Genomic DNA, 53,945 nt, shown 5'->3' on the forward strand with positions numbered 1-53,945 from the left:
AATGTATATCAGTCAGAAATTCACTGCTGAATCAGCCGAACCCTGGTTTCAGCTGATTTCCGCCGTCATCATTCTCGGTACGGCGGCATGGATGTTCTGGCGAACCTGGCGCGGCGAAAAGCTGTGGAAGATGGAGCAGGAAGAGGAACACAGCCACGGTCATCACGATCATGACGAAACCCGCATCATCGATACGGGCCATGGCAGCGTTGAACTCTCGATTTTCGAAGAAGGACAACCCCCTCACTGGCGTTTACGCTCGCTCAGCGGCAAGAAATGGGAAGCTCGCGACATTTCTCTGGTGACCAACCGTGGTCCAGGGACATTTTCACAGGTATTTGATTTCGTCGAAAAAGACGGGTTTATGGAATCGGCCCTGGCGATCCCGGAGCCACACAGCTTTGATGTTCGCCTGTCTTTAGGCCATCGCGGCCATGTGCATGATTATGATGTGGAATTCCGTGAACATGAACACGACCACGATCATTCCTCGCTGGAAGGTCTGGATGTTAATTCTCGCGAATATCAGGATGCTCACGAAAAAGCGCATGCGAACGACATCAAAAAACGTTTTGCGAATCGCAGCGTAACCACCGGACAAATAATCCTGTTCGGCCTGACCGGCGGCCTTATTCCTTGCCCGGCAGCCATTACCGTTTTGCTGCTCTGCATCCAGGTGAAGGAATTTACGCTCGGTGCCGCGCTGGTACTGTGTTTCAGCATCGGTTTAGCGATCACGCTGGTTTCAGTGGGCGCAGCGGCGGCTTTCAGCGTTCGTCAGGCAACCAAACGCTGGAGTGGCCTGGATACGCTGGCGCGGCGGGCTCCATACTTCTCAAGCGTACTGATTGCACTTGTCGGCATTTACATGGGCTATCACGGCTGGATCGGCGTAACGAGCTGATTTTCTCCTGTATGAATCTCACGCCTGAACCCACCAACCGGTGGGTTTTATATTTCTGAAGCCCATCATATTTTTATCCCCCTGCCGGGGATAGGAATTGAGCTTTTATAGCCGCTCATTTATCATCGACAATATCCCCCATGGGGGATGTAAAATTATAAATGGAATCTGCTATGCAAAAACAATATTTCAGTCAGTTCGTCACCGGAGTGTTACTCACTTCGTTCATCGCCATTCCTGCTCTGGCAGCGCAAGGTGGCTTCTCCGCAGAGAAAGAGCCTGTCGTCACTGAGCACATGTATGCCGGTCATAAAGTTCAGCAGGAGAATAGTCAAAGCCGGATTCAGATCGTATCGTCAATGCACGAAGGGGCGTGGATCACACTGGAAGGCAATGTTGTCAGCCAGCAGCAGGACGAGTGGTATACGTTCCGCGACCCAACCGGTACCATCAAAGTCCGCATCCCGCAGAAAGTCTGGAACGGGCAGCACTTCGATGCTCAGGACCTGGTACGGGTCAGTGGACCGGTAAGCCATGAAAATGATGGTTCAATTTTATATGTTGCAGTTATCAGCAAACCCTAAAACACAATTCTGACGGGCTATGTTTTTTTATATATATAGTTCGTCAACCAAACGTCCGCTTCTCGCTCTTAGCGGACATTAGCATAGGCTATTTACCATAACGCCGCATTACGCGCACCGCCCAGACTGACTCAGCGCGTTTCTGGCATATCCCCGGTAAAACAAGTAACAAACCACCCGAAAATGAACACCAGAAACGCGACTTAAGAATCTACCCTATGAATGGATATGCACTCAACCGAATCGATCTTGGTTTCAATCTTTTTTATCGGGATCAGGCTTCTTTTTAGGTAACTTCGGGGGCTTAACTTGCTGATGACTTTGCGTTCGGCGCGTAAGCCAGGGATGGTCAGCTTTAGGTTTAACATAGTATTTTGAGCGTAAATCAATACGGGCATTATCCACTCGTTCATGGACACTCTTTTCATCATCCAGTGGTATAGGCTCCGGGCCATCAACATACTTTTCCCAGCCCAGCGCTTTCCCGTCATACAGAACGTTAATTTCACCGTCAAAGTTCTCGCATACAGTAACAACCGAATGCCTAAGTCGATATCCCCGGCCCTCACTGCGTACCTGAAACGCACTGCTTTTGTACTGGAAAGTGAGATTTTTAGACAGAACGCGCTTCGCCTGTAGGCTGAAGATATAACCCAGTTCCTCTTCAGAATGGTGCACATCAAGATGAGCATTATCAGTAGTACGAGGCGACGTAGCGAACCGGTTGTTATAGGCTTCAATAAAGGTCGGCAACCATGCATTTGCTGTTTCAATATCACTGATATTCTGAAGCCGCATTTCTTTGACCAGCCTGTCCTGTAGTGTCTGATTGGCGCGCTCTACCCGCCCTTTTGCCTGCGGGCTGTTGGCATGGATTGGCTCGATGCCCAGTGTCTTTATCGCACGAGTGAACTGGGTCAGCTCACCTTCCCGCTCTGGGTTATTTACCCTGAATATACTGTGTCTATCAGAGTAGAGAGCGAGCGGTACGCCATGATCATTAAGGTAACCCCGGAGGGTTTCCATGTAAGCCCGGGTTGTTTCAGCAGGCACAAAACGCAACGCCATCAACGCACTGGTGGCATCATCAATGAAAACGATCAGTGTACATCTGGGGCCTCGATTTTCAAACCAGTCATGAGGTGAGCCATCAATCTGGATCAGTTCACCGTAAGATGGTCGTCGCATGCGGCGTTGATATATACGGGCAATTTTACGACGGCGTTCACGCCATAACCCCTCTTCTATCATCCACTTTCTGAGAGTTTCAACGGATAAAGATAAACCGTGTATCTCGCGCAATTTTTCGCACGCAAACGTAGGTCCAAAATCAGCGTAACGGCCTTTGAGGAGTGAAATTACTGTTGCTCTGAATTCAGTAGAAAAGGAATTATTAGGACGCTTTCCACGTCGGTGGGAAACCAGACCAGAAGGCCCTTCATTTCTATACCGTTGCACCAGACGTTTAACCTGCCGAATAGAAATGCCAATGCGTGCCGCAGCTTGTTCCTGAGTAATATGTCGATTAATTGACTCCTGAATAATCTGAAGTCGGTGGAGTTCCTTATGACTCATCGTAACAGTCTCTTTGATCATGAAAAATCCCCCAGAGAATTGTCTGGGGACATTTTAGAATGGTTCAAAGGGGACATTACAGCTTGGTGTTAACAGGACCCATACAACTCCTTGCCTTGCGGCATCTAAGAGGCTATCCTGATGTTGTCTAGGCATACAGGTGGCCTCGTGGTGAATCGCCACGCGTTTAACAGACACCTCAGAGTCATTTAAGATGACTTAAAGAGAGGTGCCCATGAGCGGTAAGCGTTATCCTGAAGAGTTTAAAACTGAAGCAGTCAAACAGGTTGTTGATCGCGGTTATTCTGTTGCCAGCGTTGCAACACGTCTCGATATCACCACCCACAGCCTTTATGCCTGGATAAAGAAGTACGGTCCGGATTCTTCCACTAATAAAGAACAGTCAGATGCTCAGGCCGAGATCCGCCGTCTCCAGAAAGAGCTGAAACGGGTTACCGACGAACGGGACATATTAAAAAAAGCCGCGGCGTACTTCGCAAAGCTGTCCGACTGAGGTACGCCTTTATCCGTGACAACTCCTGTTGCTGGCCTGTTCGCCTGCTCTGTCGGGTGCTGGATGTTCATCCCAGTGGTTTTTACGCCTGGCTTCAGCAGCCGCATTCACAACGCCATCAGGCAGACCTGAGACTGACAGGACAGATTAAACAGTTCTGGCTGGAATCGGGATGCGTCTATGGTTATCGCAAAATCCATCTGGATCTGCGTGACAGCGGGCAACAGTGCGGAGTAAACAGAGTCTGGAGACTGATGAAACGTGTCGGAATAAAGGCTCAGGTCGGATACCGAAGCCCGCGGGCACGTAAAGGCGAGGCCAGTATCGTGTCACCCAACAGGCTCCAGCGACAGTTCAATCCGGATGCTCCTGATGAGCGTTGGGTAACGGACATAACCTACATCAGGACCCACGAAGGCTGGCTGTATCTTGCCGTTGTTGTTGATCTGTTCTCACGCAAAATTATCGGCTGGTCCATGCAATCCCGGATGACAAAGGACATTGTCCTGAACGCACTGCTGATGGCTGTATGGCGGCGTAATCCCGAAAAACAGGTGCTGGTTCATTCGGATCAGGGCAGTCAGTACACAAGCCATGAGTGGCAGTCGTTCCTGAAATCACACGGCCTGGAGGGTAGCATGAGCCGTCGCGGTAACTGCCATGATAATGCGGTTGCAGAAAGTTTTTTCCAGTTGTTGAAACGTGAACGGATAAAGAAAAAGATCTACGGAACGCGGGAAGAAGCCCGCAGTGATATTTTTGATTACATCGAAATGTTTTATAACAGTAAGCGTCGGCATGGTTCTAGCGAACAGATGTCACCGACAGAATATGAAAACCAGTATTATCAACGGCTCGGAAGTGTCTAGATTATCCGTGGCGATTCACACCTTCATCCACTTCCCAACAGATGCCGCACCAGCAACGTTAAATTTCGCAGCTGCCTGCGTCTGGGAAATCTGCCCCGTCAGCACAGCCTTCACGGCTTCTACTCTGATTTCGGGATCGATTGAAACGCCCTTATCTCTGGGCTTCAGACCTTCTTCTCCATAAACATCATAGGCTGCAACCCATAATCTTACCTGGGTTCTGGGAACGTTAAAGCGAGCTGATGTTAAGCGATAGCCTTCATCAGTAGCTAAATAGTGCATAACCACTTCGAGGCGCTGTTCAAAGGTGTACTTACGTCTTGACATGGGACTCTCCAATTTGAGAGTCCAACTAAATGGGCGCAGTGCATGGGGTTAATGAAAATTAACTACGGGGCTTTCTGCTTTTTGCCACACAACACGGTAACAAACCACCTTCACGTCATGAGGCAAAAAGCCTCAAGCGCCACGTCGATTATACCGGGACGGTGCTATTTCTTACCAGGTATATCCACGCTTTATGCTGCTTAGCGCTTTAAATATCTAATGTATACCCATGCCGCAATCAAGACGCCCGTGCCCAGCGCAAGATTAGGTAAAATCACATCGTTTGCACTTGCATATATGGTATTAGGATCATGTTGCCCCCAGAATGCCAGCTTGTACCCGATGCCCCAGACAAAGAATATAATCCCGGCAATCAGAACGCCGAATTCTATAACGCCGAGCAGGATTCCATCTAACCAGTCAGGCGGATCACGCCATGTGATGACCGCAGCTATTAGTGTGCAGATGATTTGGCCTGCATAATAACCAGGGGAACCATACCATTCCGGAGCAACATGCTTCACGATCAACCAGAACAGCACGTTCATTAAGATAACGAGCAACCAGTACCTCATAGTTCTGCTTTCCTTGTATTTGGCCATCTGAGTTGTCAGACAGCATTGTACTTATTCATCGGGCGGACTTGCCATTGAAATACTCCGGACGCGCAGCCAGTTCACGCTCGATTAACTCGTCGGCAAACAAAGGGGCAACACGATGAATACGAGCCTGCATGTTGCGCCTTCTCACCGCAGCTTTCCGTTCATCGCTCCAGCGTTGGATCTGTTTCTGGCCGAGAAAATCCACGCATACAGCGTAACCTGAGCCAGCCACCCAGCGTGACATCACCTCTTCAGGTGCCGCCTGCCCTGCCTCCACGACAACGGAAATCAGTTCCCGTGGACCCGGGCAGGGCCTGTGCGGCAGTTTCCAGCGCAGAGAATAGCGCCACTTCATACACCACTCCGATCAGCCAGCTTATTTGGCACCTGCCAGCGTTCAGCAACACGAATATGTTCAGGTGTTTCCCGGACAATTAACGGAATTTCGTACATCACTGCATACAGCGGCTCACCGCTGATGCGAAGCCAGTCCAGTTCCTTCAGCGATGTGAATCGCGACTGCCAGCGCCAGAACGGTGCTGCAAGCTCTGCCGCGTCAAACTCGTCGCTCCACCGGGTGTACCAGGTGCAGACGGTTTCCGGTGACTGAAAATTCAGTTCTGTGACAGCCTGTCCCAGCAGGTTCTGACGCAGTAACCAGGACTGCTCGACCTGACGGGCTTCACGGCGCATTTTTCGGGTGAAGGCAAAGTCCTGACGTTTTAGCCTGCGTACTGTTCGGGTATGAAGGACTTCCGGAAAAAGTTCAGCCTGCACATCCATTGTCAGCGGCAGCGGACAGTATTCCCCGTGGCTGGAGATAAGCATATCCAGCGCCTCTTCCACCTGTTTCAGGCTGGAAAGGCGGTCTTTTGGATCACGGTGAAGGCCAGGAATACGGCGGGCAACGTCACTGTTAATCCGGCTACAGCCTGTCAGCAGGCGCAGGAATGTCCGGACGTGTGGCATCGATGGCAGACGTGCGCCGCGCTGGCGAGCCTCTTCCACCGTCATGATGGCCTGCAGCGCTGCCTGACGGGCTGGTTTCAGGGATACAAGAGCACTGGATGACGGGATCATTGTGCGCCCTCCTGTGACAGCGTGCTGATGATGCTGGCATACGAGTAGCCACCGGCGTCAAGACACTCGATGAGATCCAGAGTATGGGTGATGAGTTCAGGGTTGAATGCATCCATCACGCGAACGACAGAGAACGGCTGACCGTCACGGGTCACAAAGACCACTATCCAGCGAAGATTCAGCTCCCCCGGACTGCATACCGCCACATCAAAGTGACCATGAGAGGGGGTAAAACGGATCTGGACAGGAAAGAAGCCGCCAAATTCGCACCGGTATTCGGCATTCACGGACCAGCCGGACGGTGAGGTCAGATCGCGCATGACAGCGTGACTCAGCTCCCGGCGAAAGTCTTCACCGGCGGCGCGGTAGTCTTCCAGCTCATCAGAAGACATGGTTTTCAGGACATCCAGAGTCAGTAACGTTTTCATTTTCAGTCTCCTTATCGCCGCCCCGCAGGGCGGCGTCTCCGTTATCAGGCGGCGCAGGCCGGGTTGTTATGGTCGGTGACGTCGCCGGCATCAGCGTCGGTATCGTTCTGACTTGTTGCCAGACTGAGTTCAGACTTTGCGGCAGGCTGTTTCTGATTGTCAGCACTGGTCATCCATTCCGGAACCCAACGGATTTTTGAGAGGAAGTGCTCTGCATGTTCAGCGGCATCCTTTTTCTTCATCTTCGCGGCGTCCTGTGCTGCGCCAGCCAGTCCGGCCTGAGAGAGTGCCTGTACAATGTGTGGCAGCTTCATGTGCGAGAAAAGGTTATCAGCCGTCGGTTTCCACCAGTCACGAAGGTCAAACTGAATGGCGTTTTCCACCCCATCCAGCGAACTCTGGTGTTTACGACCAAATTCATCCTTGCCCTGTACACCATCTATGGAGCAGGCGGTGCAGAAAGCCATCAGTGCCATCAGGGTTGCGCCATCGAGCGTAAAGAAGGTGGTCATATCCTTTCGCCAGTTTTCCGGCAGCAGGGCTTCAAGACGTTCTTTTTCTGACTGGATGGCCTGAAACGCAACGCTGTTTTCACCGTCAGGTGCTTCACGGGTCAGCGCGTAATGCGACACACTCACGCTAATGCAGAACGGCTCTTTGACGGACGTTGTGGTATGGAAAACCGAGTTACACATTTTCCAGACCATCAGCGCGACGGCTTTCTGCGGCTGCTGCAACAGGGCCGCCTGAACCGCCAGTGTGCGTTCAGAAGAAAGGCGGGTCAGCAACGGGACACTGACGGCGTCCAGCGGATCGACTTTTTCAGGGGCCTGATCGGTGGATGCATCCTTCTCCTCCATTTTTTCATCGGCGCACAGCACCACACCGCGCTGTACTTTCACCTCCTGGCCAGTCCAGGAAACCACCACTCCGGCAGATTGCTTCATTTCATCCGTCCATGCCCGGTGTTTTGCCCGGTGCGCGATGGTCTGCTGTTCTTCCCAGACGGCTTCCAGAGCCCCGGCCACGACGTCATCATTCACGCCGGGGTTCTCGCCTTCATACTTAGCTTCCAGAGCTTCCAGCTCCGCAAGACGTTCTGATTCTGTCTCAGAATATTCAATCGGTGGAACAGACTGCAGACGCCAGATTTTAGTGTCCTTCCCGTAGTGAGAAATCGGGTCAAGACGACCATCACACCATGACCAGCCTTCCGCTTCGCGGAGGTGCTCCGCGATGTTCTGCAGTTTTTCCAGCAGGGCGGTATCGAGCGATGCACTTTTGACATAGCCGCCGTTTTCGCTGCTGAAGAGATCAACCCGGATTTCATCCGGACTGAATGCGGCCTCTCCCACAAAGCGGAATTTGTCGCCGTTTGTGGAAACCTCTTCTGAGGTAATGAGGTTACGGATCGAGGAAACTGATACTTCATTATTCCAGGACCGTTTGCGGGCGGATTCCAGCACTTCCACCTGGCGTTTCTGATCGCTTTCGAGCGCCAGTGCCTGGCAGTGTTCGGTGGTGATTTCATCCTTCGCCAGCGCCGCCAGAATTTCGGGAGCCAGTTCGGTCAGTTTCAACATGCGCTGAACATGACGCGTACCGAACCCCAGTAAATCGCCAATCTGCGCGGGGGTTTTCCCCTGCTCTGCCAGTGTGCGGAACCCGGCGATCTGTTCAGACGGATGCATTGCCATCTGCTGTTCGTTTTCTGCCATTGATGCCGCAACAGCCAGTTCATCAGGTACCTTTTTCACCATCACCTGATATCCGGCATCGATACGGTTTTCACTCTGCAGGAGCTGCAGCGCTTTCAGGCGACGACCACCGGCAGCCACACCACAGCGACCATCCGGGAGGTTATGCACGACCAGATTCTGCAACAGGCCAATGGCTTCAATGGAATCTGCCATTGAACAGACTTTCTCCGCCGGATAGGGAATGGTCCTGACGTTCAGGGGAGACTTCACCAGTGCCGTCACAGGGACATACTCGACCTGTGCGGCATCGAGAGCCACTTTAAGCGCCTCAGCTTCGGCAGACTTAAGCGTTTTTTTGCTGGTTTTCGGTGCAGTTTTTACCTTAGACTCTGTTGCAGACATAATTGATACCTCTTAGCTATTGATGAATGTCTGCCGGACAGCCCACCTGTCCGGCGTTCTTCTTACTGCTTACTTCGTTTTGCGTACTCCGTAGTCCCGGATGTAGCGGTTCATCATGTCCTCGCCGCCCGGTTCAAAATTCCAGACGCGCCAGATCATGCTGCCGTCATCCTGATGACGGACGACAAGGCGAAAATGGGTCCCCTGATCATCTTCAATCGCCACATTCTGATACTGCGCTGCGACAATCTGAGCCTGCTCGCGGGTAAACGTGCCATCCGGCAGGGATTCAAGCGGGGACAAAACGTTATGGTCCATGTGTTTCTCCTTTTCTGCCCCGCCTGAACGGGGCGTCTTCATCGTGGTTTAAAAGGGCGCGTCATCATCCATTGGTGGGAAATCATCCGGGAGTGGCTGAGGCGGTTGCTGAGACGGGGCGGCATCCTGACGGCCTTTCTTACCGCCCTTCGCTTTCGGGGATTTAGCTGCGGCCTGAGCAGATTGTGCCGGGGTGGCAGGATTCTGCGGCTGCGCGGCGCTCTCAGGCACTCCGGATTCACGGCGGCCGCCGAGCATCTGCAGGGTGCCGTTCTGCCCGACCAGCACCTCGGTGACGTAGCGCGTGACTCCGGCATCGTCCTGCCAGTTGCGGGTGCGCAGCTGGCCCTCGATGTAGACCTGTGCGCCTTTACGCAGGTATTCACCCGCCACTTCCGCGAGCTTGCCGAACATGACAACACGATGCCACTCGGTGTTTTCGCGCATCTCTCCCGTCTGCTTGTCACGCCATGTTTCAGACGTGGCCAGCGTCAGATTGACCACTGCGCCCCCGTTGGGCATGTAACGCACTTCCGGGTCCTGTCCCAGATGTCCAACCAGAATGACTTTGTTAACGCCACGTGCTGCCATGATGAATCTCCTTAATCCGTTGTTTTGCCTTTTAAAACCATCACCCGTTGAGTTGCCGGGGCCGCGGTTTTGACTTTGTGCGGGGACCTGCTGAACCTGCCCCCTGGATATAACCTTCACCCGTTTGAGAGCCGTTCGCCGCAAGGGCGTAAACGAGCACGGCCCGGTGCAGATGTCCGGGGGTGAGCGGGAAATTTTTTTCGGCCTAATGAAGCGGCAGCGGAATGGCCGGGAAAAATTTATTGCGAAAGGCCCTGCCGTCCCCTGGACAGCAAGACGGGTTGTGCTTGTCTCAGCCCCGGCGAATGGACTCAAACGGGTGATACGGGTACCAGGGGAAAGGAGCAGGCACCCGCCGCAACGACGAAGAGCGCGGGCGCGAAACGGCGTTGCCCCGCAGAGTGCCGGCAGTCCTTCGCCGGCACGGTGAAAGCGGCGCGGCCGGGACGGTCGCAGCAAGCGCTGCCGTTGACCTTGACGTCAGACATCAGACACTAGCCGCCAGGCCCGAAACCGCGTAGCGGGTTCGGCGGAGCTTACCGCGTCTTTTCGCGGTTAGCGGAGTGTGGCTCGACGACTGAACCGCGCCAGCGGGTCAGGAGCCGAAGGTGGCCCCGGAGCAGATTGTGTGAAAGGAAAGTGAGGCAAAGCCAGAGGAAGAGCAGCAGCAAGATGAAGGGTACCGGTCAGGTCAGGACTGAGATTCGCCCTGCTCTTTTCTGTACTGTACAACGCAGTACCAGGCCGAAGCCAGGAAAGCAAAAACGGTGATCAACCCGCGTAATTCGTCACCCGGCTCTTTCCCCTTCAGCATCAGCGTTATGATGATGCCGGCAACGATAATCCACGCAATGCCACTCCAGAGGCGCAGCTTATCCGCCACGACATTAATCAGAACAAAAGCAACGGCCAGGATAGCCCCCCACAGAGCCGGAACAGGCTGAAACGGAATAAAAAACAGGTTAATACCGGTTAAAAGCGTCACGGCTGCAAACATCAGAGACATACGCATAAAATTTCCTCCCTGGACACACTGACGATAAGAATCACTTCTGCTGCTCATCTCCGGGTTTATTATATTCGGGCGCATTTGCGCGCGGCAGCTGCTGACTGTTCAGTCGATGTACGCGGAGCCGTTCATGGAAATATTCGCGCAGGTGTTCAGGCTGTTCCCGTTCAACAAGTTCCGGCACGACGGGCTTGTTCATGCGCTCCTGCCAGGCAACAGCAGCAGCCACCTTATCGACGGCAACTTTATCCTGCTCCTCCTTTGAAAAAGAGGCGATATTCCACTTTGACATATGCTTCACCGGTCTGCTTTACAGGAAGATATCCCTGATAATACGCGAATTCCGGGGCAACAGCGACTGACAACGGAGAGGAGAGTGCGCGGCGCCGGAGGCGCGGCGACGTCTCTCTCCGGCAGGCGCAGCCTGCCCGGGTTTTCGCGCGGCCGGAAGCGGCAGAGGTTCCCCCCTGCCCTGTGATTTATCGTGCCTTTCCCCCCTGAAGAATGAAATGGCCGCCAATATAGACGGCGCACTGACAGGTCATGTATTCGCAGATGTCATCCATCACCTGCGCAGTGGTCAGTTCCCGCTGACCGGCATCGCGGCGGCGGGCATTAATCAGGGCTTTGTACTGTAGCAGGATATCGCGGGTTTGTGGTGCAAGTTTCATGTGCTTTCTCCTTAACCGGCGGGCTTCCCCGCCGGATAGTCATCAGTTGCTGAATACAAAGCCTTCATGGAAGACATAGCCGCTGCTGAACAGATCCCGCGCGTAAGCCTCATAATCGAAATAGACGCGCAGGGATTCAGGCACCTCGTTTAACAGGCCGTGATCCTCCACAAAGCCATAAGCAAAATCCTCCTCGCTTTCAGCCTCGCCACAATACGCCTCATCAAAGGCGTCATAGTCGCACTCGCCGGTATAGCCCGCCCAGGCCACAAACGCGGCAGCGCGTCCTTCGTCCTGCGCCTGCCGGAATGCCTCGATAAACGCCCACTTAACAGAGGATTCAGAGGCAAACTGAGACGGGATCCCTTCCCAGTCCTGAAACATAAACTCGGGGTCATCCTCGGCGGCATGCAACGCCCGGCAGGCGTCATAAAATTCGTCTTCGTCGTCGAAGTCGGTTAAATCAAACCATTTGCCAAAAATACTGCCGCCGTTGTACTGGTGATATGTGCCCACGTAGACGGCCGGAACGGTTACTGATGAAGTCATTTTTGTCTCCCTGCGGGGCGGTGTAACCGCCCCGGTCGTTAATCAGTCCAGCGCGGCGTAAATAGCACTGCATTCGGGGTGAAAGGTGATGTGATTCCAGAGCTGGGCATCACGCAGCATATAAAGGCGAGTCAGCGCCGGGTTACTGCTGTCATGATGGGCCGCCAGACGGCGATTAATCGCCAGGCTGGTCAGAATAATGCCCGCCGCGTCGGCGCTGACAGTGCGATCAAACCAGTTTTCGCTACTGACCAGATGTACCCGGCCACAATCCGGCATCATGTAGCCGCCCCCCTCCGGCAGGCGAATAAAATGCCAGAAGCCGCCCTCATATTCGGGCATCCATTTTTTGGCCAGAGCGTACACCTGTAATTCCGCGAGCATGAAATCCGTGCCGAACAGGTACGGCATAAAAGACAGGCGGTCGGACTCCTCAACATTCAGGACCGGGCATGTATTCACATACTGCATGGATAAACCTCCGTAATCACATAGACTGCGGCACCGGGTTGTGCCGTGCCGACACGACAGCCCGGCGAAAAGCGGAAGATGCAGGGGCGACACCGGAGGCCGCAGCGCAGATATAGCGCGAAGCTGGTCTGGACGGTTTTCGAGCGAAACCTGAGCGAGAAAACGACGGGAAGAACGGCGAGCATCATAAAAAACCTGCGACCGGGCGAGGATGGCGGCGTCAGCGCACCCTTGCATCTGCAGCGGCCGGGCTAAAGTGAAGGCACGGCACTACCCGTCGCGATGCAGGAGGTTGAATACAGGGTTTCTCTCCCCCGTTTTTTGACCACCGGGAGAAAAGCGGAAGCAGATGTCGCAACGCGACAGACGCAGTAATAAGGCCACGGACCGGAGGGATGGGGCCGGGTGAAGCGGAGCCGGCGGCAACGGCAAGCCGGCGACTGCCTTATCCGGGGATGGCGGCGCCAGCGAACTCCAGCCTCTGCGGCTGCCGGGCTAAAGTGAAGGCACGGCACAGCCAGCACACGGCACGGCGATAACAGAGGGTTGTGTTCACCCAAAAGGCCCGGAAACCGGGCCGGGTGGACGCGGAGCCGGCACGGCGACATCCTTATCGCACCACACCTCCTGTGCCGGCAGGCTGACAAGGGAGGGTCCCCCTCCCCTGACGCTCCGGGCTGTCACTCCTGAGTTCTGCTGGCGCGGGCCTCTCTCACCATTTCCCTTAAAACCCGGCGATCAAACCAGCGCCGGACCGGAGTGTCCGTAAAACGCAGCTGATCAGCGATAACCCCTGCGCTCCTGATAGTTTCCTCCCGCTCGTTAACCAGGGTGAGCAGGACCGGGCAGAATCGCGCATCGCGAATAAGAATGGCATCGAGGACCTGATCCAGCCTGTCGGTTTCGTCTTCGTCCAGGCAGTTATCATGATCATACTCCACGGCCAGCAAGCGCCAGTCACCGATCCGCCTGTCCATCAGACGGGGAGTGACGGACGGCGTCAGCGCGGCGGCGATGCGCTTCGTATCCCGGTGGACGATTTCCGATATCTGCGTGAGGGAGGCTTTCAGGAAGGCCAGCAGATCGTCACATTCCGCCGCTGTCAGCCACTCCTGAGCGTAAGGCAGGCGGATAACCTGACAGTCAGCCAGCCGCTCCGGATGCGGATATGCCTGCACCGGAAAGAGATGCAGACGAGCCGGGGTTCCCGCCAGCCGCCGGGCGCTGGCGAGCAACAACGCTGCCCGGCCATACGTCAGCGGCTGACAAAGCTGTTCCGTAAGCGTGAGGATTTCCACGCCACTGAGAGAGCCGCAGGCGGCAAGCCAGCCGGGTACGGTTTCGGGGGCGACGGGCGCCATATCAACAGTGTCGGGCCAGCCAGCCTGGCGCAGCATCCGGTCGCCGTGACGCAGAATAAGCGTGTTAAGGGTTTCTTTTTTCATCATTATCGTCTCTGTCCGGGTTATATCACCCCGCCGCGTGGCGGGGCGATCTGCTGTCAGCTTTTCAGTAATGCCCGCACTTTTGCTGTATCCGCCAGGCGGCGCATTACGCTTTCCGGCACCGGGAGATTGCGATCCCGTGCGGTCCATTCCCTGTCCCACAATGCCTGTTCGGCGGTAATCAGCAGGGTTTCAAGCAGGTCAACCGGCACAGTCACCCTCTGCCCGTTCTCTTTCACCTGGTCTATCAGTGCCATCACCAGGCCGGCTGACACGCCCGACTCAAGCCGTTGTTCTTCCGGTATAGTGTCCATGCGTTCCAGTACTGCCCTTACGTCATGTTCTGAAAAGGAATATTCCATCCCGTCAGCCAGTGCTTCAATATCCGCCGGGGTCCAGATAATCAGGTTCAGCGGGGTTTCTGCGGGATATTGCTCATTCAGCATCCTGCAAAGATCTTCACGGGTTCCGTACATGTTCTCTCCTCAATCCAGAAAGCTTTCATCGAGCATCAGTGCAATATTGAACGCCTCATCCATCAGGACGCTGAGACGTCGCAGACTGATACCGGCAAGCCGTTCCGCCAGTCCGTCGTACCGGTAGTGGTACGTGTCTTCCAGCACTTTCAGGGTGGTTTTCAGGTCGCAAAGATTGTTCGCCAGCCCGGCCATATCGCGGCGCAGGGCTTCGTGTCCGTCGTAATTCATTACGCGGCCTCCGGGAGCCATTCATCGTTCGCCGCCGGGGTATTTACGGCCCGGTGCATGGCGGCCAGTCGTTCGGTTCCGGCCCGGTGGTACTGCGCCAGCATTTCGATGCCGATATAGCGGCGTCCGGCACGGTATGCAGCGACGCAGGTCGAACCGCTTCCGGCAAACGGGTCGAGAACAATCGCGCCCGGGGCGCTGAATGACTCAATCAGCGGCTGTAGCGCCTCCACCGGTTTCTGCGTCGGATGCAGGGTATTACCGGTATACGGGAAGGGCAGCACATCCGGCAGCGGTTTAAGGGGCGGCACGGGGCGGCCTTTGGCAAGGACATAAGCCCCTTCATGGCAGTAGTCCACAAATCCGCGTCGGGCCCTGGCGTTACGACGGTTGGAGGCATAGTTTTTGGTGAACACAAGCTGGCCCACGGCATAGAATCCTGCCGCCTTCCACGCGGCCATAAAGCGGTCCACACGGTTCCAGCTGTAGAAGCTCACCATCAGTGCGTCTTTTTTAAGGACGCGGTACATCTCCAGCGTGGCCGGTTGCAGCCATTCGTCCGTCACATCCCCGGCAATCTGTCTGCACTGACGGTCCTTAAAACCGACGAGGTAAGGCGGATCGGTCACAATAAGGTCCACGGCACGGTCGGGGAATCCGCGCATCACATCAATACAGTTCCCGAGAATGAATCTGGACATGGCAGCACTCCTGTAGTCTGAGGGGGCAGGAGGCATCACCGCGATACCGTTCCCTACCGCACGCTGCCTGTTCATCGCGTCCGGTCACGGGTCAGGCCGACCGTGGAATACCGCAGCCGTCCGTCTTTTGGACGGCAAGGATATGCCGCGAAAGCGGCTTGAAGGGCGTTCCTTAAAAGGGCGAGGGACTGGCGCACACTCTCAACGACGCCGGGCCGGAGCGGAAAAACCGCCCGTCCCGTACCAGACCGGACGCGAGACACTGGCAGCGGGCGGCAGGCTGGCGTTAACTCCAGGCGAACGGGGAATTACCGGCATACCTGTCCACAAATCCGGGGCTTAAAATTGTGGATAACCTGAAGGCAAACGACGGAGAAGCGCGGGAGAACAGACGCCACCACGTCTGTTCTTTTTTTGAACAACCGGAAAGTTTGTATCAGCGGTTCAGGGATTTATCCCCGGCCAGGGACAGGCCAATATAGACGCCAGCCCCCCAGATGACCTGCGACAAAATGAAAACCCACTGCGGAACGTCGAAAACCAGAAGCGGAAGCAGACATACCGTCACAATGCCAATCAGCCGGCTGCCAAATTTTCTTCGCACCGGTTCACTGCTGTCGACGGGAATGCGGGCGAGACGGAGAACATTTCTGAATCCTGGTGACATGAGAACCTCCCTGGGATGCCAGTCATTTGAAATCGGTATAGTAGTGGATGTGATTCGTACTGTTAGTCACCGAATGCACGCCGCATATTTTTCTTTATTTCCCGGGTATCCGCCCCGGACACCGGCGCGGCAGATGCTGCCGGCGTATCCGGTACTGCAGCTGCAGCCCTGTTCACGTCAGCGGTGCCGGCCATCTGCTGAACCAGAGCCTGCAGCTCACTGACCGAGGTGGGCGGTACCGGCATACTGGCCAGCAGGCGCGGCAGTTCAGGCGCCGTCGTGTGGAGGGCAAGACCGGTGATAATCAGGTTTCTCAGCAGATCCCCACGCAGACGGGATGACGCTTCCGTCAGCACACTTTCCACCCGTTCCCCACTCCGGCCATTCTGAAGCGTCAGGGTGTAACGCCGGCGCTGGTATTCTGTCTCCGGTGACACGGGCAGAGCTGCCTCACCATTTTCGGGCTCATCCGGAAGGCCGGTGAGTGAGGACCAGGTTCCGGAGACCAGGGCCATCACGGCGCAAAGGCGGACAGCGCTCAGTTGCCCGGCAAAGAACACCGGGATCAGCGCCGGTAAACGGGCATCCACCTGGTATACCACCGCCCCGGCGGTGGCGGCGGTACGGATGAACTCACCGCGCAGGGGCTGTGAGATGGTGCTGATGGTTTCCATTGCCGCGATGTCGGTGCGATCGTCGCTGTGCAGATAGAAAGAATACTGGCCGTCCGGCACGTTTAGTCCTCTTTATTGTAAAGGGCAATCTCCCTGGCCAGCGCCATCTGCGGATCGCCTATAACCTCGATACGGTCAGGAGCCAGAGGCCAGGCCTGACGGATAGCTTCTTCTATGAGGGAAGCCCCTCCCCCGACCAGGAATACCCGGTTAACGTTCCTGAAGGCCGTCAGCTCACTGGTGACACGCGCCCCCAGGGAAGTGATCGCCTCTGTTATTTTGTTCCGAACCTCGTCGATTTTACCGGCATCGTTGATCACACGCTGCAGATACTGACGATCATTGCGGTTGCGGATGATAGTGTCAGCGATGAGGGCGCTGGTTTCGCTGTCTGCCGCCCGCAGCGCGCCTGCAGCTGCGCGGGTGACCTGTGACACGCCGACAGACGGATTACCGTGCACCGCACTGATATCATCAAACTGGCCGACAATCACACCGGCATCGAGCGTGGTGCCACCGAGATCGATAATCAGGGTGGTCTCAGCGGGGCCGGGCTTCAGCTCCGCGAGACGGGAGAACGCCGCCGGTAGTGATTCCGGCATCACCTTCACGTCCGTTACGGTAAATGCCCTGCCCTTATTCAGAACCAGCTCACGCATCAGGTTTTCCCGTTTGCGTCGTATGTTCTCCTCGTTCCGCTGGCAGTCCCCGTCGTAATACTCACTCAGGGGCAGCGTCACGGTCAGGCTCACCGGCTGCGGCTCCAGTCCGCTGTTCAGCAGCGCATGATGCACGGCCAGCAGGTTGAGATCACCGTACTGATATTCCACGTTTGTTGTCGGGATGGCATCCCGGCTGACGCTGTCCCAGGTGTATTTCAGCGTACCCACCTGATAGTTGAACGTTGCCGCACTGAATTCCGCCACTTTCCAGCCATGCCGGAAGGAGTTCGCAGAAACCCGGGTCTGAAGCTCATCGCCTTCAAACCATGCCAGCTTAACATTAGTTGAACCATCATCGCAGTAAATATTCATCAATATGCTCCGTTAGTTACACTCAATTTGATACCAACTATAAGAGCAAAATGAAAAAATCAAAACAATATTTCTCAATATGAGCAATATAAAAACATCAAAATGATTAATATAAGCATTTTGAACACCTTTATTTACTCAAAATGTTCTTAAGGCATGCGATCTGGATTATCGTCACGCTGTTAAATATGTCGCGGTAGGGATACCCGTTACCGGGTACCCCCCGCACAGATCCCGGCGTGCGCTATTCACGCACCGGGCTCCTGCCTTGGGTGTCTGGCGGTGAACCGCTCCACAGGCCATGGATGCAGAACCCGAACCTTCGGCAGCCATACGGCTGCCAGTCTGTTTGCTTTCGTCCATGTCGTATCATCCTGCTGGCTCCTGCGCCTCAGCGCCCGTCGCCAGAGGTCTGTTACGTATATCCTGAACTTCCGCATCATGGGATAGTTGCCCGGGACTGAGTGGTAGTTCAGGTATCCCTGAACCACTCTCCTGAGCCATTTTCCCTGTTCGGGGATTGAGTAATGCCAGCGCTTTCGTAGTCCGTCCTTGATCGCTTTCAGTGTCGCCGTCATCCTGTCCCGGCGTGTCTTTCGTATCAGCATGAACCTGCCACTACGGTCTTTCCCACTGATATGCGTGAACCCGAGGAAGTTGAACGTTTCTGGTTTACCTTTTCCCCTGCTGGCGCGGTTTTCGGCTGCGAAGCGGCCGAACTCCATCAGTCGGGTTTTCTTCGGATGTACCGTGAGTCCGAACTCCTTCAGTCTGCGCTGCATGGCTATACGAAAGCATTGAGCGTCGATTCGCTTGTCGAACCCGATGACTATGTCATCTGCGTATCTGACCATGACCACATTGCCTGTGGCATGGCGGCGTCGCCACTGATGCGCCCACAGATCGAAGACATAGTGGAGGTAGATGTTTGCCAGCAGCGGCGAGATAACCGCACCCTGTGGGGTGCCTTCCTCCGATGCCCGCCATTCTCCTTCCTCTGAGGTCCCGGCTGTGAGCCACTTTCGTATGAGCCTGATTACCCTCTGGTCGCCGATTCTGTGTTCTATGAACCTGATTAGCCATTCATGGCTTACCTTGTCGAAGAACTGACTAATATCGGCATCCAGTACCCAGTTTACATTGGTCCGAACCAGCCCTGTGGCCAGTGCGTCCAGCGCATTGTGCTGGCTTCGCCCGGGTCTGAACCCGTATGAAAACCCCATAAAGTCATTTTCGTAGACTGCATTCAGGATCTTAACCAGCGCATACTGGACGATTTTGTCCTCCAGTGAGGCGATGCCGAGCGGGCGCTGTTTTCCATCCGCTTTCGGGATGTAGTGCCGCCTGCCGGGCTGAGCCCTGTAACTACCCTGATGAAGCCTCCGGTGCAGATCTGCTATGTTGACCTTCAGGTTTTCGGCGTAGTCCTTCCACCTGACACCATCAACTCCGGCAGCCGCTTTCCTGCTCAGGGAGAGGAATGCGTTCTCCAGTGCCTCTGCTGTCAGGAGGTGGAACAATGCGGTAAACCGTTCTTTCTTCCGCTGCTTCGCAGCTTCCCGCACGCGTGACAGCCTCTGTGACATACTTTCCCGGCTCTGCGTCCGGCGCATGTGTGGCTGTTCCGCGTTTCCCTTGGCCCCGCTCCTTCGCTCCACTGACTCCGCTCCTTGCGGATTGTTCGCCAGATTCGCAGCTACTATGAGCGAGTCCGACTTCTCCTCTCCGTACATCACCGGCTTCGGCTCCTCGCCTTCCCGGTGCGGGCCATCTCCGGCACTGGCAGATGGTCAGAGGGGAGATCTCCCGGTTCCCGCGTAAAGATCGTATTGACATGCCAGGGTCTCAGACCCCGCCGGGTCCATATAGCACTCGCAGTAACGCACCCTATGATGTTGCCTTCCGTAAACAGTACAACGTCGGCACCCGGGAATTTAATATACATTTCGTGGCTCAATGGCTGGCCTGTCAACACCCCTGTCAACGCTTCGCCCCATACCTCACGGTATACAACGCATGACTCGGGGACCCTGTGGATTGCTGGTCCTTCAATGGTCGGGGACTTTCACCCCTTGATCTTTACCGGTCTCCCGGCGCACACTGTATGTATAACCAGTAAAAATTAGAGTGTCAGGAGGAAAGATGAAACTACAACTTTTCAGCACCGGGAAAGAACTCCCGCCACAGGCCCATCCATTGTTTGCCGATCTGGCCAGCTGCGGTTTTCCCAGCCCTGCTGCTGACTATGTCGAGTCCGATCTGGATCTCCATGATTACTGCATACGGCATCCGAGCGCGACGTACTACCTGCGTGCCAGCGGAGACAGCATGGCCGACGGCAGTCTGTACAATGGCGATCTGCTGGTTGTGGACAGTGCTGAAAAGCCGCGGCACGGCGATATCGTTGTCGCCAGCGTACAGGGGGAGTTTACGGTGAAACGGCTTCTGCTGACGCCGCGACTGACGCTGCAGCCCATGAATGCCTCCTGGTCGCCGATTTATCCTGATCCCGACGAGCTGGATATCTTTGGCGTTGTCACGCATATCATCCACCGCCCGAGGGAGATGTACTGATGTTTGCCCTGGCCGATGTGAACAGCTTCTATGCCAGCTGTGAACGTGTTTTCCGCCCGGATTTGAAAGGAAAGCCGATAGTCGTCCTGAGCAACAACGACGGGAACGTAATCGCTCGCAGTGCCGAGGCGAAGCCCTGGATCAAAATGGGAACTCCGTGGTTTCAGATAAAAAACGAAAGGTACCCGGAAAAAATATATGTGTTTTCAAGTAATTATGAACTTTACGCCTCGATGTCGGCGCGCGTGATGAACTGCCTGGAGGAACTGGCCCCCAGGGTGGAACAGTATTCCATTGATGAGATGTTCCTCGACCTGACCGGCGTGGAGCACTGTATGGGGCTTGAGGACTTCGGCCGGCAGCTGCGTCAGCACGTGTATGACTGTACCCGCCTGACCATTGGCGTGGGCGCCGGACCAACGAAAACCCTCGCAAAATCAGCCCAGTGGGCCTCAAAAGAGTGGAAACAGTTTCGTGGCGTACTCGCGCTGACCAGGGGAAATCCGCAAAGGACGCGGAAACTGCTTTCACTGCAGCCGGTTGAAGAAATCTGGGGGGTGGGTAACCGTATTGCACGCAAGCTAAATGTGCTGGGCATAAAAACCGCGCTCGATCTGGCTCTGACGAACCCGGCCTTCATCCGCAAAAATTTTTCTGTGGTCCTTGAGCGAACGGTACGGGAACTGAACGGGGAAAGCTGCCTTTCGCTTGAGGAAGCCCCTCCGACGAAACAGCAAATTGTCTGCAGCCGCAGTTTTGGCGTGAAGATCACGGAGTACGAGTCACTCCGTCAGGCTATCTGTCAGCACGCAGAGCGGGCCTCTGAAAAACTGCGTAAAGAGCACCAGTATTGCCGGCATATTTCCGTTTTCATCAAAACGTCTCCGTTCGCCATTAAAGAGCCTTACTACGGCAACGTGGCTACGGAGAAACTGCTTACACCCACTCAGGACACCAGGGACATCATTGCAGCCGCCACAATGGCTCTGGAGCGTATCTGGAGGGATGGGCACCGGTATGCCAAAGCCGGAGTTATGCTGAATGACTTCACCGGCTCCGGCGTTTCGCAGCTGCAGCTGTTCGACGAACGCCCGCCACGCCCTCACAGTGCTGAGCTGATGAGGGTTCTGGACGGGATCAACAACTCAGGGCTGGGTAAAGTATGGTTTGCGGGGCGGGGTATTGCCCCGGAATGGCAGATGAAACGGGAGATGCTTTCTCCTGCTTATACGACACGATGGTCAGATATTCCAGCAGCGAAACTGGCGTGAAACTTTGGCGATTTCACCTTGAAATTATCAGCCTAAACTCCCTAATTACAATAAGTTAGATGTGAAATCGCCATGGCGAAATTATTGACTCAAATTTCTGTCAAGGACCTCGTTGATAGCCTTGTCCAGTTCATCCTGAATCACTTTTGACATACGGCTAAACTCATAAGTCAGCGTGCGCCCTTTCACACGCTTACGCGCGAACTTGTCCTTTTCCTCAAAAGACCAGAGTGGAGAGACCACTGACTTTTCCTTGGGAGATGGATCTATCAATGCCTGAGATGCCTGAGAAATCAGCTTCAGTATACTGGCTTTCTGTTCGTCTTCTGGTCGCTCGCCATCACTCAAAATTGCATCGAGCTGAGCTGATACAGACTGAATGAGTTCTTCAGGCGTTAATCCCTTTTCACTGAGTTTTTCATTAACTTCCAAAAGAAGTTTATAGTCACTAAACGATAGCTCCGACTGAACCGGGAACAGAGAAATCAAGTCTTGCGGTACGGCCGCCGCCTGCAGCGCCCTGGTAACTTTAGCCTGAGATAACCCCTCCAGTTCAGCAATTTCCTTTTGATTAAATCCGGACTCTTTAAGAGCGATCAATCTCAGGCCAATCTCCCGAAGATTATGTTCTTTAGCTGTCTGGATATCTTTAGCCAGTTGGCGAGCTTCATCAGCTGATAAATGTTCTTCGGTAACCATTACATCAAGGCCTGTACGGACAAAAATTGCTGAGGCTCGCCGTCTTGAACCATCCAGTATCTCAATCCTTTCACTTTGCTTAATACCAATACAGGGAAAGAACTGCTGAAACTTAATCGTCTGGATAATGGATTTCAGGGACTCCCTGGTCAGTGCAAGTTGATCTCTTCCGTTGTTTTCCTGGTTTACGAAGGTCTTACTTTCAACTTCAGATGCAGGCACCCGAACAAACCTGAACGTTACCTTCCTGCCGGTTTTTAAGGTAAATACCTGGCTTCTACCGGTGTCCGTCATTTCCACCATTGACGCCTGGGTATTTAACTGTCTGCCGATGGTTTTTCTTTTCTCATTCGACATCACATACCTCCGTTAGTACGAATGAACTCGATGCGATCAAAGACTGCCTTCGCAAAGTCTTCCGCTGCTGATTTTGCGCTTTTTAGTGCCTCTGTACTTCCATCATAGGTTGCTGGATTTGCTGAAATAACTGTGTCAAAAGTCTCCCCACAGCGTTCGAAACCATCCAGTCTCGGCAGAACCATGTCTAGCATATCGGCACCGAAAACCTCTTTGGCCTGACTATGGCAAATTTTGTGATCAGATTTGTTCAGGATCTTGGACATGAAGCCGACATTACCGATGAGATTGCAGGTGTGCCCATCCATTTCGATGGAATCTATGAGGGCAGGGAGGCTGGCCACAAACTTCAGGGAAGAATGAAAATCAACCGTAGCCGGTGGAAGAGGGGTCAACATCAGGTCTGCCGCCCCAATGCAGTTTTTCAGGAACGCATCAAGGTGAGGACCACTATCAAGGAAAATAAAGTCGTAGTCATGCTGGAGCTTATCGATAATGTTCTCTTTAAGCACAGCATGAATATTTTTCCCTGGGAGATGTTCTTCACACAATCCCTTCCAGCCTTCAGCAAGGAATGCATCGTCAATGGAAGCGGGGATTACATCAACACCAGGGATAATAGACGGTACTATAAAATCGGAAAGTAATTCTTCACGAGACACGTTCTGGAGCATGGCCTGAGCCGCCGTATTTTCAACCAGGCCCACTGAATTCTCATGGCTCAGGAACATCGTCAGAGATGCCTGCGGATCGAAATCGATGGCCAGAATACGCAGGTCCTCGAACAGAAGCTGAGGATGAGCTCGAAAAGCATGTGATAATGAAGCGGTAGTAACTGTCTTGGAACCACCACCTTTAAGATTACAAACAAAAATCGTAAAGGCTTTATCGAAGCGATCCCTGTACTTCGGTACTTTACGATGGTTATACAGATCGATGACATTCTGAATCGTCATCGCGTATTTCATCGTATTACCAGAAGGTTTCTTTTTAAAAATGTAGCCACCGGCTTCCATTTCGGACACAGCATACTCAACACTGCCTTTACTGAGCTTAGGCAGCTTATACAGAGCGGCTTTGCTGTATTCCTGATAGAACTCGGTAAGCTTCAATTCCTCTTTTTGCTGGCGAATACTTTCGCTCAAAGATGTCAGAAGCTTACCTGCACGTGTAGCGACTTTCCGTAACTGCTCAATATTGTCCATTTATCACCTCATGACGTTTTTTGTCATTTTGAACAAAAAGAGTCATGTTGCAAGCAAAAAATCATATTGTTTTGATTTCGCTCTCAACAGGAGGGGGATGAAGCTCGACGGGCGTGCTACTAAATCACACTGCAGCAACACGCAGACGCACTTTTGACCATCAACAACAACTCATACAAAAGGGCTTTGAGAAAGGTATCCAACATGCAAGACAGGAGGGTCATTCAGAAGGATTCTGATTTTAGTTACGACCGGTGCAATGCTGAGCCTTATGTATCAGCGCTCGCCGCAGCCATGTAACCGAGCGTAGCGAGCGAACTGGCGAGGAAGCGAAGAGGAACCGTTCCGGCAGATAGCTCTTACGCTCAGCACAAGAAGAGTTTTCCATCCTCTGTGGGAAACAGGTCAACTTTAATGGACGCTCCGGACTATGGGAAACAGGTCAACTTCACGGGCGGCCGGGAGTGTGGGAAACAGGTCAACTTCGCGGGCGGCCGGGACTGTGGGAAACAGGTCAACTTTACGGACTGCCCGGACTGTGGGAAACAGGTCAACTTTACGGACGGCCCGGACTATGGCAAACAGGTCAACTCCGCGGACGGCCCGGACTGTGGGAAACAGGTTAACTTTGCAGACGGCCCGGACTATGGGAAACAGGTCAACTCCGCGGACGGCCCGGACTGTGGGAAACAGGTCAACTACGCGGACGGCCCGGACTATGGGAAACGGGTCAACTTTGCAGACGGCGCGGACTGTGGGAAACAGGTCAACTACGCGGACGGCCAGGGCCGCGGGAAACACCACATGTATAGGCACACACAGATAGCGTGTTCAGGGCAACAAATGTGACAATCTGCCCTCATTAATTATGTCGAACTTGCCCTCATGTCATTTGACTAACGGGAAGAGGGGGAAAATCTAGTGTGACAAACTGCACTCATTTAACTGTGACAAACTACCCTCAGGATATGGTGACAAATTGCCCTCAATTCTGGCTCCACTACCGGTTACAGCCAAAAAAACTATGAGTAAGCGCAGGATGCCAGGGAGGGAACAGCAAAACTGTGACAAATCACCCTCAACCTTCCAGATCAAATGTGACGAACCACCCTCAAATCTGTGACAGATAACCCTCAGGCTATTCTGTTGTCATCGAGGTGATATCACGGAAGGAAAATACTATATGAGTCGTCTGGCGACCTTTCTTTTTCTCGATGTAAGAGAGGCGCATAGGTGTCCGGCTATTGATCTCATCAACACTTGCCTGCAGGAAACGACGGCGAAAATCCGGCATACGCTGATAACTTTGGGGTAGCTGGTAGCGCTCCATGATCCAGTCGATTTTCAGGGACACGACACCAGAGCCATCAGGTTTACGGTACTGACACAGGGATTCGTATAAACGCATGGCATACGGATTGGTAATCTCTTTTGTTTCACTGAGCCGGAACTGCGTAAACCGGTTCTGTAGCCCGATGAAGAAGGGAATGAGATAGGGGTTGATATGTACGCTGTAAAGCCCTCTGGATGGACTGTGCGCACGTTTGATAAACCAGGGAAAGGATTCATACCCTTTTTCATCGCCGGCATCCTCTTCAGGGCGATAGAAAACCACTTCCTTGCCCGCAAAACCTTTTAAAGCCTGTCGTATATCCTTACTGGCTTCAGCGGAGGTCAGCCCGAATGTTTCAGCGTATTTAGCAACATGAATTTCGCAGATGCCGTCATGTTCCTGCAGGGAGCCGTCGGATTTTCTGATCTGGTCAACGAACAGATACAGCATACGCTTTTGATCCCTGGAGAGACTATATGCCGCCTCAGTCAGCTCATTTGACTGGACAATCCGCGGGCTATTTTTACGTTTTTTATGGTTTATAACCGCTATTTCCGCCATGACAGGTCCATGTGAAGTGTGACAGGTTTTCAGATTGTCACACTTTATAAAACAGAGTCAACAGGGAGGGATAACTTTGTGAAAAGCAACGCTTCCTGAGGGCAATTTGTCACAGAGTTAAGGGCAACTTGTCACAGAAAGGACGGCTATTTGAGGGTGATTTGTCACACTGAAAGGGCGGTTTGTCACAGATCCCTCTCTGGAACCCGCATGGATAAAGGCCTGTGGGCATTCTAAAAATAAAGATCTAACAACTATTAAAAAAGATCTTATAAAAATATCCCCGTGGATAAGTGGATAACCCTAGGGGAGGTGATTTTTCAGCCATTGAGCGTATGCAGAATTTATGAGTTCTGTTCCCTGGTGCTTCCTCGCTCACTCGGGGCTTCGCCCTGTCGCTCGGCTGCGGCGAGCACTGCTGGCTCGATCATATCCGTGGCCGGAAGATACTACTCCTCCCCCGAGTCGCTCTCCAGAGCCCGCTACAGCGAGACAACCCGCACGAAGATTTCTATCGTCCCTGCAGACATACTCGAATCGTTTTTATTAACCCTGGCTCCCGTCGTGACAGAACACTACTTCCTGTAAAAGGGGGACTAAGGCCCCTGAGTCACACACCTGAAATTAATAATGCGGAGTTTTACGATAATGTCATTGCTGGAAACTTTCCTGACCGCTTCTCCCGCTTCTCAGGGGGCAACAATCCTGTTCCTTGCCATGCTGATCTACTGGCAAAAGCGATAAATCCATGCGGGCTGGCCTTTGGCCAGCTTCGCTGTATAAGGGGAAAAATGCGGCATATCCAGACATTTCACTAGGCAATTTGAATTCAGATATCTATGCTTGGGATCCGGTCAACAGGATGTAACAAGATGAAACTTGAAACTATACAGATAGATAATACCGTAAGGAGTGGTCTTAATTCTTTCACTGACGGGGTGATTATTCGTGATACAAAGGTATTGATCACGCTCAATCTCCCGGATGGACAGAAAACCACTATTGAGGGGGAATGGCGGCATATGTCGGACGCCAACAGGTTGTCAGAACGTATTACGATGCTTCAGCATGCGATCTATGAGCAGTATGAGGAATACAGAGCAGATATTCCCGTCAGCTGGTCCAGATAACGTCTGACAGACCTCCCCGGCGAGCAGGACGTTCGCCAGCATCATTCTCCTAAGTACTTAAATATTCCCTTTCAGCATGGCTACCGCATCCGCTTCGGGCATCTGAAACTGAACTCGATGCCGCGCAGCAACATCAAGTGCGAACACCTTCGTATAGACTTCCGTCGAGCTAATCGATTTGTGGCCCATCAGGCTCTGCAAAACCTTCAGTGGTATGCCGGCATACAGCATATGCATCGCGTAGGAGTGACGGAACGTATGGGGGGTAACCGGTACTGAGAACGTCACCCCGTCGGCCGCTGCGGCCTCCACCGCTTCGCTAAGCCAGGTGCGCACGGTACGGTCTGTGATCTCCCAGATACGCGCCTTCTCCATTCTGCCGGTGCGCTTGTTTCGTCTTTCCAGCGGAATTTTCAGGGTCGCCACCATCATCTGCAGCTGGCTGACATAGTGGTGATCGGAAAGGGGAACCAGACGATGGATCTGACTGCCTGCGGGGGCACGACCTGCCGTCCTGGCCGCTTTCTCGGTACGCTGCTTGAGGGTGGCCAGCTGTACGAACGGATACGGCGGCGCCAGCGAAAAATCCCCCCGGGTCAGCGCCAGCGCCTCGTTGATACGCGCGCCGGTGTTCCAGAGGGTTGCCAGCAGCATCTTGCGGTGAAGATCCGGCACGTAATGGAGCAGGGCGCTGACTTCCGGCGCCAGCAGGTATTTCGGCAGTTCATCCTGCACGAGCGCCATCTGGCGCAGGGCGAGGGCGGCAGGGTAATCGATGGCCACCGGGAGCAATGTTCCGGGAGATGCCGGAGATCCAACTGGAACCAGGTTATTCATAATTTCTGTTAACTTTTTTCTTTGCCGAGAATTTTCTTCGTAATATTACCGGAGTCAGGATGACTAACCAGCCAGAAAACAGACGAAGTCGCAAACAAAACTACCCCGTCAATGACGGTAGACACGATATTTTCGGGCACAGGTTTCACTCCTCTTCAGTGGGTTGCTATGGAACGGGAACATTCATGACACCAACATCCAGTAGATAAAGCACAGAAAACCCATCCCCCATCCCCAGAACAGGATCTGGTCGCGGTATTTATCCCGCAGGTTAAAAAAGGGATGTGCCTGCAGGTCAACGAGCTCCTCACTTTGCGAGGCAAGCTCCCTTTCCAGCTCCAGGATTCTTTTCTGCGACTGAGCACACAGGGTAGCCAGCCGGATGACCCCGGCTGCCCGTTGCGCCACCTCCAGGTCTGAATCCCCGCTCTGCGGCAGAGACAGTTTTTCTGCCCGCAGCGGCAGGGCGTCACATTTCTCGTCCGGGAGCTGGCCCCCTTTCCTGTGCAACAGATGATAAAATGGACGATTCTGAAGTGAAGTAATTAACTGTTTTTGCGACCGTTTTTTGCCTTCGAGCTGCACGATTTTTTCCTGCAGCCCGCGATAACAGTCTTCCAGCCGGCGTACCGCGGATACCAGGGGCTCCACCCGGAGCGTTGAACACCTGCCCCGCGGCAACTGCAGTTCGTCTGCCCGCAGCGGCATTGAGCTGGTATCCCCCGGCGGGAACCGGAACCCCAGCCCGCGCCATAGTCTGCTCCGGCGGATCAGATTGTGAATGTTTTTCGCATCCACGGACGAGATGTCGATTCTTCCGACCAGCGTTTCCGGCGGCAGGGAGCGGGTCCAGAGCACCATCTGCTGCATGATCCAGCTGCCCACCCCGCGACCACGGGGTAAAAATTCTTTCAGCATAAATTCGACACTGAACAGTTCCACCGTGCCGGGCACGAACTTCGCGACAATGGTCTGCGGTGTTCCTTGTCCTTCACCGTACAGCGTCAGGCTGGAGGTGATCGACACATGTGCCCCTGGCGAGTCCTCTGACCCGTAACGACATTCCTCCACCCGTCTGACGACCACAACCACCGTTTCGTCGCCCGCACTCCCCGCCGGGACGGTCAGCATCCACATGCCGTTATCATCAACAGACGTTTTTATGAAGGTTTCCGTTTTCGCTTCCATACCGGCCTTTTTGTCCCGTTGCGTAAATGTTACTGGCTTAAGGGTTTTTGTGTGAACCGTTCGTTTAAGCTGACCCCACGAAAGCCTGCAGGGCATCCGCTCCGGAGGGCAGTTCATGCTGAGGGTTAAGCTCTGCGGCAATGCTTCGTTTTGACATCCTCGATGTCTTTCAGGGCGGGGAGGCTGTCAAATTCCCCAGAACATCAGGTTTATCGCATTTTTGATGTCATTTTCCCGGTGGCTGAGATCGGCCACTTCCTCCCCGGTGACGGAGGAAGTGACGCTGGCCATGTCCGTGGTCATCAGGCGGTAGCTTTCGTCCCCGATGTGCACCACCGGATAGAGTTCACGGGAAACCTTATCCGACAGCAGCCGGGCGCTGGCCAGCGGGATCACCATCCGTCGCCCGGGGGTATCGATGATGTCACTCTGCACATCCACGAACAGACGATAGCGGCTCTCTCTTTTATAGGCATAAACCTTAAACTGCATCTCACCAGTCCCTGTTTTCGTCGGCGAATGAACCGTTCATCTCAATAAATCGGGCAACCTCGGCCATCCCTTCCTGATTTTCAGCCTGCCAGCGTTCGGAACGCAGACGACGGGCCTCATTCTGCATGGCCCTGTTCACCAGGGCGGAGATATTGACGTCTGCGGATTTCAGTAACTGATAACTGTCGCTGTCTATGGTGACAGTGATGCGCTGCTTCATAATGCACTCCGGAAAACATACTAATGATATGCATATCAGTATAGCGCAAGGATGCAGCTGACACACGCCCGCCTGAAACATACTGTTATGTCGCCATTAATTTCACTTCGTGAAATTCACATACAAAATAATCACCTTAGAGATAACAAGCAGCCATACAGCCACGCCGTTAAATTACCTGACGGCTGTTCCGCCCGGATCCGACTTTTTACGCTCAGCGAAGTTTCCGGAAGTGTACCACGGTCAGGGAATAACCACAGCGCCCTTTTAGGGTGGTGAGCGGCCGGTCACGGGGCAGGGGAGGGACACAACATATAGCGTCGTTGTCAGCTGGTAACACCGCTACATGTTGTGTCATGGTGCCGCTGCGCGCCGGCGGGGCTGAATCAGATCCGGAACCGGCAGAAATCGGATCTGAATAAGAGAAGCAACGAAAAGGTAATAAATATCTTGCACTGGTATTACATCCAGGAGAAAGTAATACCACCAACAGAATGGAGTAAAAAATCCACTTGGTAGGAAAATTTTCATTTTAGATTAAAACGTCAAAGAGGGGTTCATTATGAACTTTCAGACTTCATCTGAACAAAACGAGTCTCAGGGGACCGTGTCGGTCTCACTTAAAGGCATTCCGACCGCTCAGGGCCAGGCGCTGAAAGAGGTGGCCAGAGCACGGGACATTAACCAGTCTGCGCTGCTGCGTGAAATGGTCAATGCCAGTATGGGCAGTATACTCCATGTCTTCTGCCTTAAGAGCCCGCTTGTCGCGTCCCTGGATCAGGACATCGCGCAGTATAACGGCTGTACTGTCCTGCCAACATGGAGCAGTGTCCCTCAGCCCCCTCAGTTTGAAGCGGCCTACCGCGACCTGCTTTCCATCCGTACAGAAGATGATCTGACCCGGATTTTGCTGCGTAATGCACAGTACCTCCGCATGCGAAGCAGCCAGGTTTTGCCACCGGGACAGCAGTTCTACGGCGGGACTGCGCTGTATTTTGCCCTGTTCTGTGATGTTGCCGGTCGTGATGAACAGACGATTGAAGCCTTCTGGGCCAGTATCGCGCGTTTCTGGGGAGCCTGGTATCGTCGGCAGGATTACTATCAGCAGATCAACCAGCTGCGCGGAGTCATGGGCAAGGCGCCGGCGAATGGTCTCAGTGAGGCGCATGCGGTGGGCGTTTACAGCCGGGTCGCTGTGTTTCAGGATGAAAGCGGCCAGAAAGGACACAGCCAGGTGCTGCTGACCCTTCGCACAGAAAATACGCAGGCGCTGCCGGCAGGCGAGTTTGATCAGTTTGAGTTGCCGTTCTGTAATGGTCACATTCTGGTGCCTGATCCGGGCTATGGCTCCCCCGTTGTTTTTCACAACAATGTACTCGGCCTGGGGTTCCGCTTCCGGGAAGGAACCTGCTCCATGCACTGCTACACTGTGGAGGACGCCCGGCTCGGGCCTACCCAGACACTGACGGAAGTGGCGGAAGCGCTCGTCAGTAATGTTGATGCTCCCCTGCGGGCCTATGCTGCAACCATCCCGGTCAATCAGAGGTAGTGGCTTTGACATCCTCCCTGCCTGAAGGATGGGGAGGATGTCAACTCATGGGGTCAGCTACGGCCCCGTTTCAGTTCACGAACACAGGGATCATAATCATCTGCATAACCGCCATAGTCACGGCTGGGCATGAAGTACCATTTTTTGCCGTCCCAGCCGACGATCCGGGTGGTTGGTTTGGTTTTATTCAAAACAACAATGCAGACGCCGGAGGGAGACCCCGGGGGAAGAAGCCGTTGCACCACACACTCACTGTTGCCCACATCAATCCAGTCTTTGACGTGAATTTCAGGATGGCTCATTGTTAATCTCCGGGTGATAAAATTGATAACCGTACAGTGTACACTGACCGGGTAATACTCCTGACACCAGTCTATTGCGATGGTGTTGCCCTGATTCTGCCAGCACCTATAGTATTGCGTCATGAATATTCGTGACGAATATACGGGCCTGTTTTTTCACGTTATTTAATTTGCCCGTGCGGCAGATACTCTATTTTAGCAATTGACGACCTGGACACTGATTTCCCCTCACGGTCTATACCGAAAGTTGAGTTTCCATCCGGCGGTAGATTCCGGACTGATGTATAAGCATATGCAAGTGCCGTTTCAAGCGTACCCTTTTCATAAATAATATCTGCCTGGAACCAGACAATACAGGGGTGAAGCACCTTGAGGTAATGCGGCGTAAGATCGTGGGCGTAGTTCTCAAAGTATGCGTTACAGACATCCTCTACCAGCTCCGGTAGCCTGAGATAATCATGTTGCCCATTTTCACTGGTGTGGAAATGTAATTCCCGAACCAGATGGCCGTAAGGCCCCCAGTGCGTTCTATCGTCAGTTCTGAGCTGAAACATCTCATCCGGGACACCTCCCGGAACATTCCATTCCTGAAGGTGTTTACGAACCATCTCATTCGGAGCCAGGTCGAGCAACATTTTCATGGCGAGTGATTCAGACTGATTTAGCGCCAGTAACCCCGCGGGAAAAGTATTCCCGGCGAAAGTCCGGGTACCATGAAACCACAGAGCTCGTGTGAATGGTCCCGGTTCGCCCAGTTCCGCACAGACGTACTCTCTCAGATACTGAGGTGCATCAACCAACTGGCGAGGATTAAGCTCGTAGATACTTTCAAGATCAAGCGAAAGCAGCACTTTTTTCAGCTTTTCAGGGGGACAGCCAAACCCGGCAGATAATGTATGCAACGCCTGAGTTCGTGAGGAGCAATCGAGGATTAACATTGTGTAAATCCCTCAAAAATCCAATAAGTTAACAGCTTTGGCTCGACGTCGGGCCATATTGTTGAGCAGCAGGGTCGCATAATATTTCAGAAAGGGTAAAAGTTCCGGGGCGCTGAAAGTGGCATAGGCATTCTCATCCTCAGGATCATCCCTGAAAGCAATCAGATCGACAAGACGCTCGTCGCTGACTGATACAACCTGGACGCTGAAATGAGCCACAGAATTTCTCATTTTAAGGATAAGAGCACGCAGAGTCATCTCCGGTCCGGGTAGCTGCGACTCCTGTAACCCCATGCTGGTTTTAAGCTGCTGCGTTAAACGGTCAGCGGGCAGGAAAGAGAGCGCCCTCTCTTTCGGCATCACGATGAGACCCAGAAGGCAATTCAGGGTCAATGTGTAGTTGTACTGCTCCCTGAAGGGCTTGCCCAGCTCCTTAATCATTTCGTTATACTGATCGATAAGTGCCAGTGTTCGTTGAACAAACTCGGTCTCAAAATCTGAATAATTTCCCATTTAACTCTCCCGTTCCGGTTCGAGAATTCACTATATCATCCGGTCAGCCTGACGGCTCAGGTACGGCATTTCCGAGTATGGGAGTTTTCGGATCTGCGGTGGAAAAATGAGAAAGCAGGATATGCACAGCATATCCATATGCCGCGCATCTGCATAGGGCAGACATACGCATATGCCAGTCATCTGCATATGTTACACCTATACAAACCCATCCGGCAGGCATATACTGCACATATGCACTCATACATCATGCATGATCAGCCGGAGGAACATCCATGCGCACAGTATCGATATTTAAAAACGGCAATAACCGCGCCATCCGTCTGCCCCGGGACCTGGATTTTGACGGCGTCAGCGAGCTGGAGATCGTCCGGGAAGGGGACAGCATCATTCTGCGTCCCGTCCGGCCGACCTGGGGCTCGTTCGCGCAGCTAGACAGGGCCGATCCGGACTTTATGGCGCAGCGTGAGGATGTGGTCAGCGACGAAGGACGCTTTGATCCATGAAGAAAACCTGGATGCTCGACACTAACATCTGCTCGTTCATCATGCGCGAGCAGCCGGCAGCGGTGCTGAAGCGCCTGGAGCAGGTGGTGCTGCGCGGTGATCGCATCGTGGTCTCGGCCGTGACGTATGCCGAGATGCGCTTCGGCGCCACCGGCCCGAAGGCCTCGCCGCGCCATATTCAGCTGGTCGACGCGTTCTGCGCGCGCCTCGATGCCATCCTGCCCTGGGACCGGGCTGCGGTGGACGCCACGACGGACATCCGGGTGGCGCTGCGCCTCGCCGGGACGCCGATCGGCCCGAACGACACCGCCATTGCCGGACACGCCATCGCGGCGGGCGCCATCCTGGTGACGAATAATACAAGAGAGTTTGAGCGGGTGCCGGGTCTGGTTCTGGAAGACTGGGTTAAGTAACGTAGTCAGGCCGCTATCCATCGGCCTGACAGTTTCTCTGCGATGTTATTTGTATTCCTTTTCACCGTTACTGAATGGCTCTACACGGATACGTGTTCTCTCATGTGTGAGTTTTGGCGGCCTGATGAATTTAGATATCCCCAGCTGGACGGCCAGAGTCCACATTTCGTCTGAATAAACGATACTGCGGTGATGCTTCTCAATGAGGAAAGCGTCATAATCATGATGACGGAACGTCTGTAACACCGACCTGACAAATGCCTGTGATGCCCAGCCTTCTTTCAGGCACTGGATGGCTTTGTTGAATAAATCAGATTTCGGGTAAGTCTCCCCCGTAGCGGGTTGTGTTTTCAGGCAATACGCACGCTTTCAGGCATACCTGCTTTCGTCATTTTGTTCAGCGCTCGTACCAGGGCCATAGCCTCTGCAACCTGACCATCGTAGTCACGCAGTGTCAGTGAACCTCCGAACAGCTGTTTTACCCGGTACATCGCCGTTTCCGCTATCGAGCGACGGTTATAATCTGTTGTCCATTTCCACCGCGCATTACTCCCGGTCAGCCGCTGATTCGCAACAGCACGGTTACGGTCTGCATATTCACCGGGCCAGTAACCCGCGCCTTTTCGGGGCGGGATAAGCGCGCTGATTTTCTTACGCCGCAGTTCATCGTGACAGAGCCGGGTGTCGTAAGCGCCGTCTGCCGATGCTGCCCTGATTTTTCTGTGAGTCTGCCGGATAAGACCCGGGAAGGCTTCTGAGTCCGTCACATTGTTCAGCGACAGGTCTGCACAGATGATTTCATGTGTGTTGCTGTCAACTGCCAGATGCAACTTTCGCCATATACGACGGCGTTCTTTGCCGTGTTTTTTGACTTTCCATTCGCCTTCACCAAAGACCTTCAGCCCGGTGGAATCAATCACCAGATGCGCGATTTCACCTCGGGTGAACGTTTTGAAACTGACATTAACCGACTTTGCGCGCTTGCTGACACTGGTGTAATCCGGGCAGCGCAACGGAACATTCATCAGTGTAAAAATGGAATCAATAAAACCCTGTGCAGCCCGCAGGGTCAACCTGAACACGCGTTTAATGACCAGAACGGTGGTGATGGCGAGATCAGAATAGCGCTGAGGTCTTCCCCGTGATGAAGGCGTTGCCGACTCATACCAGGCCTGAATAGCTTCATCATCCAGCCAGAAAGTTATGGAGCCACGGTTGATGAGGGCTTTATTGTAGGTGGGCCAGTTGGTGATTTTGAACTTTTGCTTTGCCACGGAACGGTCTGCGTTGTCGGGAAGATGCGTGATCTGATCCTTCAACTCAGCAAAAGTTCGATTTATTCAACAAAGCCGCATTGAGGCTGTAGCCCAAGGCGATGTTTGCGATGGAGGCACCGGGTTCAGAACACTCCTGAATGACCTGAGCCTTGAAAGATTTGCTGTAGGTACGGCGCTGAGGGCGCATGGAAAATCCGCTTGATGGGCCATGGCCTTCGGCGGCGGTGTCGGGAAGGTGTGTTGGCCGGACGGATACTGTTGAACTACGTTGTCTGGGGCAACGGAAGTGTTTCGGCCCGACTCTGGAACGCGATCCGCAGCGACGACTGGGCAATTCCGCACGTTGGCCTGAGCAGCCTCGGGGAAATCGTCGTCTGGGCGCGCCCAGACGAGTTTCCGCCAAGGAACATGCAGACGAGCAAGGGGCTGCGGGCACTCGGCTACAACGTGAGGATCGGTGTTTGATCGAGGCGCCTGTGGCACACGCAGGCTGACGAGCCAGGCGCTGTCCATTGCCTGAGCAGTTGACCTGCATCAATGGGGCGGGAGAACGCTGCACATTGACTCTTGAGGTTATTCATAGTAGGTCTAATATTACAAAGTATTGCAAGGATTTCCTTGGCCGGAACCGCAAAGCGACGCGATTGGAGAGGGTGAGATGAAAGTGCACCTACAGGTGATTTTCACGCTCGATGAATTGGCTGCGTACTTGAAAGTCGGCAAGCGGACGCTTTATCGGCTCGCCGCACACGGGGAAATTCCGGCTTTCAAGATGGGCGGGACGTGGCGGCTTCGTCAAAGTGAAATCGATCAGTGCATCAATGATCAGACCCGAGCCGGAGCAAAGAAGGAGGTGATGCGCAAGCGTGAACAGCAGAAGTCATCCGAGCAGCCCGTGTCGCCTGGGCGCACTGCCCGTCACAGCAGGCAAAGGGCTTGAGTAACTCGTTTTCCAATTTTTCTGGAGGTATGACATGGACATCGATTTCAAGAAGTTGGCTCCCTGGAACTGGTTCAAGAACGAGCAGCAAGAGCAGCAGACCGTCTCTTCCCTGCCGGTGCAGCGCAATGACCTGCCAGCGGCGAGCGGGCCAGTCAGCCCGATCATGCAACTGCATCGGGAAATCGACCGGCTGTTCGATGACGCATTCCGGGGCTTCGGTTTTCCGGCGTTGAACATGCCGCAGTGGCCATCCGATTGGTCGGGCATGCTGAAGCCGGCCCTGGACATCCAGGAAACCGACAAGCAGTACAAGATTACCCTGGAAGTGCCCGGTGTCGAGGAGAAGGACATCCAGATAACTCTCGACAACGACGTGCTGATGGTGCGTGGCGAGAAGCGCCAGGAACAGGAGAAGAAGGAAGGTGGCTTCCACCGTGTGGAGCGCTCCTACGGCAGCTTTCAGCGTGCCTTGAACCTGCCTGACGACGCCAACCAGGATTCGATCAAGGCATCGTTCAAGAACGGGGTGCTCACGGTCACGATCGACAAGCGCGAGGTCAGCGCGCCGAAGCAGGGACGCTCGATCCCGATCAACGGCTGACGTCGCCGGCTCGTTCGTCACAAGAAAAACCCGGCACGAGACGAGGAGTCGCGGCTCGCGATGCCTCGTCGCCTCAACCTTGTCAACCTTCTCAGGAGCATCAGCATGGCCAGAAAACAATGCCAGGTCTGCGGCCAACCCGCCACCGTGCGGGTGGAAGCCAATCTCAACGGTCGTAACAGCACCATGCTGTTGTGCGACGACCATTACCGGCAATTAGTGCGCCAGCAAAAGCGCACCGTTTCGCCGCTGGAAGCCTTGTTCGGCTCGCGTAGCGGCCTGTTCGAGGACTTCCTCGGCAGTGACTTCTTCCGCATCGGCGAAGACGCGACGCCAGTTGCCGCCGATACCGATGACGTGGTCGATGCCTCGTTTGGCGAGCCCGCCACCGCAGGTTCGGGTGCGCCGCGCCGTCGCGGCAGTGGGTTGGCCAGCCGCATCAGCGAACAGTCGGAAGCCTTGCTGCAGGAGGCCGCCAAACACGCTGCCGAATTTGGCCGCTCCGAGGTGGATACCGAACATCTGCTGCTGGCGCTGGCCGACAGCGACGTGGTCAAGACCATCCTGGGTCAGTTCAAGATCAAGGTCGATGACCTCAAGCGGCAGATCGAGTCTGAGGCCAAGCGCGGGGACAAGCCCTTCGAGGGCGAGATCGGCGTGTCGCCGCGCGTGAAGGATGCGCTCAGCCGCGCCTTCGTGGCCTCCAATGAACTCGGCCATTCTTATGTCGGTCCAGAGCATTTCCTGATCGGTCTGGCCGAGGAAGGCGAAGGGCTGGCCGCCAACCTGCTGCGCCGCTACGGCCTGACGCCGCAGGCGCTGCGCCAACAGGTCAGCAAGGTGGTCGGCAAGGGCGCCGAGGATGGCCGCGCTGAGACGCCGACCAACACGCCAGAACTCGACAAGTACTCGCGCGACCTGACCAAGATGGCGCGCGACGGCAAGCTCGACCCGGTGATCGGCCGCGCGCAGGAGATCGAAACCACCATCGAGGTGCTGGCCCGGCGCAAGAAGAACAACCCGGTGCTGATCGGCGAGCCGGGTGTGGGCAAGACCGCCATCGTCGAAGGGCTGGCGCAGCGCATGGTGGCGGGTGAAGTGCCCGAGACCTTGCGCGACAAGCGCCTGGTGGAACTCAACATCAACGCCATGGTGGCCGGCGCCAAATATCGCGGCGAGTTCGAGGAGCGCGTGCAGAAGGTGCTGAAGGAGGTGACCGAGCACCAGGGCGAGCTGATTTTGTTCATCGACGAGGTGCACACCATCGTCGGTGCCGGCCAGGGCGGTGGCGAAGGCGGGCTGGACGTGGCCAACGTGTTCAAACCGATGATGGCGCGCGGTGAACTCAACCTAATCGGCGCCACGACGCTGAACGAGTACCAGAAATACATCGAGAAGGATGCCGCACTGGAGCGGCGCTTCCAGCCGGTGACGGTGCCCGAGCCGACGGTGGCCCAGGCCATCATGATTCTGCGCGGCCTGCGCGACACCTTCGAGGCGCACCACAAGGTCAGCATCTCCGAGGACGCGATCATCGCGGCGGCCGAGTTGTCCGACCGCTACATCACGGCGCGCTTCCTGCCGGACAAGGCGATCGACCTGCTCGACCAGGCGGCCGCGCGCGTCAAGCTGTCGGCCACGGCCCGGCCGGTGGCCGTGCAGGAGCTGGAGTCCGAACTGCACCAGCTGCGGCGTGAACAGGATTACGTGGCCGCGCGCAAGCAGTACGACCAGGCCGCCGAGCTCGGCAAGCGCATCGAAGCCAAGGAGGCCGAGCTCAAGAAGCTCGTCGAGAACTGGGAGCGGGAGCGGGCCTCCGGCAGTGCCGAGGTCAAGGCGGAACACGTGGCGCAGATCGTCTCGCGCCTGACCGGCATCCCGGTCAACGAGTTGACGGTGGAAGAGCGCGAAAAGCTGCTGCACTTGGAACAACGGCTGCACGAGCGCCTGGTGGGACAAGACGAGGCGGTCCGTGCCGTGGCCGATGCCGTGCGGCTGTCCCGCGCCGGCCTGCGCGAAGGCAGCAAACCGGTGGCTACCTTCCTGTTTCTGGGCCCGACCGGGGTGGGCAAGACCGAGCTCGCCAAGGCATTGGCCGAATCGATCTACGGCGATGAGCACGCCCTGTTGCGCATCGACATGTCGGAATATGGCGAACGCCATACCGTGGCGCGGCTGGTGGGCGCGCCTCCGGGCTATGTCGGTTACGACGAAGGCGGTCAGCTCACCGAGAAGGTGCGGCGCAAGCCCTACAGCGTGCTGCTGCTCGACGAGATCGAGAAGGCACACCCTGACGTCTACAACATCCTGCTGCAAGTGTTCGACGACGGTCGCCTCACCGACGGCAAGGGCCGGGTGGTGGATTTCACCAACACCATCATCATCGCCACGTCCAACCTGGGTTCGGACATCATCCAGCGACGGCTGAAGGCGCGTGGGGCGGCCGACGAGGAGTACGAAAAGACCAAGGCCGAGGTCATGGACGTGCTGCGCGGCCACTTCCGGCCCGAGTTCCTCAACCGCATCGACGAGATCATCGTCTTCCATGCGCTGGGCAAGGAGGAGATCCGCCACATCGTCGGCCTGCAGCTCGATCGCGTGGCGCGCAGCGCCGCCAGCCAGGGCGTGACGCTCACTTTCGATCAGACGCTGATCGACCATTTCGCGGAAGAAGGCTACAAACCCGAGTTCGGTGCGCGTGAACTCAAGCGCCTGATCCGCAGCGAGCTGGAAACTGCGCTGGCGCGCGAGATGCTCGGTGGCAGCATCGGCAAGGGCGATCACGCCAGCGCACGCTGGGACGACAAGGCCGAACGCGTGGTGTTCGAACGCAAAGAGCTACCGCAGACCCCGGCCGAGCCGGAGCAGCCGGATGTCGCGAAGGCGACCGAGACGCCGCACGGCGACGCTGGCAAAGGCTCGCGCAAGAAGAAGTCGGCGAGCGACGCATCGTGATGGGCGTGTTCGAGCACGCCTACCGGATTCTCGACATCAACCGCGCGGTGCTGGAGCGCTGTGCGCGCGAGCTGCTGGCGCGGGAAACGCTCGACGAAAGCGATATCCGTCAATTGACTCAAGGACTTGTTCGGAACTGAAAACAGTAGTAGGTGCCATTCAGAGTAAACCGACGGCTCTGTTCAGTGCGTCATCCAATTCGTCGGCATTGTTCAAGGAGAACCGATATGTCTGCATTGACTCCGTGGGACCCCTTCCGGGAACTGGATGAATTGCAAAACCGCCTGGCGACGATGTCCGGACGAATACCCCAGCGACAGGGCGCCCGTACCGGCAACGAAGCCATGACCACGGCGGACTGGGCTCCAATGGCGGACATCAGCGAGGATGAGAACGCATTCCTCCTCAAGCTGGATCTGCCGGAGGTCCCCAAGGATGCCGTGCGCGTCAGCGCGGAAAACGGTGTGCTCACCATCAGCGGCGAGCGCAAACTGGAAAAAGAGGAGCAGGGCAAGAAGTTCCACCGCATCGAACGTGCCTATGGCCGCTTTGTGCGCAGCTTTGTCTTGCCTGACAACGTTGATCCGACCAAGGTGACGGCTTCCATGAAAGACGGCGTGCTGGAAGTGCGGCTTGTCAAGGCCGAGCAAGCCAAACCGAAACAGATTGAAATCTCAGTCAACTAACTTCAATCAAGAGCCCAAGATCATGAATATCAAACAGCCACAATACACCTTCTCCGCACTTGCCCTGGCGGTTGTCGTCGGACTGAGCGGACCGGCTCTGGCCCAATCGGCGGCAGGTTCTAGCCCAGGTGCTTCAGCACCCTCTGCCGCATCCAAGGCGGCACAGCCACAGGTAGATGACAAGGCCGCCCGGGAAGCCGATAAAAAGCGTGCCGAGCTCACTCAAGACGCCATCACGGCGCTCACCAAGACCCAGGAGGCTTTGACCCTCCTTGATGCAAACAAGACCAAGGAGGCGCTTGCTGCGCTGGAACTGGCCAGCGGAAAGCTGGAACTGGTATTGGCACGCGACGCCAAACTTGCTTTGGCGCCGGTCGATGTACGCGTCATCACCCACGATATCCACGCCAACGTGGAATCGGTAAAGAAAGCGGTCAAGTTGTCTCGGGAGTTGTTGGGTGATGGCGAGGTGCAAAAGGCCCGGCCCATCATTGCCAATCTGGCCAGCGAAATCGTAATCCAAACCGACAACCTTCCGATGGCAACGTACCCGGCAGCGATCAAGTCGGCCGCACGGCTCATCGACAGCGGCAAGATCGACAACGCCAAAGCGGAACTCGCCCGAGCACTGAACACGCTGGTGGTGACCTCGGTCGCCTTTCCTCTGCCCGTGCTACGGGCCGAAGCCGCGATGGCAAAAGCTGAAAAGCTGGCCGAGACCGACAGGCGCGATGCCAAGCAGAACGAGGAGCTCAGCACCTTGCTGTCGTCCGTGCGCACGGAGATCGAGATGGCGCAGATCCTGGGTTATGGCAAGAAGGCGGACTTCAAACCCATCTTCGATCAGGTGAAGTCCATTGAGCAAAAGTCGGCTGGTGGCAAAAGCGGCAAGGGATGGTTCGACGAGTTGAAGACGCGCATCCAAAAGCTGTTTTGAGGTGATGAAGGGGCTGACTGCTCTGTCGGTCAGTCTCGCGATGTTCGCATTCAGCCCCAATAGATTCGCCTATTTTCACTATCTCATACGAGGCATATCACCATGAATGAGCAAACACCGAATCCCAATGCGACGAACGAAGGAAAAAACGAACAGGCCGCGGTAAGCAGCCTTCCTGTCAGTCCAGAGTCCAAGCCTGAAGTCGTCACGGAGGTACAGCCTGAGGTTCAGAAAGAAACGGACTCGCAGGCGGCAGACAAACGTAAACAAGTCCTCGATGAGGCAGTCTCGGCCTTGTCGCTGACCAAATCAGCGCTGGCCGCACTTGACGGCAAGGACACTGCACGCGCATTGGCAACGCTGGCCGAAGTGACGGGAAAGCTGGAGCTGATCGTCGCGCGCGAACCCACGCTCGCCCTGGCCGGCGTTGATGTGCGCACCATCGTGCACGACTTGTTCGCCAACACGGAAACCATTGAGGCGATGACCGACGAGGCGCTGGATGCCCTCAAACATGGCGAGGTGCAACAGGCTCGCCACGTGCTGGCTTTGCTGGCCAGTGAAATCGTGATCACGGTCACCAGCATCCCTTTGGCGTCCTATCCCGCAGCCGTGAAGGCAGTCGTGCCGCTGATCGATCAGGGCAAGATCGAAGAAGCCAAAGCCGCGCTGCAGTCAGCGCTCAGCACGCTGGTCGAGGAGCGCAGCGTGCTTCCGCTGCCCGTCCTGCGTGCGAAGCTGCTCCTGAAGCGCGCCGAGCCCCTGGTAGAAGATGGTCAGCGCAGCGAAGCATCCAATGAGCGCCTGGAGACATTGTTGAACGAAGCCCGGCAGCAGTTGGAAATGGCAGAACTGCTGGGCTATGGAAAAAGGAAGGACTTTGAGCCCCTGTACGCTGAACTCAAGAAAATCAAGGAAAAGACGGGAGGGGGAGGCTGCGGAAAAGGCTGGCTCGATGAAGTCAAGGCAAAACTGTCCAGGTTGTTCTGAAACCGCTGGAGAGGGGGCGCATAGCGCCCCCTCTCTTGTCCCATGAGTGTTTGATTTTTTATTTTGTATAGATCTTTAGGAGATATTGCATGAAAACAGACACCATCGCCAATTCCAATGCGGATGACCCCACCAAAGCACTGTGTTCGCTGAGCCAAAATTGGTGGCTTTTTGTGCTGCGCGGTGTCTTGGCATTGATTTTTGCAGCCCTCGCGTTCTGGATGCCACAATCGGCTCTGTTGGCCATGACCATCATGTTCGGCGCATTTTCCTTGGTCAATGGCGCGTTCAACTTGTTTGCAGCGGTGCGCCATATCCAGAAAAAAGAGCGCTGGGGCTGGCTGCTGTTCAGCGGCATTGTCGGCATACTTACGGGCGTCGTCGTCCTGGTTGCTCCTTGGGTCGCCACGATAGTCTTGGCTTCTTTTTTATGGGCTAGCGTGGGCTTCTGGGCGATTTTCACCGGTGTGCTGGAGATATCCGCCGCCGTTCGGCTGCGTCGGGAAATCAAGGGTGAAATCTGGCTTGCCCTCAGTGGACTGCTCTCGATTATCCTTGGTGCTATCGTCTTGTGGATATTTTTTACCCGTCCGGTCGAGTCATTCGTGGCCGCAGGCTGGCTGTTGGGTTTCCATGCGGCAGTCTATGGCGTCACGCTTTTGTTCTTGAGTTGGAGTCTTCGCAAACGCGCCTGGGGTAAGAGCGTGCCAAACCAAAATCTATGGATATGAGCATCCTCGATTCATGCCTCCATAGAAATGACATCGAAGGAGTCATACATGCAGATACAATATAGCTATCGAGCTATCGACAAAGAGTTTCATGAACCTTGGCAGAGAGCTTTGGGAAATGTGATCGAGCACGCCCTCAAGCCATTGCTCGACAAACACACTAAAGATTCAGCGCGACTTCAAATCGTCCTTGATCGCGACAAGATCAAGCGGCAATTTCTGGCCAGTGGCTATATGCACCTGCCCGGCAAAAAGATTGTCAGCGTTACTGCATCACATGACGAGCTGACGCCCCTCGCGCAGATGCTCGCACAGTCGTTGTTCCGTCAGGCCAAGAAGCATTTTGACCGACTGCATGCTCAGGATCAAATCAAGCGCAAAGCACGACGCGAGCGCTTGCGCGAGCTCAAGGTGCGGATTGCCGCAAAACCCGCATCAGCCGCCCATGAGGCCGAGGTGACCCGAATGCCTCTACTGTCGAAACTTGAGGCTGTCGCAAGGCGTGAGCTGGCTTATCTGCGGGCCGTCGGCGATTTACCGCGCGATTATCCGACGCTGCGCGACGTGGTGGATGAAGCGATTGTCCGAGCTAAGGTGGAATGGCAATCCGTGCCGGGGGAAAAAGAGGCTTACACCGGTCTTTTGAAGCATCTGTTCGCCGTCCTGGATAACGAAGTGGCAAGCAGCCGGCAATTTGGCGAATTCGTTTCTCTGGACGCGCCGGTCGAACCGGATGCCCAAGACGTGGCCGAGGCCATGGTGGAAGAGGAAATCTTCGAATTTTATCAGCACGATGACACACTCAAGCTGGCCGATATTTTCGCTGGCAGTCAGCATCCCGATGTCGCAACGATCGCGGAACAGGAGGAGCTGATTGATCGGTCGAGCGAGTTCGCTTTTGCATTTGACCTGCTGAAGGACATGCCGCGTTTGTGGCGGCGCATTTTTCTGCTTATCCGTGTGGACGGGCTGAATGCCAGCAGCGTCTCTGAAATCCTGCTGATTCCTAGTAAGGAAGATGCTGTCCGAAGGTGGCTCATGCAGGCCGAAGCATTCATCGCTGCTCATCTGGAAGAGGCCGGAGTAAGCAAAAACGGGAACGATTGGCTCCAAGGCGTTGATTGGTCGGCATTGTCTGTGACCCGAAACGAGGCAGCCTCACTGTGGTCCAAGGAGGCGAACCATGAAGAATGATCTTCACCTTGTCTGCCCGCATTGCCAGTCCATCAACCGCGTACCGACTGCGAAGCTATCGGAACATCCCAACTGTGGCCGCTGCCAGCAGCCCTTGTTCACGGGCGAGCCCATCGAGTTGACCACGGCGACGTTCTCGCGCCACGTGGAGCGCAGCGATCTGCCGCTGCTGGTCGATTTCTGGGCGCCATGGTGCGGGCCGTGCAAGATGATGGCGCCACAGTTCCAGCAAGCGGCGCACCAGCTCGAACCGAGGATCCGGCTGGCGAAGGTGAATACCGAGGCTGAGCCCCACCTGGCCACGCAGTTCGGTATCCGCAGCATCCCGACGCTTGCCCTGTTCCAGGGTGGGCGGGAAATCGCCCGTCAGGCCGGCGTGATGGGCGCGCAGGACATCGTGCGCTGGACGTCGACGCAAGTGGGACGCTGACCGATGCAGGGCTTGCTCGGCACTACACTAATCCTGCTGGCAGCTTGCAGCCTGGCGGCGATGGCGACGGCGGCGTTCAGAGTGCCCGCCTTGCTGGGGTATCTCTCTGTCGGCGTTGTACTGGGCCCCTCAGTCATCGGCGTGATCGCGCCGGGGGAGACGCTGAGCTTTCTGTCCGAGCTGGGCGTGGCGCTGCTGTTGTTCATGGTCGGACTGGAATTCTCCCTCGGAGACTTCTGGCTCGCCCGCAGGACGGTGCTGATGGCGGGCGCTCTGCAGATGATCGCCGTGGCCCCGCCGCTGATCCTGCTATTGATGTGGCTGGGGCAGCCCGGCCAGAGCGCCGCGCTGCTCGGCACTGCGGCGGCCATGTCGTCCACGGCGCTGGTCAGCCGACAACTGGCCGACCAAGGCGAGCTCACCACCCGCCACGGACGCAGTGCCATCGCCGTGCTGGTCTTTCAGGACCTGGCCAGCGTGCCCCTGCTGGCCTTGCTGGCGATCTGGGCGCGCGGCGAGTCGCCGAAGATCGAGCATGTGCTGCTCGAAGTATTCGGTGTGCTGCTGCTGTTCGCGGCAGCGGCCCTCGTCTCGCGCCGTCTGTTGCATGGCCTGCTGGGCTGGGTGGCGCGGCGGGGCCACGAGGAATCGTTCGTGCTCGTCTCCTTGTGCGTGGTGGTGGCTGCCGCCGCTGCTGCGCACGCGGTCGGCGTATCCGCCGCCCTGGGGGCCTTCCTCGCCGGGATGGTGCTGGGCGAGAGCGACTTCCGGCACCACATGGAAAGCCACCTCAGGCCGTTTCGCGATGTGTTGTCGGGCGTGTTCTTCGTGACCATCGGCCTGCAACTGGACGCAGCACAGATTCTTTCGGCACCGCTGGCGGTGCTGGCGTGGCTGGTGGTGCTGGTACCGGTCAAGATCCTGCTCAATACGCTGGCCTTGCGGGCGACGCGCCTGTCCGCCCTCGATGCCTGGCGCACGGGCATAGCGTTGGGGCACGGCGGCGAGTTCGCCCTGCTGTTGTTGGGCACGGTCTTGCAGCAGCATCTGATCCCCGCGACCGTCGTCCAACCCATGCTGGTCGCGCTGGTGCTCAGCATGGCCCTGGCACCGCTACTGATCCGCCATCACGATGTACTTGCCCGGTTCTTGAGCCGCACCGGCGGCGTCATTCAGCCACCCCAGGCTGAAGAAGTCGAGATCGCCGCGCAGACGACGCGATATCGAGACCATGTCATCGTTTGCGGCGCGGGCGAGCTTGGCCTGACAGTCAGCGAGATTCTTCGCCACGCCGGCGTGGCGCATCTGCTGCTGGAGGCGGACGCGCAGAAGGTAGAGGCCGCGCGTGCCGCCGGCGCGCCGGTGTTCCATGGCGATGCCAGTCGGCCCGATACCTTGCTGGCTGCCGGCTTGACGCATGCGCACTTGGTGGTGCTAACGTTCGCCCATGCCCAGCAAGCGTTGCGCATCGCCCAGGCGATTGCCGAGCGCCGTCCGGCGCTAACCTTGTGGGTGTCATGCAGAAGTACGACCGCGGCCGATGCATTTCGCGCCATGCCTAACGTGCGCGTTTATCAGCAATCCTTTGCCGCAGCTATTGGGCTGGCGGAACAGGTGATGTCGACGCTTGGCATGTCGACCGAGTTGATTGAAGGACACATCAGTGCAATGCGCCGCCGTCTCGACAGCAGCCGTTTTCCAGGGAGTTCATAGTCATGAAATCAAAACGCCTTAACCCATTTCAGGTCTTGCGTGACCAATTGGCCATCATGAGTTTTTACGAGCGCTTCGAGCAGGTCGTCGCGCTCGTGCTGTCGGCGGTGATCGCCGTCATCATCATGGTGTCGCTGTTCCAGCTCATCTCCATCGTCTTCACGCTGCTGGTTCTCGATGCCTTCAATCCCCTGGACCACAAGGTATTCCAGAGCGTGTTCGGCATGATCATGACGCTCTTGATCGCGATGGAGTTCAAGCATTCCATGGTGCGCGTGGCGCTGCGTCGGGACAGCATCATCCAGGTTAAGACGGTGGTCCTGATCGCGGTGATCGCACTCTCCCGCAAGTTCGTGATCCTCGACTCCGACGCGAGCCCCGCAAAGATAGCCGCGCTGGCAGGCGCCACGCTGGCTCTGGGTGCGACCTACTGGCTGCTGCGCAAGCGCGGCGACCGCGCCGCCGAGACCTCTGAGCATGACCCGTCATCATCCGAGTGATCCGCGCACTGCGCTCTTGCAACACCGCTGGCTCAACCGCCTGCAGACCGGGCTGTTGGTCCTGACCCTGGTCGGGATCGCAGCCGCAGCAGGGAGACTGCCATTTGGGGAAGGCTGCCTGTGGCTCGCGCTGTTTGCCGTTGCAGGTGCGTTGCTGCTGGACCCGGTAGCCGCGTCGGCGCTGAGCTTGCGCCTGTACCGCGTACGGGCCTTGCACCCGCAACAAGCCCACGAGATGTGGGCCCTGTTGCGCGAGCTGCCCGCCACGCCGGTGCCGCACTATGTGCCCAGTGCCGTCGTCAACGCCTTCGCCACCGGATCGAAGCAGGAGGCATCGATCGCCCTCACCGATGGCCTGCTGCGCAGCCTGAGCCCACGCGAGCTGGCGGGTGTGCTCGCGCACGAGGTCGCGCACATCACTAATGAGGATCTGCGTATCATGGGGCTGGCGGATTCCGTCAGTCGCCTCACGTGCCTACTGGCCCTTATGGGACAGATCGCGATCCTGCTCAGCCTGCCCGCGCTGCTGGTTGGCGCGGCGGAGGTCTATTGGCCTGGTCTATTGTTATTGGCCGCATCGCCCCAACTGGCCCTGCTCGCACAGCTCGGCTTGTCTCGCGTGCGTGAGTTCGACGCTGACCGCCTTGCGGCGGAACTGACTGGCGACCCGCAGGGGCTGGCGTCCGCGCTGGCGAAAATCGAGCGGGTCAGCCGCTCCTGGCGTGCCTGGCTATGGCCGGGATGGGGCAATCCCGAGCCCTCCTGCTTGCGCACGCGTCCGGCAACGCAAGAGCGCATCGCACGCCTGCTGACGTTGGCGCCTGGGCCAGCATCAGCGTTGCCACTCCGCGCGCCCCATTTTTTGCCGGAATCCGCTTTGGCGACGCGCCCACCGCGCTGGCGCCCGAGCGGGCTGTGGCGCTGATTGCCCATCAACAGGAGACGTCTCATCGCCTATCTCGACCCGTACCAACGCCCCGCGCCGGACCGCTTCGTCCGGCGCTGGCTCTTCATCACCGCCTGTATTGCCGCGCTCATGCTGCTGTGGCAGTTTCTGTCTGCCATCGAGGCCTGGTTCAGTCCGCGCGAGGCAGCAGAACGCACCGTGATGGCGCGTGGCGATCTGGCGGCGGACGAGAAAACCACCATCGAACTGTTCGAAAAATCGCGCGCCTCGGTGGTCTACATCACCACCGCGCAATTAGTACGCGATGTCTGGACGCGCAACGTGTTCTCCGTGCCGCGCGGCACTGGCTCGGGCTTCATCTGGGACGACGCCGGCCACGTCGTCACCAACTTCCACGTCATCCAGGGCGCGTCCGAAGCCACCGTCAAACTGGCCGACGGCCGCGACTACCAGGCCGCGCTGGTGGGGACGAGCCCCGCGCACGACATCGCCGTGCTCAAGATCGGCGTCGGTTTCAAGCGCCCGCCGGCCGTGCCGGTCGGCACCAGTGCCGACCTCAAGGTGGGTCAGAAGGTGTTTGCTATCGGCAACCCCTTCGGCCTGGACTGGACGCTCACCACTGGTATCGTCTCCGCGCTCGACCGCTCGTTGCCGGGAGAAGCGGGCGGCCCGGCCATCGATCACCTGATCCAGACCGACGCCGCCATCAACCCCGGCAATTCCGGTGGCCCGCTGCTCGATTCGGCTGGGCGGCTGATCGGCATCAATACCGCCATCTACAGTCCGTCTGGCGCCTCGGCCGGAATAGGCTTTGCGGTGCCGGTCGATACCGTCATGCGCGTGGTGCCGCAACTCATAAAGACCGGCAAGTACATCCGTCCGGCGCTGGGCATCGAGGTGGATGAGCAGCTCAACACGCGTCTGCAGGCGCTGACCGGCAGTAAGGGCGTATTCGTATTGCGCGTGACGCCGGGCTCGGCGGCGCACAGGGCCGGGCTCGTCGGCGTCGAGGTCACCGCAGGCGGCATCGTGCCCGGCGATCGCGTTATCAGCATCGACGGTATCGCCGTTGACGACGTCACCACATTACAGGCCCGGCTAGACGACAAGAACGTTGGAGATGTTGTGGTCTTGTTAGTGGAGCGGGCCGGCAAGACTCGCGAGATGCTTGTGGAACTACGACCGGGAGTTTGATGGAAAGTGGGTCATGGATCTGCACAGCGAAGCAGCCAAGCGACTTCAGCCTTGCGCCGAACTACGAGCCCTAGCTAGGGATGGTCTGAAGTAGCCCTGTATTTCCGGCTGACTTCTGCCACTGCTGATTTTGAAAGCGGTGAACCGATCAAAAACGATCGGATCACCCGCTCATTTCGGTGCTTTCAGCCGTCGCGAGCACCTTGCGACGGCCATTTTCCGCATTACAGGCGCACCTCTCCTGCGCTTGCCAGCAAATGTCGGCGGGCCATCCATAGGTTCGACAGGGCAAACAGCGTCACCAGTTGTGCAGTGTTCTTCACCAGCCCTCGGAAACGTACCTTGGTGTAGCCGAACTGCCGCTTGATCACGCGAAACGGGGGCTCTACCTTCGCTCGCACTTGCGCCTTGGCCTTCTCGATCTTGCGCTTGGCTTTGTACAGGGCGCTGCGTTTATCGAGCATCTTGTAGGTGCTGCGGCGTGCTGCGACCTGCCAGATCACTTCTCGGTCGGCATGCTCGGAGCGCTTTTCGACGCCTGTGTAGCCGTCATCGGCGCAGACGACGTTCTCGTCGCCGTGCAGCAGTTTGTCGACCTGGGTGACATCCGCCACGGTGGCTTGTATCTAACAGTTTGTGGTGATTAGCTACCACCACTGAAGCAGAGTGAGCCGCCCCCTTCCCTTAAGGTCAGAAAAGTCGGCACCGCTGAACCTTGATTTGCAGCACATGGCCCTCCGCTTCACCTTTCACGCCAGCACATCAGGTTGAACGGTTATCGGGAGCTCGACTCCGTATGTACAAGGCGAACAGGCGTGACGGTTTATGTGAGAGGAGTTTGACCATGTTTCCAGTCGGCATTGACGTAAGTAAAAACACCCTGGATCTTTGCATGCTTTATGACGGTATCAAAGGACGCATAAAAACCCGTAACATCCAGAATAACAGACATTCAGTTGAAAATATTCTTCGCTGGCTCAGGCTTCAACATTGCAGTCCGGAAGATGTTCATGTGGTAATGGAAGCTACCGGTGTTTATCACGAACGGCTGGCCACTGAATTACATGATGCCGGTTTCCGGGTTTCTCTGGCCAACCCTCACCGTAGTCGGGAGTTTGCGCGTGGCATGGGAATCATGACAAAAACGGATAAGGTGGATGCGTAGGCACTGTTGCAAAGTTAGCGATGAGGCAGCCTTTTGTCTTATTCAAAGGCCTTACATTTCAAAAACTCTGCTTACCAGGCGCATTTCGCCCAGGGGATCACCATAATAAAATGCTGAGGCCTGGCCTTTGCGTAGTGCACGCATCACCTCAATACCTTTGATGGTGGCGTAAGCCGTCTTCATGGATTTAAATCCCAGCGTGGCGCCGATTATCCGTTTCAGTTTGCCATGATCGCATTCAATCACGTTGTTCCGGTACTTAATCTGTCGGTGTTCAACGTCAGACGGGCACCGGCCTTCGCGTTTGAGCAGAGCAAGCGCGCGACCATAGGCGGGCGCTTTATCCGTGTTGATGAATCGCGGGATCTGCCACTTCTTCACGTTGTTGAGGATTTTACCCAGAAACCGGTATGCAGCTTTGCTGTTACGACGGGAGGAGAGATAAAAATCGACAGTGCGGCCCCGGCTGTCGACGGCCCGGTACAGATACGCCCAGCGGCCATTGACCTTCACGTAGGTTTCATCCATGTGCCACGGGCAAAGATCGGAAGGGTTACGCCAGTACCAGCGCAGCCGTTTTTCCATTTCAGGCGCATAACGCTGAACCCAGCGGTAAATCGTGGAGTGATCGACATTCACTCCGCGTTCAGCCAGCATCTCCTGCAGCTCACGGTAACTGATGCCGTATTTGCAGTACCAGCGTACGGCCCACAGAATGATGTCACGCTGAAAATGCCGGCCTTTGAATGGGTTCATGTGCAGCTCCATCAGCAAAAGGGGATGATAAGTTTATCACCACCGACTATTTGCAACAGTGCCAAAAATTTACCCGGCCAAAGTTGATCGAATTTTTGGCGACATGCCCCGCTACAACCATCGCAATGGAAGCCTGTGGCGGTTCTCACTTTATGGCACGCAAGTTGGAAGAGTTGGGGCATTCCCCAAAGCTGATATCACCACAATTTGTCCGCCCGTTCGTTAAAAGCAATAAAAACGACTTTGTCGACGCCGAAGCTATTTGTGAAGCTGCATCGCGTCCGTCTATGCGTTTTGTGCAGCCCAGAACGGAATCTCAGCAGGCAATGCGGGCTCTGCATCGTGTCCGTGAATCCCTGGTTCAGGATAAGGTAAAAACAACCAATCAAATGCATGCTTTTCTGCTGGAATTTGGCATTAGCGTTCCCCGAGGAGCTGCCGTTATTAGCCGACTGAGTACCATTCTTGAGGATAATAGTTTGCCTCTTTACCTCAGCCAGTTATTGCTGAAATTACAACAGCATTATCACTATCTTGTTGAGCAGATTAAAGATTTGGAATCCCAGTTGAAACGAAAGTTGGACGAAGATGAGGTTGGACAGCGCTTGCTGAGCATTCCCTGCGTCGGAACACTGACAGCGAGTACTATTTCAACTGAGATTGGCGACGGGAAGCAGTACGCCAGCAGCCGTGACTTTGCGGCGGCAACAGGGCTTGTACCTCGGCAGTACAGCACGGGAGGTAGGACGACATTGCTGGGAATTAGTAAGCGAGGTAATAAAAAGATCCGAACTTTGTTGGTTCAATGTGCCAGGGTATTCATACAAAAACTGGAACACCAGTCTGGCAAATTGGCCGATTGGGTCAGGGATTTACTGTGCCGGAAAAGCAACTTTGTCGTCACTTGTGCTCTGGCAAACAAGCTGGCCAGAATAGCCTGGGCCCTAACGGCACGACAGCAAACTTATGTAGCATAACGGCAGAAATACACCGGTTTAAAGAATTACTGATCTGGTTTTGCGAATACTGATATTGATGATACTAACGGCCCACCGGCCTGTTGAGGAACCTGTAAAACGGAAAGGCTCATTGAAGCCGTATATTTTCTGGAGGTTCATCAGGCGCGGAACTCATCAAGGCGCGGGAATAAAATCCCATTCAGACGCCGGATAGATTCAAGCAAGCCAACTTGTCGTCAAAATCGGTGTTGCAAAAACGGGAGTGACCATAGATTCCGTTTTCTGAGACGACCCCAAACAGGTGTCGGGAAATTTCGTTGAGATATTTTGAAGGAATCACAGTGTAAGCAGGCGCTTTTTCAGGGAGGCGCGTTCTTGCGGGTTGCGTCCCTTGTGATTGGCGATGCGATCCGCCGTGGCGGCCTGGCGCTTGACGGGCCAGTAGGAGCGGCCATCCTTGCCCATCGACCAGACGCTGCTGGCCTGGTTTTCCAGCAGGGGCAGATGGGCGCTCAGGGCTTCGGGCGACGCGCTGGTCAGCGCCGTGCGCTCACGGGTGCGCCAGCGCTGATGCCAGAGCTTCTTGTCCTCGCGCTCGCTGCCGCAGGTCGTGTGCCCGACGATGGGTGTTTTGCGGCGGCTGCGGCTCATAACGTAGTGGTCTCCAAGAACATTCAGGACTGATCCCAGGCGTCGATGGTCAAGACCTGATCGGCAGGACAGGCGGCTACGCGGTCGGGAACTGGATGGTGTTCAGTCTCATGCCGACCCCATTCGATTGATCGCGTCGCTTGCGGCACGCTGCGACGCAAGGAGGTTTGCGACCTGGTTTAGCAGCCGTGTCCGCTGCATGTCTGTTACCTATCTCCCCGACCGCTCATTGGACCAACTCCAGAGATTGGGCTCTATCGCTCAGCCAATACGAAACCGGCATTGGCTGATGCCACAACCGAGACTAACACAAATGGCTCGGTACCTGTATTTCGCGCCCCGTGCACTTGGCCCGGTCTTGCCACGGCTATCTCACCTTCCCTGAGGGCACGAACAATCCCATTGCCCTGAAAGTAATCAGCCATTCCCGACAAAACAGTCCACGTGTCTTGGCCGTGAGGATGAATGTGAGCCGCAATTTCCTGCCCGGGATGGACATGCCAAACCACGATAATTGAGTCTCGGGTTTCAAGCACAACGGAACGAATAGGCTCGCCTTCGGACGGCTGAACATACTCGGCTACAGAAAATATTCTCGATTCAACAGTCATCGGAGATCCCTCTTTCACAGTTGTCGTTACGGTCTTCATCGTCGGCATCCTGACGCACGGCGGGCAATTGCTGGAGCAACGCCGGCAGCCATTCCTGTACCGTCTCCCACACCACATCGAGGTTGATGTCGAAATAGCCGTGAGCCATGCGATTACGCATATTGCGCATGCTGCGCCACGGCACGTCGGCATGCGCCTGGGTGAACTCGACGTAGCCATCCATCACCTTTGTGGCCGCCTCGCCGATGACGATCAGGCTCATGATGACGGCCTGCTGGGTGCGCTTGTCGGCCAAGAAGTCGTCCTTGGCCATCCCTTCCACGAAACTGCGCGCATCGGTTGCGGCCTGCTGAATGTGGTCGAGGTAATCGGGCAGGCGGTTCTCGCTCATATCGGTTGCGCCTCCGCGAGCACCTTGGCCCGGAACTTCGGCGGCAGGTCGCCGGGAGTCAGCAGATCGACGTCAACGCCGAGCAGCGATTTCAGTTCTTCTTCCAAATCGCCCAAGTCCAACAACGTGGCACCGGGCAGCGCATCGACCAACAGGTCGAGGTCGCTGCCATCCCGGTCGGTGCCATGCAGCACCGAGCCGAAGACGCGCGGGTTCGCGGCGCGAAAGCGGCCTACCGCTTCACGCACTGCGCTTCGCTTCATGTCAAGCACAACAGACGGTCGCATGCGCATCCTTTCTTATCGAAACTCGTTGAGATGATATGCAATCAAGAATAGAATTTCAAGAACTTGTATGGGTCCACCACATATTGCAATTTTTACTCTCACGTAAAATATAGTCCACTGGCGTCATCAGTTCGAGTGATTTATGTGGCCTTTTGCT

63 protein-coding genes and 5 pseudogenes (1 of these 68 only partly in view) are annotated in these 53,945 nt (G+C 55.6%); 28 read left to right on the forward strand and 40 right to left on the reverse strand.

Features of this window, described 5'->3' with window-relative positions:
- Together L383_RS00680 and L383_RS00675 are read left to right on the forward strand one after the other, a co-directional pair.
- On the forward strand, nt 1-904 hold the 3' portion of the coding sequence (locus L383_RS00680; RefSeq protein WP_004196366.1) for a Ni(II)/Co(II) efflux transporter permease subunit NcrC. The gene continues 227 nt to the left of window position 1, outside the view; only the last 904 of its 1,131 coding nucleotides appear in the window; the start codon falls outside the window, past its left edge; it ends in the stop codon at nt 902-904.
- Nucleotides 905-1,065: 161 nt separating this feature from the next.
- Nucleotides 1,066-1,488: a nickel resistance OB fold protein NcrY gene (locus L383_RS00675; RefSeq protein WP_032072095.1), complete on the forward strand. Its 423-nt coding sequence runs from the start codon at nt 1,066-1,068 to the stop codon at nt 1,486-1,488.
- A gap of 255 nt (nt 1,489-1,743) precedes the next feature.
- On the opposite strand, the gene L383_RS00670 is transcribed toward L383_RS00675, so the two are convergent.
- Nucleotides 1,744-3,084 (reverse strand): IS1202-like element ISEsa1 family transposase, encoded by a 1,341-nt coding sequence (locus L383_RS00670; protein WP_004196353.1) that lies wholly within the window; start codon nt 3,082-3,084, stop codon nt 1,744-1,746.
- A gap of 214 nt (nt 3,085-3,298) precedes the next feature.
- Here L383_RS00670 and L383_RS0124415 point away from each other — a divergent pair.
- A protein-coding gene (locus tag L383_RS0124415) for an IS3 family transposase (RefSeq protein WP_085949497.1) occupies nt 3,299-4,446 on the forward strand; the annotation gives its coding sequence in 2 pieces (ribosomal slippage) (nt 3,299-3,536 and nt 3,536-4,446; 1,149 coding nt in all).
- A gap of 18 nt (nt 4,447-4,464) precedes the next feature.
- Here the strand turns inward: L383_RS0124415 and L383_RS00660 are convergent.
- The 22 genes and pseudogenes from L383_RS00660 to ltrA form a co-directional block, all read right to left on the reverse strand.
- A pseudogene (locus tag L383_RS00660) lies at nt 4,465-4,773 on the reverse strand (IS3 family transposase); the annotation flags it as partial.
- Nucleotides 4,774-4,973: 200 nt separating this feature from the next.
- Nucleotides 4,974-5,348, reverse strand: coding sequence for a hypothetical protein (locus tag L383_RS00655; protein WP_023280872.1), 375 nt, complete (start codon nt 5,346-5,348; stop codon nt 4,974-4,976).
- A gap of 55 nt (nt 5,349-5,403) precedes the next feature.
- Complete coding sequence (locus L383_RS00650; RefSeq protein WP_001568059.1) at nt 5,404-5,730, reverse strand: hypothetical protein; 327 nt, start codon at nt 5,728-5,730, stop codon at nt 5,404-5,406.
- Complete coding sequence (locus L383_RS00645; RefSeq protein ID WP_001568058.1) at nt 5,727-6,455, reverse strand: plasmid SOS inhibition protein A; 729 nt, start codon at nt 6,453-6,455, stop codon at nt 5,727-5,729. Before L383_RS00645 ends, L383_RS00650 begins: the two co-directional genes overlap by 4 nt.
- Complete coding sequence (gene psiB / locus L383_RS00640; RefSeq protein WP_020804497.1) at nt 6,452-6,883, reverse strand: conjugation system SOS inhibitor PsiB; 432 nt, start codon at nt 6,881-6,883, stop codon at nt 6,452-6,454. Before psiB ends, L383_RS00645 begins: the two co-directional genes overlap by 4 nt.
- Before the next feature lie 44 nt (nt 6,884-6,927).
- On the reverse strand, nt 6,928-8,985 hold the full coding sequence (locus tag L383_RS00635) for a ParB/RepB/Spo0J family partition protein (RefSeq protein WP_009310025.1): 2,058 nt from the start codon (nt 8,983-8,985) through the stop codon (nt 6,928-6,930).
- A gap of 69 nt (nt 8,986-9,054) precedes the next feature.
- The gene (locus L383_RS00630) at nt 9,055-9,303 is read right to left on the reverse strand and encodes a DUF905 domain-containing protein (protein ID WP_009310026.1); all 249 of its coding nucleotides are present in this window, start codon (nt 9,301-9,303) and stop codon (nt 9,055-9,057) included.
- A 48-nt stretch (nt 9,304-9,351) separates the two neighbouring features.
- Nucleotides 9,352-9,894 (reverse strand): single-stranded DNA-binding protein, encoded by a 543-nt coding sequence (gene ssb, locus L383_RS00625; RefSeq protein ID WP_020804498.1) that lies wholly within the window; start codon nt 9,892-9,894, stop codon nt 9,352-9,354.
- 691 nt (nt 9,895-10,585) lie between these two features.
- Nucleotides 10,586-10,906, reverse strand: coding sequence for a hypothetical protein (locus L383_RS00620; protein WP_001568049.1), 321 nt, complete (start codon nt 10,904-10,906; stop codon nt 10,586-10,588).
- 34 nt (nt 10,907-10,940) lie between these two features.
- Nucleotides 10,941-11,195: a DNA polymerase III subunit theta gene (locus L383_RS0124425; RefSeq protein WP_011977779.1), complete on the reverse strand. Its 255-nt coding sequence runs from the start codon at nt 11,193-11,195 to the stop codon at nt 10,941-10,943.
- A gap of 187 nt (nt 11,196-11,382) precedes the next feature.
- A complete protein-coding gene (locus L383_RS00615; RefSeq protein WP_023332910.1) occupies nt 11,383-11,574 on the reverse strand; it encodes a hypothetical protein in 192 nt (63 codons plus the stop codon).
- Nucleotides 11,575-11,616: 42 nt separating this feature from the next.
- A complete protein-coding gene (locus L383_RS00610) occupies nt 11,617-12,123 on the reverse strand; it encodes an antirestriction protein ArdA (protein ID WP_023332911.1) in 507 nt (168 codons plus the stop codon).
- 42 nt (nt 12,124-12,165) lie between these two features.
- Complete coding sequence (locus L383_RS00605; RefSeq protein WP_001568045.1) at nt 12,166-12,594, reverse strand: antirestriction protein; 429 nt, start codon at nt 12,592-12,594, stop codon at nt 12,166-12,168.
- A 680-nt stretch (nt 12,595-13,274) separates the two neighbouring features.
- Nucleotides 13,275-14,042: a hypothetical protein gene (locus L383_RS00600; protein WP_001568044.1), complete on the reverse strand. Its 768-nt coding sequence runs from the start codon at nt 14,040-14,042 to the stop codon at nt 13,275-13,277.
- A 53-nt stretch (nt 14,043-14,095) separates the two neighbouring features.
- The gene (locus L383_RS00595; protein WP_001568043.1) at nt 14,096-14,515 is read right to left on the reverse strand and encodes a DUF1380 domain-containing protein; all 420 of its coding nucleotides are present in this window, start codon (nt 14,513-14,515) and stop codon (nt 14,096-14,098) included.
- Nucleotides 14,516-14,524: 9 nt separating this feature from the next.
- Complete coding sequence (locus L383_RS00590; RefSeq protein WP_001568042.1) at nt 14,525-14,746, reverse strand: hypothetical protein; 222 nt, start codon at nt 14,744-14,746, stop codon at nt 14,525-14,527.
- The gene (locus L383_RS00585; RefSeq protein ID WP_023332912.1) at nt 14,746-15,447 is read right to left on the reverse strand and encodes a DNA methylase; all 702 of its coding nucleotides are present in this window, start codon (nt 15,445-15,447) and stop codon (nt 14,746-14,748) included. The genes L383_RS00590 and L383_RS00585 overlap by 1 nt, the downstream gene beginning before the upstream one ends.
- Nucleotides 15,448-15,518: 71 nt before the next feature.
- Nucleotides 15,519-15,688, reverse strand: a pseudogene (locus L383_RS26030) (hypothetical protein); the annotation flags it as partial.
- 195 nt (nt 15,689-15,883) lie between these two features.
- The gene (locus L383_RS00580; RefSeq protein WP_001568040.1) at nt 15,884-16,114 is read right to left on the reverse strand and encodes a hypothetical protein; all 231 of its coding nucleotides are present in this window, start codon (nt 16,112-16,114) and stop codon (nt 15,884-15,886) included.
- A 62-nt stretch (nt 16,115-16,176) separates the two neighbouring features.
- Nucleotides 16,177-16,848: a plasmid partitioning/stability family protein gene (locus L383_RS00575; RefSeq protein WP_023332913.1), complete on the reverse strand. Its 672-nt coding sequence runs from the start codon at nt 16,846-16,848 to the stop codon at nt 16,177-16,179.
- A 2-nt stretch (nt 16,849-16,850) separates the two neighbouring features.
- Nucleotides 16,851-17,822 carry a plasmid segregation protein ParM domain-containing protein gene (gene parM, locus L383_RS00570; RefSeq protein ID WP_001568038.1) on the reverse strand — a complete coding sequence of 324 codons (972 nt, stop codon included), beginning with the start codon at nt 17,820-17,822 and terminating at the stop codon, nt 16,851-16,853.
- Between the two features lie 248 nt (nt 17,823-18,070).
- Nucleotides 18,071-19,558: a group II intron reverse transcriptase/maturase gene (ltrA, locus tag L383_RS00565; RefSeq protein WP_023332914.1), complete on the reverse strand. Its 1,488-nt coding sequence runs from the start codon at nt 19,556-19,558 to the stop codon at nt 18,071-18,073.
- Nucleotides 19,559-19,964: 406 nt separating this feature from the next.
- Here ltrA and umuD point away from each other — a divergent pair, with 406 nt between their 5' ends.
- Nucleotides 19,965-20,396 (forward strand): translesion error-prone DNA polymerase V autoproteolytic subunit, encoded by a 432-nt coding sequence (gene umuD / locus L383_RS00560; RefSeq protein ID WP_001568036.1) that lies wholly within the window; start codon nt 19,965-19,967, stop codon nt 20,394-20,396.
- A complete protein-coding gene (locus L383_RS00555) occupies nt 20,396-21,667 on the forward strand; it encodes a Y-family DNA polymerase (protein ID WP_023332915.1) in 1,272 nt (423 codons plus the stop codon). The genes umuD and L383_RS00555 overlap by 1 nt, the downstream gene beginning before the upstream one ends.
- A gap of 81 nt (nt 21,668-21,748) precedes the next feature.
- On the opposite strand, the gene L383_RS00550 is transcribed toward L383_RS00555, so the two are convergent.
- Both L383_RS00550 and L383_RS00545 read right to left on the reverse strand, forming a co-directional pair.
- A complete protein-coding gene (locus L383_RS00550; protein ID WP_021312406.1) occupies nt 21,749-22,723 on the reverse strand; it encodes a ParB family protein in 975 nt (324 codons plus the stop codon).
- Complete coding sequence (locus L383_RS00545) at nt 22,723-23,928, reverse strand: AAA family ATPase (protein ID WP_009484138.1); 1,206 nt, start codon at nt 23,926-23,928, stop codon at nt 22,723-22,725. Before L383_RS00545 ends, L383_RS00550 begins: the two co-directional genes overlap by 1 nt.
- A 414-nt stretch (nt 23,929-24,342) precedes the next feature.
- On the opposite strand from L383_RS00545, the gene L383_RS0124430 reads away from it, so the two are divergent.
- A complete protein-coding gene (locus tag L383_RS0124430) occupies nt 24,343-24,777 on the forward strand; it encodes a hypothetical protein (protein ID WP_021312407.1) in 435 nt (144 codons plus the stop codon).
- 289 nt (nt 24,778-25,066) lie between these two features.
- Here the strand turns inward: L383_RS0124430 and repE are convergent, their stop codons facing one another.
- Nucleotides 25,067-25,822 (reverse strand): replication initiation protein RepE, encoded by a 756-nt coding sequence (gene repE, locus L383_RS00540; protein WP_001568031.1) that lies wholly within the window; start codon nt 25,820-25,822, stop codon nt 25,067-25,069.
- Nucleotides 25,823-26,452: 630 nt separating this feature from the next.
- On the opposite strand from repE, the gene L383_RS26155 reads away from it, so the two are divergent.
- Complete coding sequence (locus L383_RS26155) at nt 26,453-26,566, forward strand: hypothetical protein (RefSeq protein ID WP_014343462.1); 114 nt, start codon at nt 26,453-26,455, stop codon at nt 26,564-26,566.
- A 128-nt stretch (nt 26,567-26,694) separates the two neighbouring features.
- Nucleotides 26,695-26,952 (forward strand): hypothetical protein, encoded by a 258-nt coding sequence (locus L383_RS00535; RefSeq protein WP_000764642.1) that lies wholly within the window; start codon nt 26,695-26,697, stop codon nt 26,950-26,952.
- A gap of 57 nt (nt 26,953-27,009) precedes the next feature.
- Here the strand turns inward: L383_RS00535 and L383_RS00530 are convergent, their stop codons facing one another.
- The 4 genes from L383_RS00530 to ccdA form a co-directional block, all read right to left on the reverse strand.
- Nucleotides 27,010-27,789, reverse strand: coding sequence for a site-specific integrase (locus L383_RS00530; protein ID WP_001568028.1), 780 nt, complete (start codon nt 27,787-27,789; stop codon nt 27,010-27,012).
- Between the two features lie 183 nt (nt 27,790-27,972).
- Entirely contained in the window at nt 27,973-28,977 is a 1,005-nt protein-coding gene (locus L383_RS00525) for a hypothetical protein (RefSeq protein WP_001568027.1), read from the reverse strand.
- Nucleotides 28,978-29,163: 186 nt separating this feature from the next.
- Nucleotides 29,164-29,469: a type II toxin-antitoxin system toxin CcdB gene (gene ccdB / locus L383_RS00520; protein ID WP_013023785.1), complete on the reverse strand. Its 306-nt coding sequence runs from the start codon at nt 29,467-29,469 to the stop codon at nt 29,164-29,166.
- Nucleotide 29,470: 1 nt separating this feature from the next.
- Nucleotides 29,471-29,689: a type II toxin-antitoxin system antitoxin CcdA gene (gene ccdA, locus L383_RS00515; protein WP_001568025.1), complete on the reverse strand. Its 219-nt coding sequence runs from the start codon at nt 29,687-29,689 to the stop codon at nt 29,471-29,473.
- Nucleotides 29,690-30,251: 562 nt separating this feature from the next.
- Between ccdA and L383_RS26480 the strand changes: the two genes are divergently transcribed.
- Entirely contained in the window at nt 30,252-31,238 is a 987-nt protein-coding gene (locus tag L383_RS26480; protein ID WP_021312480.1) for a hypothetical protein, read from the forward strand.
- 53 nt (nt 31,239-31,291) lie between these two features.
- On the opposite strand, the gene L383_RS00510 is transcribed toward L383_RS26480, so the two are convergent.
- The 3 genes from L383_RS00510 to L383_RS00500 all read right to left on the reverse strand — a co-directional run bounded on the left by L383_RS00510 (nt 31,292) and on the right by L383_RS00500 (nt 32,991).
- A complete protein-coding gene (locus L383_RS00510; protein ID WP_023332841.1) occupies nt 31,292-31,540 on the reverse strand; it encodes a hypothetical protein in 249 nt (82 codons plus the stop codon).
- A 161-nt stretch (nt 31,541-31,701) separates the two neighbouring features.
- Nucleotides 31,702-32,478: a hypothetical protein gene (locus L383_RS00505; RefSeq protein WP_021312478.1), complete on the reverse strand. Its 777-nt coding sequence runs from the start codon at nt 32,476-32,478 to the stop codon at nt 31,702-31,704.
- Nucleotides 32,479-32,490: 12 nt separating this feature from the next.
- The gene (locus tag L383_RS00500) at nt 32,491-32,991 is read right to left on the reverse strand and encodes a HEPN family nuclease (RefSeq protein WP_021312477.1); all 501 of its coding nucleotides are present in this window, start codon (nt 32,989-32,991) and stop codon (nt 32,491-32,493) included.
- A gap of 275 nt (nt 32,992-33,266) precedes the next feature.
- Between L383_RS00500 and vapB the strand changes: the two genes are divergently transcribed.
- Both vapB and L383_RS00490 read left to right on the forward strand, forming a co-directional pair.
- Entirely contained in the window at nt 33,267-33,497 is a 231-nt protein-coding gene (gene vapB / locus L383_RS00495; RefSeq protein ID WP_023293777.1) for a type II toxin-antitoxin system VapB family antitoxin, read from the forward strand.
- On the forward strand, nt 33,494-33,910 hold the full coding sequence (locus L383_RS00490; protein ID WP_000754567.1) for a type II toxin-antitoxin system VapC family toxin: 417 nt from the start codon (nt 33,494-33,496) through the stop codon (nt 33,908-33,910). Before vapB ends, L383_RS00490 begins: the two co-directional genes overlap by 4 nt.
- Before the next feature lie 350 nt (nt 33,911-34,260).
- Here L383_RS00490 and L383_RS00485 read toward each other — a convergent pair whose 3' ends face one another.
- The gene (locus L383_RS00485; RefSeq protein ID WP_016151349.1) at nt 34,261-35,229 is read right to left on the reverse strand and encodes an IS5 family transposase; all 969 of its coding nucleotides are present in this window, start codon (nt 35,227-35,229) and stop codon (nt 34,261-34,263) included.
- A gap of 159 nt (nt 35,230-35,388) precedes the next feature.
- Here L383_RS00485 and L383_RS0124440 point away from each other — a divergent pair, with 159 nt between their 5' ends.
- The 15 genes from L383_RS0124440 to L383_RS00420 all read left to right on the forward strand — a co-directional run bounded on the left by L383_RS0124440 (nt 35,389) and on the right by L383_RS00420 (nt 48,968).
- Nucleotides 35,389-35,652, forward strand: a complete 264-nt coding sequence (locus tag L383_RS0124440; RefSeq protein WP_001295708.1) for a hypothetical protein — start codon at nt 35,389-35,391, stop codon at nt 35,650-35,652.
- Nucleotides 35,653-35,845: 193 nt separating this feature from the next.
- Entirely contained in the window at nt 35,846-36,127 is a 282-nt protein-coding gene (locus L383_RS26230; protein WP_023332908.1) for a helix-turn-helix domain-containing protein, read from the forward strand.
- Between the two features lie 34 nt (nt 36,128-36,161).
- Entirely contained in the window at nt 36,162-36,731 is a 570-nt protein-coding gene (gene hsp20 / locus L383_RS00475; protein WP_023332907.1) for a small heat shock protein sHSP20, read from the forward strand.
- A 105-nt stretch (nt 36,732-36,836) separates the two neighbouring features.
- On the forward strand, nt 36,837-39,686 hold the full coding sequence (gene clpK / locus L383_RS00470) for a heat shock survival AAA family ATPase ClpK (RefSeq protein ID WP_023332906.1): 2,850 nt from the start codon (nt 36,837-36,839) through the stop codon (nt 39,684-39,686).
- Entirely contained in the window at nt 39,686-39,826 is a 141-nt protein-coding gene (locus L383_RS26165) for a hypothetical protein (RefSeq protein WP_016154560.1), read from the forward strand. Before clpK ends, L383_RS26165 begins: the two co-directional genes overlap by 1 nt.
- Before the next feature lie 87 nt (nt 39,827-39,913).
- Nucleotides 39,914-40,372 carry a small heat shock protein sHSP20-GI gene (gene hsp20-GI, locus L383_RS00465; protein ID WP_004118778.1) on the forward strand — a complete coding sequence of 153 codons (459 nt, stop codon included), beginning with the start codon at nt 39,914-39,916 and terminating at the stop codon, nt 40,370-40,372.
- A gap of 22 nt (nt 40,373-40,394) precedes the next feature.
- Complete coding sequence (yfdX1, locus tag L383_RS00460) at nt 40,395-41,309, forward strand: heat resistance protein YfdX1 (RefSeq protein WP_023332905.1); 915 nt, start codon at nt 40,395-40,397, stop codon at nt 41,307-41,309.
- A gap of 102 nt (nt 41,310-41,411) precedes the next feature.
- Complete coding sequence (yfdX2, locus tag L383_RS00455; RefSeq protein WP_013307890.1) at nt 41,412-42,299, forward strand: heat resistance protein YfdX2; 888 nt, start codon at nt 41,412-41,414, stop codon at nt 42,297-42,299.
- A gap of 89 nt (nt 42,300-42,388) precedes the next feature.
- Nucleotides 42,389-43,030: a heat resistance membrane protein HdeD-GI gene (hdeD-GI, locus tag L383_RS00450; RefSeq protein ID WP_023329026.1), complete on the forward strand. Its 642-nt coding sequence runs from the start codon at nt 42,389-42,391 to the stop codon at nt 43,028-43,030.
- Nucleotides 43,031-43,078: 48 nt separating this feature from the next.
- Nucleotides 43,079-44,224: a hypothetical protein gene (locus tag L383_RS00445; RefSeq protein ID WP_023326111.1), complete on the forward strand. Its 1,146-nt coding sequence runs from the start codon at nt 43,079-43,081 to the stop codon at nt 44,222-44,224.
- Complete coding sequence (gene trx-GI / locus L383_RS00440; protein ID WP_000786816.1) at nt 44,214-44,654, forward strand: heat resistance system thioredoxin Trx-GI; 441 nt, start codon at nt 44,214-44,216, stop codon at nt 44,652-44,654. Before L383_RS00445 ends, trx-GI begins: the two co-directional genes overlap by 11 nt.
- Nucleotides 44,655-44,657: 3 nt before the next feature.
- Nucleotides 44,658-46,367 carry a heat resistance system K+/H+ antiporter KefB-GI gene (kefB-GI, locus tag L383_RS00435; protein WP_023326110.1) on the forward strand — a complete coding sequence of 570 codons (1,710 nt, stop codon included), beginning with the start codon at nt 44,658-44,660 and terminating at the stop codon, nt 46,365-46,367.
- A 2-nt stretch (nt 46,368-46,369) separates the two neighbouring features.
- Nucleotides 46,370-46,867: a heat resistance protein PsiE-GI gene (gene psiE-GI, locus L383_RS00430; RefSeq protein WP_023332904.1), complete on the forward strand. Its 498-nt coding sequence runs from the start codon at nt 46,370-46,372 to the stop codon at nt 46,865-46,867.
- On the forward strand, nt 46,845-47,792 hold the full coding sequence (locus L383_RS00425) for a zinc metalloprotease HtpX (protein ID WP_023332903.1): 948 nt from the start codon (nt 46,845-46,847) through the stop codon (nt 47,790-47,792). Before psiE-GI ends, L383_RS00425 begins: the two co-directional genes overlap by 23 nt.
- Nucleotides 47,793-47,816: 24 nt before the next feature.
- On the forward strand, nt 47,817-48,968 hold the full coding sequence (locus tag L383_RS00420) for a S1C family serine protease (protein ID WP_032629948.1): 1,152 nt from the start codon (nt 47,817-47,819) through the stop codon (nt 48,966-48,968).
- A gap of 224 nt (nt 48,969-49,192) precedes the next feature.
- Here the strand turns inward: L383_RS00420 and L383_RS00415 are convergent.
- Nucleotides 49,193-49,588: pseudogene (locus tag L383_RS00415) on the reverse strand (IS5/IS1182 family transposase); the annotation flags it as partial.
- Between the two features lie 224 nt (nt 49,589-49,812).
- Here L383_RS00415 and L383_RS00410 point away from each other — a divergent pair.
- Nucleotides 49,813-50,130 (forward strand): annotated as a pseudogene (locus L383_RS00410) (IS110 family transposase); the annotation flags it as partial.
- Between the two features lie 54 nt (nt 50,131-50,184).
- Here L383_RS00410 and L383_RS00405 read toward each other — a convergent pair.
- Entirely contained in the window at nt 50,185-50,889 is a 705-nt protein-coding gene (locus L383_RS00405) for an IS6-like element IS26 family transposase (RefSeq protein WP_001067855.1), read from the reverse strand.
- Nucleotides 50,890-50,951: 62 nt separating this feature from the next.
- On the opposite strand from L383_RS00405, the pseudogene L383_RS00400 reads away from it, so the two are divergent.
- Nucleotides 50,952-51,866 (forward strand): annotated as a pseudogene (locus tag L383_RS00400) (IS110-like element IS4321 family transposase); the annotation flags it as partial.
- Nucleotides 51,867-52,184: 318 nt separating this feature from the next.
- Here L383_RS00400 and L383_RS00395 read toward each other — a convergent pair.
- The 4 genes from L383_RS00395 to L383_RS00380 form a co-directional block, all read right to left on the reverse strand.
- Entirely contained in the window at nt 52,185-52,499 is a 315-nt protein-coding gene (locus L383_RS00395) for a hypothetical protein (RefSeq protein WP_000091613.1), read from the reverse strand.
- Between the two features lie 254 nt (nt 52,500-52,753).
- The gene (locus L383_RS00390; RefSeq protein WP_000215515.1) at nt 52,754-53,110 is read right to left on the reverse strand and encodes a cupin domain-containing protein; all 357 of its coding nucleotides are present in this window, start codon (nt 53,108-53,110) and stop codon (nt 52,754-52,756) included.
- Nucleotides 53,100-53,501 carry a HepT-like ribonuclease domain-containing protein gene (locus L383_RS00385; protein ID WP_001293886.1) on the reverse strand — a complete coding sequence of 134 codons (402 nt, stop codon included), beginning with the start codon at nt 53,499-53,501 and terminating at the stop codon, nt 53,100-53,102. The genes L383_RS00390 and L383_RS00385 overlap by 11 nt, the downstream gene beginning before the upstream one ends.
- On the reverse strand, nt 53,498-53,788 hold the full coding sequence (locus tag L383_RS00380; protein ID WP_001247892.1) for a nucleotidyltransferase family protein: 291 nt from the start codon (nt 53,786-53,788) through the stop codon (nt 53,498-53,500). The genes L383_RS00385 and L383_RS00380 overlap by 4 nt, the downstream gene beginning before the upstream one ends.
- Nucleotides 53,789-53,945 lie beyond the last annotated feature (157 nt).

The sequence above is a fragment of the Enterobacter sp. MGH 37 genome, assembly GCF_000534515.1.
Lineage (GTDB): Bacteria > Pseudomonadota > Gammaproteobacteria > Enterobacterales > Enterobacteriaceae > Enterobacter > Enterobacter kobei.

Excerpts from the sequence above, each read along its gene's own strand:
- L383_RS00675 (WP_032072095.1), top strand. The coding sequence starts at position 1,066 with ATGGAATCTGCTATGCAAAAACAATATTTCAGTCAGTTCGTCACCGGA.
- L383_RS00670 (WP_004196353.1), bottom strand. The coding sequence starts at position 3,084 with ATGATCAAAGAGACTGTTACGATGAGTCATAAGGAACTCCACCGACTT.
- L383_RS00655 (WP_023280872.1), bottom strand. The coding sequence starts at position 5,348 with ATGAGGTACTGGTTGCTCGTTATCTTAATGAACGTGCTGTTCTGGTTG.
- L383_RS00650 (WP_001568059.1), bottom strand. The coding sequence starts at position 5,730 with ATGAAGTGGCGCTATTCTCTGCGCTGGAAACTGCCGCACAGGCCCTGC.
- L383_RS00645 (WP_001568058.1), bottom strand. The coding sequence starts at position 6,455 with ATGATCCCGTCATCCAGTGCTCTTGTATCCCTGAAACCAGCCCGTCAG.
- psiB (WP_020804497.1), bottom strand. The coding sequence starts at position 6,883 with ATGAAAACGTTACTGACTCTGGATGTCCTGAAAACCATGTCTTCTGAT.
- L383_RS00635 (WP_009310025.1), bottom strand. The coding sequence starts at position 8,985 with ATGTCTGCAACAGAGTCTAAGGTAAAAACTGCACCGAAAACCAGCAAA.
- L383_RS00630 (WP_009310026.1), bottom strand. The coding sequence starts at position 9,303 with ATGGACCATAACGTTTTGTCCCCGCTTGAATCCCTGCCGGATGGCACG.
- ssb (WP_020804498.1), bottom strand. The coding sequence starts at position 9,894 with ATGGCAGCACGTGGCGTTAACAAAGTCATTCTGGTTGGACATCTGGGA.
- L383_RS00620 (WP_001568049.1), bottom strand. The coding sequence starts at position 10,906 with ATGCGTATGTCTCTGATGTTTGCAGCCGTGACGCTTTTAACCGGTATT.
- L383_RS0124425 (WP_011977779.1), bottom strand. The coding sequence starts at position 11,195 with ATGTCAAAGTGGAATATCGCCTCTTTTTCAAAGGAGGAGCAGGATAAA.
- L383_RS00615 (WP_023332910.1), bottom strand. The coding sequence starts at position 11,574 with ATGAAACTTGCACCACAAACCCGCGATATCCTGCTACAGTACAAAGCC.
- L383_RS00610 (WP_023332911.1), bottom strand. The coding sequence starts at position 12,123 with ATGACTTCATCAGTAACCGTTCCGGCCGTCTACGTGGGCACATATCAC.
- L383_RS00605 (WP_001568045.1), bottom strand. The coding sequence starts at position 12,594 with ATGCAGTATGTGAATACATGCCCGGTCCTGAATGTTGAGGAGTCCGAC.
- L383_RS00600 (WP_001568044.1), bottom strand. The coding sequence starts at position 14,042 with ATGATGAAAAAAGAAACCCTTAACACGCTTATTCTGCGTCACGGCGAC.
- L383_RS00595 (WP_001568043.1), bottom strand. The coding sequence starts at position 14,515 with ATGTACGGAACCCGTGAAGATCTTTGCAGGATGCTGAATGAGCAATAT.
- L383_RS00590 (WP_001568042.1), bottom strand. The coding sequence starts at position 14,746 with ATGAATTACGACGGACACGAAGCCCTGCGCCGCGATATGGCCGGGCTG.
- L383_RS00585 (WP_023332912.1), bottom strand. The coding sequence starts at position 15,447 with ATGTCCAGATTCATTCTCGGGAACTGTATTGATGTGATGCGCGGATTC.
- L383_RS00580 (WP_001568040.1), bottom strand. The coding sequence starts at position 16,114 with ATGTCACCAGGATTCAGAAATGTTCTCCGTCTCGCCCGCATTCCCGTC.
- parM (WP_001568038.1), bottom strand. The coding sequence starts at position 17,822 with ATGAATATTTACTGCGATGATGGTTCAACTAATGTTAAGCTGGCATGG.
- umuD (WP_001568036.1), top strand. The coding sequence starts at position 19,965 with ATGAAACTACAACTTTTCAGCACCGGGAAAGAACTCCCGCCACAGGCC.
- L383_RS00555 (WP_023332915.1), top strand. The coding sequence starts at position 20,396 with ATGTTTGCCCTGGCCGATGTGAACAGCTTCTATGCCAGCTGTGAACGT.
- L383_RS00550 (WP_021312406.1), bottom strand. The coding sequence starts at position 22,723 with ATGTCGAATGAGAAAAGAAAAACCATCGGCAGACAGTTAAATACCCAG.
- L383_RS00545 (WP_009484138.1), bottom strand. The coding sequence starts at position 23,928 with ATGGACAATATTGAGCAGTTACGGAAAGTCGCTACACGTGCAGGTAAG.
- L383_RS0124430 (WP_021312407.1), top strand. The coding sequence starts at position 24,343 with ATGGACGCTCCGGACTATGGGAAACAGGTCAACTTCACGGGCGGCCGG.
- repE (WP_001568031.1), bottom strand. The coding sequence starts at position 25,822 with ATGGCGGAAATAGCGGTTATAAACCATAAAAAACGTAAAAATAGCCCG.
- L383_RS26155 (WP_014343462.1), top strand. The coding sequence starts at position 26,453 with ATGCGGAGTTTTACGATAATGTCATTGCTGGAAACTTTCCTGACCGCT.
- L383_RS00535 (WP_000764642.1), top strand. The coding sequence starts at position 26,695 with ATGAAACTTGAAACTATACAGATAGATAATACCGTAAGGAGTGGTCTT.
- L383_RS00530 (WP_001568028.1), bottom strand. The coding sequence starts at position 27,789 with ATGAATAACCTGGTTCCAGTTGGATCTCCGGCATCTCCCGGAACATTG.
- L383_RS00525 (WP_001568027.1), bottom strand. The coding sequence starts at position 28,977 with ATGGAAGCGAAAACGGAAACCTTCATAAAAACGTCTGTTGATGATAAC.
- ccdB (WP_013023785.1), bottom strand. The coding sequence starts at position 29,469 with ATGCAGTTTAAGGTTTATGCCTATAAAAGAGAGAGCCGCTATCGTCTG.
- ccdA (WP_001568025.1), bottom strand. The coding sequence starts at position 29,689 with ATGAAGCAGCGCATCACTGTCACCATAGACAGCGACAGTTATCAGTTA.
- L383_RS26480 (WP_021312480.1), top strand. The coding sequence starts at position 30,252 with ATGAACTTTCAGACTTCATCTGAACAAAACGAGTCTCAGGGGACCGTG.
- L383_RS00510 (WP_023332841.1), bottom strand. The coding sequence starts at position 31,540 with ATGAGCCATCCTGAAATTCACGTCAAAGACTGGATTGATGTGGGCAAC.
- L383_RS00505 (WP_021312478.1), bottom strand. The coding sequence starts at position 32,478 with ATGTTAATCCTCGATTGCTCCTCACGAACTCAGGCGTTGCATACATTA.
- L383_RS00500 (WP_021312477.1), bottom strand. The coding sequence starts at position 32,991 with ATGGGAAATTATTCAGATTTTGAGACCGAGTTTGTTCAACGAACACTG.
- vapB (WP_023293777.1), top strand. The coding sequence starts at position 33,267 with ATGCGCACAGTATCGATATTTAAAAACGGCAATAACCGCGCCATCCGT.
- L383_RS00490 (WP_000754567.1), top strand. The coding sequence starts at position 33,494 with ATGAAGAAAACCTGGATGCTCGACACTAACATCTGCTCGTTCATCATG.
- L383_RS0124440 (WP_001295708.1), top strand. The coding sequence starts at position 35,389 with ATGGGCCATGGCCTTCGGCGGCGGTGTCGGGAAGGTGTGTTGGCCGGA.
- L383_RS26230 (WP_023332908.1), top strand. The coding sequence starts at position 35,846 with ATGAAAGTGCACCTACAGGTGATTTTCACGCTCGATGAATTGGCTGCG.
- hsp20 (WP_023332907.1), top strand. The coding sequence starts at position 36,162 with ATGGACATCGATTTCAAGAAGTTGGCTCCCTGGAACTGGTTCAAGAAC.
- clpK (WP_023332906.1), top strand. The coding sequence starts at position 36,837 with ATGGCCAGAAAACAATGCCAGGTCTGCGGCCAACCCGCCACCGTGCGG.
- L383_RS26165 (WP_016154560.1), top strand. The coding sequence starts at position 39,686 with ATGGGCGTGTTCGAGCACGCCTACCGGATTCTCGACATCAACCGCGCG.
- hsp20-GI (WP_004118778.1), top strand. The coding sequence starts at position 39,914 with ATGTCTGCATTGACTCCGTGGGACCCCTTCCGGGAACTGGATGAATTG.
- yfdX1 (WP_023332905.1), top strand. The coding sequence starts at position 40,395 with ATGAATATCAAACAGCCACAATACACCTTCTCCGCACTTGCCCTGGCG.
- yfdX2 (WP_013307890.1), top strand. The coding sequence starts at position 41,412 with ATGAATGAGCAAACACCGAATCCCAATGCGACGAACGAAGGAAAAAAC.
- hdeD-GI (WP_023329026.1), top strand. The coding sequence starts at position 42,389 with ATGAAAACAGACACCATCGCCAATTCCAATGCGGATGACCCCACCAAA.
- L383_RS00445 (WP_023326111.1), top strand. The coding sequence starts at position 43,079 with ATGCAGATACAATATAGCTATCGAGCTATCGACAAAGAGTTTCATGAA.
- trx-GI (WP_000786816.1), top strand. The coding sequence starts at position 44,214 with ATGAAGAATGATCTTCACCTTGTCTGCCCGCATTGCCAGTCCATCAAC.
- kefB-GI (WP_023326110.1), top strand. The coding sequence starts at position 44,658 with ATGCAGGGCTTGCTCGGCACTACACTAATCCTGCTGGCAGCTTGCAGC.
- psiE-GI (WP_023332904.1), top strand. The coding sequence starts at position 46,370 with ATGAAATCAAAACGCCTTAACCCATTTCAGGTCTTGCGTGACCAATTG.
- L383_RS00425 (WP_023332903.1), top strand. The coding sequence starts at position 46,845 with ATGACCCGTCATCATCCGAGTGATCCGCGCACTGCGCTCTTGCAACAC.
- L383_RS00405 (WP_001067855.1), bottom strand. The coding sequence starts at position 50,889 with ATGAACCCATTCAAAGGCCGGCATTTTCAGCGTGACATCATTCTGTGG.
- L383_RS00395 (WP_000091613.1), bottom strand. The coding sequence starts at position 52,499 with ATGAGCCGCAGCCGCCGCAAAACACCCATCGTCGGGCACACGACCTGC.
- L383_RS00390 (WP_000215515.1), bottom strand. The coding sequence starts at position 53,110 with ATGACTGTTGAATCGAGAATATTTTCTGTAGCCGAGTATGTTCAGCCG.
- L383_RS00385 (WP_001293886.1), bottom strand. The coding sequence starts at position 53,501 with ATGAGCGAGAACCGCCTGCCCGATTACCTCGACCACATTCAGCAGGCC.
- L383_RS00380 (WP_001247892.1), bottom strand. The coding sequence starts at position 53,788 with ATGCGACCGTCTGTTGTGCTTGACATGAAGCGAAGCGCAGTGCGTGAA.